A 57314-nucleotide genomic window follows, 5' to 3' on the forward strand; every position below is an offset into this window, starting at 1 on the left:
GCTGTAGTCGATGGCAACATCGAAAATATCGAGCTCGTCTCCGAGGCGGTGCGCCGCGTCTGGAAGAAAAGCGGTACCCGCACCAAGCAGGTAGCGCTGGGCATGCCGCCGGCATCGGTGATTACGAAAAAAATCATTCTTCCAGCAGGGATGTCGGAAGATGCGCTCGAGGTTCAAGTCGAATCCGAAGCCAGCCAATATATTCCATTTGCGCTCGACGAGGTCAGCCTCGATTTCGACGTGCTGGGACCGTCCGCCAATTCGGCCGACGACATTGAAGTCATGCTGGCCGCCTCGCGCCGCGAAAAGGTCGAAGACCGGGTCGCCATCGCTGAAGCTGCCGGCCTGACCGCCGTGGTGATGGATGTCGAATCGTATGCCGCGCGCGCTGCCCTCGACCGCATCACGGCCCAGCTGCCCAAAGCCGGTGCCGGCCAGATCGTGGCCTTGTTCCAGATCGGCGCCCAGGTCACCCACATTTCGGTCATGCTCGATGGCGAAACCATCTACGAGCGCGAGCAGCCCTTCGGCGGCAACCAGCTGACCCAGGATATTGTGCGCGCCTACGGCTTGTCCTTCGATGATGCCGATGCCAAGAAAAAATCGGGCGATTTGCCGGACGGCTATCAGCAGGAACTGTTGATGCCGTTCCTGGAAAACGCCGCGCTCGAAGTCACGCGCGCCATCCAGTTCTTCTATACGTCCACGCCGTACACCCGCATTGACCAGCTGTTCCTGGCCGGCGGTTGCGCCATGATTCCTGGACTGCTGGACATTGTTGCCAGCCGTACCAAGATCTCGAGCGCCGTGGTGTCGCCGTTCAAGGGCATGTCTTTGGGCCCGTCGGTGCGTGAGCAGCAGCTGCGCGCCGAGGCGCCTGCCTATTTAGTTGCCTGCGGGCTGGCCCTGCGGAGGTTTGGCTGATGATCAAAATTAATCTACTCCCCCACCGGGAAGCCAGGCGCAAGCTCAAGAAAACGGCCTTCATCGCCCTCATGGCGCTGTCGGCTGTGGCGGGCGTCGTGGTGGTGATCGTGGTGGGCGGCTATAACCAGAGCCGCATCTCGATCCAGAATGAACGCAATGCCGTCATCACCCGTGCCAATGCCGAGCTCGATGTCCAGATCGCCGAAATTGCGACCCTGAAACAGGAAATCGAAGCGCTCAAGGCCCGCCAGCAGGCAGTGGAAGACTTGCAGGCCGACCGTAACCAGCCCGTGTATCTGCTGGAAGAGCTGGTCAAGCAAACGCCGCCAGGTGTGTACCTGAATTCCTTCAAACAAGAAGGTCAGCGGGTGTCCATCAACGGCTTTGCACAGTCGCAAGAACGGGTGGCCGAACTGCTGCGCAATCTGTCGGCCGGCTCGCCCTGGCTGGACGGCCCGCAGCTTAGCGAAGTCAAGCTCGTGACACTGGCCAACAGCAAGTCCGGCAAGAAGGTCAATGAGTTTACGCTGACGGTGGCCATCAAGCGCCCGCGTGACAAGGAAGCGGCCCAGGCCGGTCCTGAGACTGCCGCCGTGGACGCTGGCGCGACACCGGCTGCCACGCCGGCCGCTGGTGCCACCCCTGCTGCCACGCCGGCAGCGGGCGCGCCTGCCACCGCCAAGCCAGCGCCTGCTGGCGCAGCGGTGACCCCGCCTGCCCCAGCGGCCAAGACTGCCCCAGCGGCCAAGACCGCACCAGCGGCCAACTAGCCGAGAACGGATACGAGAATGAATATAGACCTGAAAGATCTCGGCAAGTCGCTGAGTTCGCAATTTCAGAACCTGTCCGGGCTGCCGCCTGGCCAATGGCCGCTGGCGCCGCGCATCTTGTGCGGACTTGGGGTCGTGGCTGCGGTCGTCGTGGGTGGTTACTTTGCCTACTGGCAAGGACAGTTTGAAGAGCATGACGCGCTGGCCGCGACCGAACTGACTTTGCGCGACCAGTACAAGAGCAAGATGGCGCAAGCGATCAACCTCGAAGCACTCAAGATGCAAAAAGTGCAGGTCGACCAGTACGTCGAACGGCTCCAGAAGCAATTGCCAAGCAAAGCCGAAATGGCGGCCTTGCTGTCGGACATTAACCAGGCTGGCGTCGGGCGCGGCCTGACCTTCACCCTGTTCAAACCGGGCAGTGTGGTCGTCAAGGATTACTACGCTGAACTGCCGATCGAAATCCGCGTCAACGGCAATTACCACGACGTGGGCGCGTTCGCCAGCGACATGGCCAATTTGCCGCGCATCGTCACGCTCAACAACATGAGCTTGTCGGCGACCAAGGATGGCGATCTGCAGCTCGACGCCGTGGCCAAGACCTTCCGCTACCTGGATCAGGAAGAAGTGGCCGCCCAGCGCCAGTCGGCGGCGGAAGCCGCGGCCAAAGCGAAAGGCAAGAAATGAGCACCAAAAAAATTCTGATGCCGGCCTTGCTTTGCGCGACCCTGCTGGCAGGCTGCAGCGACAGCGATGTGGCCGAAGTCAATTCGTGGATGGACGAAGTCAAGAAGACCACCAAGGTCAACGTGACCCCCATCTCGGAACCGAAGACCTTCATTCCGTTCGCCTATGGCGTGCGCGACGAGGTCCCACCGTTCGACCAGAACAAACTGCTGGCCGAGCTGGCGCGCGCAGCCGCCTCCTCGAACAGCCAGTTCCGTCCCGATCTGGACCGGCGCAAGGAATTCCTTGAATCGTTCCCGATCGACAGCATGAAGATGATCGGCACGATCAACAAGGCAGGCGTGAGCTACGGTCTGATTCAGATCGATCGCAACGTCTATCAAGTAAGAGTAGGTGCACGACTGGGTCAGAACTTTGGCCAGGTCACGGGCATAGCGGAATCCGCTATCAGCCTCAAGGAAACTGTTCAGGATGCCGGCGGCGACTGGGTCGAGCGGTTGTCGAAGCTAGAGTTGCAGGAAGGTAAGGAGACCACGAAATGATCGCACTGAGAAAACACTTCACCACCCTGACGGGCCTGGTGGTACGCACGGGCGCACTGCTGGCTCTGGCTTTGGGCAGCAACGCCGCCCTGGCCCAGGAAAACGCGATCGAATCGATCACGGCAAATCAGCAGGGTAACAACGTGGTGGTCAACATCGCGATGAAAAACACCCCGACCAAGTTGCCAATCGGCTTCTCGATTTCCAATCCGTCGCGCATTGCGCTCGACTTTGGCGCAACCGGCAACGGCACGGGCAAAACCTCGCAAGACATCAATCTCGGTGACCTGCGCGCCATCAACCTGATCCAGGCGGGCGAACGTACCCGTCTCGTGTTCAATCTGAAAAAGGCCCTCAACTACGCCATGGCCATCGATGGTAAATCGATTGTGGTCACGGTCGACGGTTCCGGTGGCGTGGCGCAAGCGGTTGACAAGGCTGGTCTGCCCGTGGCCTCGACGGCACCGGCGGCACCGAGCGGACGCCAGTTCCTCAAGAACATGGACTTCCGCAAGGGCCCAGGCGGCGAAGGCCGCGTCGTGGTCGATCTGCCACACAACCAGGTCGCTGTCGATGTGCGCCAGGTGGGCAACTCGATCGTGGTCGACTTCATGAAGATGGGCCTGCCGGAAACGCTGCGCCGCCGTCTGGACGCGACCGACTTCGGCACCCCGGTGTCGCAGATCACCACCGTTCAGCAAGGCGACAATGTACGCATGACCGTGGAAGCGCGCGGTCTGTGGGAGCAAAGCGTCTACCAGAGCGACACCCAGCTGGTCATCGACGTCAAGCCGATCAAGGAAGATCCAAACAAGCTGGTGCAGGGCTCGCAAGGCTACCGCGGCGAAAAGATCACCTTCAACTTCCAGAACGTGGAAGTGCGCGCGGCACTGCAAGCCATTGCTGACGTCTCGGGCCTGAACATCATTACCAGCGAATCGGTCAGCGGCAACCTGACCATGAACCTGAAGGAAGTGCCTTGGGATCACGCCCTGAACGTGGTCATGCAGGCGAAGAACCTGGACATGCGCAAGGACGGCAACGTGGTCTGGATCGCACCGAAAGATGAATTGCTGACCAAGGAAAAGCTGGAGCTCGAGCAGAAGGCACAAATCGCCGACCTCGAACCGCTGCGCTCGGAAATCTTCCAGCTGAACTATCAGAAAGCCGATGCCTTCAAGACCGTATTCGGTATTGGCGGCGAAGGTGGCGGCAAGAGCATGCTGTCCAAGCGTGGCAGTGCCGTGATCGATGCCCGTACCAACCAGCTGTTCGTGACCGATATCATTTCCAAGCTGGAAGATATCCGCAAACTGGTATCGAAAACCGACGTGGCTTCGCGCCAGGTCCTGATTGAAGCGCGTCTGGTCGAAGCCAATGATGGCTTCAGCCGTAACCTGGGTGCCAAGCTGGGCTTTGTTGACCTGCGCAGCCTGCGTGGCCAGCAGCCGGGCTGGGATACCATCGGCAACAACCGCATCGGTCTGGGCGGCAACTACGTGGGTGTGGGTCAGACCACCACCCAGGCCAAAGGTGCCGACATCGACGGTTACACGAATGCCCAGATGGTCAACCTGCCAGCCGCTGAAATCGGTGGCGTGCAGGCTGCGACCCTGGCCGCGAGCCTGTTCTCGGCCGCCTCCAACCGCTTCCTGAACCTGGAACTGTCGGCACTGGAAGCAGACGGCAAGGGCAAGATCATTTCGAGCCCACGCGTTGTGACCGAAGACAAGAACCTGGCCGTGATCGAACAAGGTGTGGAACTGCCTTACCAGGTCGCCACCAGCAGCGGCGCCACCTCGATCACCTTCAAGAAAGCCAACCTGCGTCTGGAAGTGACGCCGCAGATCACGCCTGACGGCATGGTCATGCTGGACGTGAACGTGAACAAAGATTCGCGCGGCGAAGAAACCCGTGCCGGCTTTGCGATCAACAACCAGCACGTGCAGACCAAGGTCATGATCGAAAACGGCGGTACCGTGGTGCTGGGTGGTATCTACCAGCAATCGGAACGCAACGACGTCGACAAAGTGCCTCTGCTGGGTGACATTCCACTGCTGGGCTACCTGTTCAAGACCAGCAAGAAGCAGACCCAGAAGACGGAATTGCTGATTTTCATTACGCCGAAAATCATCGCCGAGCGCCTGTCGACGCGCTAAGCATGACGGGTGGTCAGGGAGCTCGCACTTGAGCTCGGGCAATATCTTTCTGGTAGGGCTGATGGGGGCCGGCAAGACCACCATCGGCCGCATCCTTGCCAGAAAGCTTGGCAAGCGCTTCATCGATTCCGATCACGAGATCGAGGCCCGTACCGGCGCCTCGATTCCGTGGATTTTCGAGATCGAAGGCGAGGCCAGTTTTCGCCGTCGTGAAGCGGAAGTCATCCGCGACCTGACGGCACAGGACGGGATTGTGCTGGCCACTGGCGGTGGCGCAGTCCTGAATCCTGACAACCGTGCCTACCTCCAGGCGCGTGGCAGCGTGGTCTACCTGCGTGCCAATGTCGCTTCCATCATGCTGCGTACCGCACATGACAAAAATCGTCCGCTGCTGCAAACGGCCGATCCGCGCAAGAAACTCGAAGAACTGACTGCCCAGCGCGAGCCGCTGTACCGCGAGATTGCCGATCTGGTGATCGACACGGGCCGTCCTAACGTACAATCGATGGTGCAGACCATTCTGGCGCAGCTGAACGCGCTCGAACAATCCGGCGCCCGGTCTGGGCGCAGTCCTGATCCTTCACCATCAATGACCGAGCAATCCCGTATTCATTTGAACGTCGACCTGGGCGAGCGCAGCTACCCGATCACCATTGGCGCCGGCCTGCTGGGCGACGCGGCCCTGCTGGCCCCGCACATCAGCGGACGCCGGGTGGCCATTGTCACCAACACCACCGTCGCGCCCCTGTACCTGGCGCGCGTGGCAGGCGCCCTGCGCGCGGGCGGGCACGAGGTGCTCGAGATCGTGCTGCCCGACGGCGAAGAACATAAAAACTGGGCCAGCCTGATGCACGTGTTCGACGCGCTGCTGGCCAACAAATGCGACCGCAAGACCACCCTGGTGGCGCTGGGCGGCGGCGTGATCGGCGACCTGACCGGCTTTGCCGCTGCCAGCTACATGCGCGGCGTGCCCTTCGTGCAGATTCCCACCACGCTGCTGTCGCAGGTCGATTCCTCGGTGGGCGGCAAGACCGGCCTGAATCACCCGCTTGGCAAAAACATGATCGGCGCCTTCTACCAGCCGCGCGCGGTGCTGGCCGATACCGCCACCCTGGCCACGCTGCCGGCGCGCGAACTGTCGGCCGGCCTGGCCGAAGTGATCAAGCACGGCGCCATCATCGACGCCGAATTCTTTGACTGGATCGAACACAATATCGGCAAGCTGATGGCGCGCGACGAACAGGCGCTGGCCCACGCCATCGCGCGTTCGTGCGAAATCAAGGCCGACGTGGTGCGCCAGGACGAGCGCGAAGGCGGCTTGCGGGCGATCCTCAATTTCGGCCACACCTTCGGCCACGCCATCGAAGCGGGCATGGGTTACGGCGCCTGGCTGCACGGCGAAGCGGTTGGCTGCGGCATGGTCATGGCAGCGGACCTGTCGCAGCGCGCCGGTCTGATCGACGCAGCCACGGTGGCGCGGATGCGCGCGCTGGTCGCGGCCGCCGGTCTGCCGGTCAAGGCGCCCGACCTGGGCACAGCGCGCTGGCTCGAGCTGATGGAAGTCGACAAAAAGAACGAGGGCGGCGCCATCAAATTCATTTTGCTCAAGCCGCTGGGCGCGCCCAGCATCCAGAGCGTGCCGCAGGACCTGTTGCTGGCCACCCTGGCTGCCAGTGTCTGACATGAATCCCGACGCCCACCTGGCCCCGTACGCGGTCCATTCGCAAGGCGCGCGTGCGCGCCGCTATCCGGAAGCGGCGCATGCCTCGCGCAGCGAATTCCAGCGCGACCGCGACCGCATCATTCACTGCTCGGCCTTCCGCCGTCTCGAATACAAAACCCAGGTTTTCCTCAATCACGAGGGCGACATGTTCCGCACGCGCCTGACGCACAGTCTGGAAGTGGCGCAGGTGGGCCGCTCGATGGCGCGCAATCTGCGCCTGAACGAAGATCTGGTCGAAGCGCTGGCACTGGCGCACGACCTGGGCCACACCCCGTTTGGCCATGTGGGCCAGGACGTGCTCAATGAATGCATGCGCGAGCATGGCGGCTTCGAACACAATCTGCAAAGCCTGCGCGTGGTCGACACGCTGGAAGAGCACTACGGTGCTTTTGACGGCCTCAATCTCATGTTCGACACGCGCGAAGGCATCCTCAAGCACTGCTCGCTGGCCCATGCGCGCGAGCTGGGCGAAGTAGCGCAGCGCTTCATCGACCGCACCCAGCCCAGCCTGGAAGCGCAGCTGACCAACCTGGCCGACGAAATCGCCTACAACAGCCACGATATCGACGACGGCCTGCGTTCCGGCCTGATCACCATTGCCCAGCTCGAAGAAGTCGATTTCTTTGCGCGCCGCTGGCGTGAAGTGCAGGCCGCGTATCCCGGTTTATCGGGCCGGCGCGCCATTTACGAGACCTTGCGGCGCCTGATCACGGTGCTGGCCGACGACCTGATTACCACCTCCAGCGCTTTGCTGGCCGACGCCGCGCCGGCAGACGTGGCGGCTGTGCGCGCCGGGCCGCCGCTGATTCGTTTCTCCGATCCGGTGCGCAAGGATGCCACCGAACTGAAGCGTTTCCTGCGCCAGAATCTGTACCGCCACTACCTGGTGAACCGGATGCGGGTCAAAGCAAGCCGCATCGTGCGCGAACTGTATGAAGCCTTCATGGCTGAACCGGTGCTGCTGCCGCCCGACTACCAAGTCGCTGGCGGCGAACCCACGCGCCAGGCACGCAAGATTGCCGACTACATCGCTGGCATGACCGACCGCTACGCCATCCGCGAACACCGCCGCATCTTCTCGCTCGACGAACTCTGATTTTTTTGTTGCACAATCGGGGTCAGACCTCAATTAAAAAACAATTGCAGTATTGAGGTCTGACCCCGATTGTGAAAGATTTTTGTGGCAGAGCGCTGCTTCTGCGGCCCGGCTGCGCGACGGGGCGGCTCACTCGCATACCCGCCTGCAAGATTCCGGTCGCACCGCCTCCATCCACAGACCGCGATTTTTTTGTTGCACAATCGGGGTCAGACCTCAATTAAAAAACTATTTCAGTATTGAGGTCTGACCCCGATTGTGAAACTAATTTTAGGCTTAGGGGAACAGGGAGGGGCGGACCAGCTCAATCAGCAGTTTCTTGATCGGCGATGGCAGGGCGGCCTGCTCGATCTTGTTCAGGTCCCACCATAGGTGGTTGTCCGGCAGCGCGGCGCGGGCCGACAGCGCAACTTGATACGGTGCGATGTGCAGCTTGTAGTGGGTGAAGCCGTGCACCAGCGGCAGTAACGCTTGCACCTCTTCCACCGTGCCAAACTGTTGCGCCGCCCGCGTCAAGGCGTCCTCGCACAGCGCGTCGCGCACCACGTGGCCGTCGACTTCGGGCAGTGACATCAGTCCGCCCCAGATCCCGCTGCCAGGGCGCTGCTCAAGCAGCACCTGGCCGTCATCGATCAGCACAAGCACGGCGGCCTGTTTTTCGGGAATTGTCTTTTTCGGTTTGCGCACCGGCAGCTCGGCCGTGCGCCCGCTGGCAAAGGCCACGCAGCGCGCCTGCAGCGGACAGCGTTCGCAGGCCGGGCTGCTGCGCGTGCACAGCGTCGCGCCCAGGTCCATCAAGCCCTGGGTATAGGCTTCAATGCCTGCTTCCGGCAACAGCGCGTCGGCGCGCCGCCACAAGGCATCTTCCACGCTTTTCACGCCCGGATACTGGTCGATGCCGAACACGCGCGCAAACACGCGCTTGACGTTGCCGTCCAATATGGCGGCGCGCACGCCGCTGGAAAACGCAGCAATCGCGGCCGCGGTGGAACGCCCGATGCCAGGCAAGTCGGCCAGCAGCGCCGGGTCGCTGGGGAACACGCCGCCGTGTTCGGCCACCACCCGTTTGGCGCAGGCGTGCAGATTGCGCGCGCGGGTATAGTAACCAAGGCCGGCCCAGTGCGCCATCACGTCTTCCGATGGAGCGGCGGCCAGCTCGTGCACGGTGGGAAAGCGTGCCAGGAAGCGCGCGTAATACGCCAGCACGGCGGCGACCTGGGTTTGCTGCAGCATGATTTCGGACAGCCACACGCGATACGCGTCGCGCGTGTTCTGCCACGGCAGCGTGTGCCGCCCGTGGCGTTTCTGCCAGTCGATCACGGCGCTGGAAAACGCCGGATCGGCCAGGGTGTCGAACTCGGTCAGGCGTTTCACGCCGCTTCGCTCTCCAGCGCCGTGTCGGCGTTCATGGCCTCGGTCACGCGGCCGGACAGCCAGGTCAGACGTTCCTTGACCAGCTCCACTTCCTGCTGGCTGGCGGTAAACGAGGTGATTTTCGATTCCAGGCCGTCGCTGGCGTCGTGGATGCGCTGGATCGAGGCCAGGCGGTGCTTGAGCTGGTCCTTGTGCTGGCGGATCTGCGCTTCGAGCGGCGACATGATCACTTTCAGCCATGCTTCCACATCGGCATTGGCGGCGCGGAAGGTGCGGCGCACGCGCGAGGCGATCGAATCGAAGAAGCGTTCCATGATCGCGCTGCGGCTCGTCATGAGCAGGGTGGTGGTGCCAAACTGCTTGTTGTAGACGTCTTCAATCTTGTCCAGCTCGCGCCGGTATTTTTCGATCGAGAAGGTCATCGGCACGGCCAGCGTCAGACCATGTTCGGCCGCGAACTTGCGGTACATGATTTCCATCATCTCGCTGATCTCGACGATCTTGGCCGACGAGGTTTCGAGGTTGGCGCGCGCCTGGCTGAAGAAGTCCTGCACCGGCACCCGCATGCCGGTGGCAAAGCGCGACGATTCCATCGCTTCGCGCACCTTGTTGATTTCCTGCTGCACCAGGTCCATGCCCAGCGTGGTGTACAGCTCGGTCGACAGGCGCGCAAACACGGCGCGCGTGCCCTGCAGCTTGAACAGGCTGCCGTCGAATTCCTTCTTCTCGACTTCGACCCGCTTCATCATGTGCGCAATCACGCTCTTGTTCTTGCCGCGCAGGCTCTTCAGTTCCTGCAGCTGCTCGACGATGTCGCGCACGCGCGCGGCCAGCATGCCTTGCTGGGTGTTGACCAGGGCGCCCAGGTCGTCGGCCAGCTGCTTGCGGATGATGTCCTGCTTGGCCGGGATCATTTCATTGAACAGGGCCGCTTCCAGCGCGCCCAGGCGGCTTTTTTCCAGCAGCGCCATGTCGCCATTGATCTTGCCGACCAGCGCCTTCTGGGCCGATACAGGGAACACCTGGCGCGGCTCCAGCGCCAGCATGTGGGCCACGCTGGTCTGCTGGCGTTCGATGTCGGCGTTGTTGTCCGCTTCCGACTTGAGCTCATCCCACATGGCGTCAATCTTGTTGAGCACCGCAATGCGGCCGCTGCCCGGACCAATGTGGGTGCGCCAGACTTCGATGTCGCTCTTGGTCACGCCGGTTTCGGCCGCCAGGATGAACAGCACCGCGTGCGCACTGGGTATCAGGTTCAGGGTCAGTTCCGGCTCGGTACCGATGGCGTTCAAGCCTGGGGTATCGAGAATGACCAGACCCTGCTTGAGCAGCGGATGGGGGAAGTTGATGATCGCGTGGCGCCACAGCGAGATCTCGATCATGCCATTGTCGTCCAGGGTGGCGGCGACATCAGGGTCGGTCTCGTCGTACAGGCCGTAGGTTTTTGCTTCGGCCACGCTGACCTGCTTGGTCATGCTGACCTGCTTGAAGGTTTCGCTCATTTCGTCGCCGGCGTCCAGCGCCAGCGGCAGCACGGTCCAGGCGTCCGGGTCTTCGCGGTAGTCCGAGGTCGACATGTGGGTGGCGCGCGTTTCAATCGGCAGCAGGCGGATGCAGGGCGGATAGGCCGGGTCGTACATCAGCTCGGTCGGGCACATGGTGGTGCGGCCGGCTGCCGAAGGCAGGATGCGCTGGCCGTAGTCGGCAAAGAACAGGGCGTTGATCAATTCCGATTTGCCGCGCGAAAATTCGGCGACGAAGGCGACCGACAGCTTGTCGTCGGCCAGCCTGGCCAGCGAGCGCGCAATGCGCTGGTCGGTGGCGGCGTCGGTCAAGCCGGCCGATGCCACCCATTGCTGGTAATCTTCCAGCGAAGCCACGACGGCTTTGCGCCACGCGGTGTATTGTTTGAAATCCTGAACCATTATGCTCACATTGCCCTCGCGCACCGTCCTGTCGGATCGGTATTTCTGTCATTTCTGACAATTCACACAATAAAAAGTCGACCGCTGTCCCTGCTTGATCTGGCGAATCTCGGAGCCGCACTGACGGCAGGGTACACCAGCACGATCATAGACGAAATATGTCTGTTGGAAATAGCCCGATTGACCATTCACAGCAATAAAGTCACGTAAAGTGCTGCCTCCTTGCACAATTGCCTCAGCCAGGATGGTGCGGATGGCCTCGGCCAGCTTGTCATATCGGCCACGTCCGATACGCCCGGCCGGGGTTTTCGGGTTGATGCCGGCCCGGAACAGGCTCTCGCAGGCGTAGATATTGCCCACCCCAACCACAATGTCGCCCGCCAGCAGCACTTGCTTGATGGGGGCCGAGCGGCGCCGGGTGGCGCGGTACAGCAGGGCGCCGGAAAACCCCTCTTCCAGCGGTTCCACGCCCAGGCCGCGCAGCAATTCGTGCTGGGCCAGCTCGCCTGCGTCCGCCCCGTGCCAGAGCACGGCGCCAAAACGGCGCGGGTCGTTCAGGCGCAGCACCTGGCGCGCACTGCCGCTGCCCACCACCAGGTCGAAATGGTCATGCTTCTTTGTGGCCGTGGCCATGGGCAGCACGCGCAAGTGGCCCGACATGCCCAGGTGGATGATCAGGGTGCCATGCTCAAACTCAATCAGCAGGTACTTGCCGCGGCGGCCAGTGCGCACGATGGTGCGTCCGGCCAGCAAGGCGGACAGGCCGGGCGGAAACGGCCAGCGCAAGCCGTCACGGCGTACCAGCACGCTATCGACAACGCGGCCTTCCAGGTGCGGGGCGACGCCGCGCCGGGTCACTTCGACTTCTGGCAGTTCAGGCATGGGAGCGGGGAATTTGGTGTAAATTAGTAAGGCAGGCGTAGAATTCAACCATTGCTGTCATTCTGGAATTGCCTTGAAAAACGCTTTCGTCATTGTAACCTTGTCCGGCCTGTTATCGGCGTGCGCTGTCGCGCCGAGCGCACAGGCGCCGCTTGAACTGGCCCGCATCGAACCCATGCCGGCCAGCGCGCCAGCGCGGCAGGAGGGCGAGAGCGACGATGCGCGCGATGACCCCAGCCTGCCCAAAGTGGCCCTGGACAAGGAATTGCTGTACCGCCTGATGAAGGCCGAACTCGATATTCAGGCTGGCAACTGGCAAGCTGCGTATCTGAGCCTGATGGATGCCGCCACCCGCACCCGTGACCCGCGCCTGGCCCGGCGCGCGGCCGAGACGGCCTTGCAGGCACGCCAGGTGCGCGAATCGATGATTGCCGTGCGCCTGTGGCGCGAGCTCGATCCGAGTGCCGAAGAAGCCACCCAGGCCTACCTGGCCTTGCTGCTGGAGGGCGGCGATATCCGCGAGGCGGAGGCGATCTTCGTGCGCCGTCTGGCGCTGGTGGGTGACAGCGCGCGCCCGATGGCCATGTATCAAGCCCAGCAGTATCTGGGACGGGCACGCGACAAGGCGGCTGCCGGCGCCATGCTGGACCGCATGCTCACGCCTTACGCGGCCAGCTTTGAAGCAAAAATCCTGCTGTCCCAGAACGCTTTTGCAATGGGGAACAAAGATGCCGCGCTCGAGCATGCGCGCGCTGCCCTGGCCCTGAAGCCCGATTCCGAAATCGCCGTGCTGACCCAGGCCCAGGTGCTGCAGGAACCTGGCGAACAGAACGCGCTGCTGGCCGCCTTCCTGAAAGCCCATCCAAACGCACGCGAAGTGCGTGCGGCCCATGCGCGCCTGCTGGTGTCGCAAAAACAGTATGCCGAAGCACGGCGCCAGTTTGCGCTGCTGCTCAAGCAGCAGCCGGACAATATTTCAACTTTGTACGCAAGTGGTTTGCTGGCCGTCGAACTGGGTGACACGGCAGCTGCCGAGACCTATTTCACCCGCTACGTCCAGGTATTCGACCGCAGCGGTGGCGAGGAGCCGGGCAAGGTGCTGCTGATGCTCTCGACCCTGGCCGAAGAGCGCAAGGATGTCAAGGCAGCGCGGCGCTGGGCCGAGCAGGTCAGCGCCAGCGACAGCGACCATTACCTCAGTGCCCAGCTGCGCCTGGCGCAACTGACGGCCGCCAGCGGCAACCTGGCGCGCGCGCGCAGCATGCTGGCCGCGCTCAAGCCCGAGTCCGCCGCCGACCAGGCGCGGGTGGTACTGGCCGAGGCCCATCTGCTGCGCGACGGCGGCCAGCTGGAAGCAGCCTACGATGTGCTGGCAGCAGGCGCCAAGGCCCACCCTGCCAATCCGGACCTGCTCTACGACTTTGCGCTGCTGGCGGAAAAGACCGGCCGGGTCGACGTCATGGAAGCGTCCTTGCGCAGCGTGATCGCGCAAGTGCCGGACAACCACCACGCCTACAATGCCCTGGGCTATTCGCTGGCCGAGCGCAATGTGCGCCTGCCCGAAGCGCTGGCACTGATTGACCAGGCCCTCAAGATGGCGCCGGGCGACCCCTTCATCATGGACAGCCTGGGCTGGGTGCATTACCGCATGGGCGACCTGGATCAGGCCGAGACGTATCTGCGCCGTGCCTATGCGCTGCGCAACGACGTGGAGATCGGCGTGCACCTGGGCGAAGTGCTGTGGCACAAGGGCGAGAAGGCGGACGCGCAAAAACTGTGGCGCGAGGCGCGCGCCAGGGACCCCAAGAACGATACCCTGAAAAGCACGCTGGCGCGCCTGCACCAGAAGCTGTGATGGGCCATAATGCGGCTCCCTCACTGCCGAGACGCCCGACGATGAACCACAAACTGCTTTCCGCGCTGGCCCTGGCCGGCGCTGCCGCGCTGCTGCCGGCCTGTACCACGGCGCCACTGGCGCCGCCATCGCAGGCCAGTGTGGCCGCCTACCGCGAGACGATCGACCTGGCAGGGCGCCTGTCGGTCAATTACGATCGCGACGGCAAGCTCGACACTTTATCGGGCAAATTCGAGTGGCATCAACGCGCTGACACCATTGATGTGGCGCTGGCCTCGCCGCTGGGCCAGACCATTGCCCGCATCCAGGTCACGCCGCAACGCGCCACCCTGACCCAGGGCGACAAGCCGGCGCGCACTGCCGCCGATATCGACAGTCTGACCGCGCAGACGCTGGGCTGGTCCTTGCCGGTATCGGGCTTGCGTGACTGGCTGCAAGGCTATGCGGTGGGCAAGGATGGCCAGCGCTTCGCCGCCTCGCCAGCGAACAGCAGCGTGACCACGGCGGACGGCTGGCAGCTCAGCTTTGTCAGCTGGCAAGACCCCAGCGCGGCCCAGCCGGTGCCCAGGCGCATCGATGCGACCCGGGCCGCCACCGCCAGCGCCGGCCAGCTGGCCTTGCGCATTGTGATCGACCAGCCGGGCTAATCGATGGCACTGACTTCCCTGCACGGCTGCCCGGCGCCGGCCAAACTCAATCTCTTCCTGCACGTGACGGGCCGCCGCGCTGACGGCTACCATCTGCTGCAAACGGTGTTCCAGCTGCTGGACCACGGCGACCTGCTTGACTTCGATGTGCGCAGCGACGACGCCATTCGGCGCACCACCGAAGTGCCCGGCGTGCCGGAAGCGCAGGACTTGATCGTGCGCGCGCTGCGCCTGCTGCAGCAAGCCCACCTGGCGCGCCATGGCCGCCTGCCGCCCGGTCTGGACGTGGCGATCCGCAAGGTGCTGCCCATGGGCGGCGGGCTGGGCGGTGGTTCCTCGGATGCGGCCACGGCCCTGATGGCGGCCAATGTGCTGTGGCAAAGCGGCTTGACGCGCGACGAACTGATGGCGCTGGCGCTGCCGCTGGGCGCCGATATTCCCTTTTTCATCTTCGGTGAAAACGCCTTTGCCGAAGGCGTGGGCGAAGCCTTGCAGCCGGTCGCCACGCCAGATTGTTGGTATGTGGTTATCGAACCAGGCGTTGCCGTTCCCACTGCCGCAATATTTTCGTCCGGCCATTTGACAAGGAACACGAAACCCGTCAGAATAGCGGACTTTTCCAGGCACCTCAGCAGTCGAACAGACATGAGCGGGTTTGGACAAAATGATTTGCAGGCAGTCGCCTCCAACTTGTTTGTGCCGGTGAGCGAGGCAATTAACTGGTTGGCGCAGTTTGGCGACGCCAGGATGACCGGCTCAGGAGCGTGTGTGTTTTGCGCGTTTTCCAGCGAGCGCGAGGCAGAGGCAGTGGTGCAGCAAGTACCCCCAGTCTGGCGCGCGTGGCAAGCCCGGGCCCTGGCAAGCCATCCGCTGAAAGCGGTGTTGCAAGAAGCTGGTGTTATAGAATAAAATTTGGCCTGGCGTTGGGTTTGACGATAAAATGCGTCAAATGTGACGACAAGCAGTCAGTTGCGTAGGGGAATCGCCAAGCTGGTTAAGGCACTGGATTTTGATTCCAGCATACCAAGGTTCGAATCCTTGTTCCCCTGCCATTCGTTTTGCCTGATCTGTCGATGCGTAGTCAGCGTCCAGCAGGCGGACTCGGTGGCCTCGCTCTCGCGAGTCATCTTTAAGTAATCAGCGGCAGCCGGGCTGGCCTGGCTGGCGTCACGCAAGAAAATCAACGCTCACCTCTCTTTGGGACTCCCATGGCTTACGAAAACCTGATGGTTTTTACCGGCAACGCTAACCCCGCGCTGGCAGAAGGAGTTGCAAAAAATCTCGGCATCCCGCTTGGCAAGGCAGTGGTCTCCAAGTTCTCGGATGGCGAAGTCATGGTCGAAATCAATGAAAACGTGCGCGGTAAAGACGTTTTCGTGCTGCAGTCGACCTGTGCCCCGACCAATGACAGCCTGATGGAAATCATCCTGATGGTGGACGCGCTCAAGCGCGCTTCGGCTGGCCGTATTACCGCCGCCATCCCGTATTTCGGCTACGCCCGCCAGGACCGCCGTCCGCGCTCGGCCCGTGTGGCGATCTCGGCCAAGGTGGTCGCCAACATGCTGGAAAAAGCCGGCGTGGAACGGGTCCTGATCATGGATCTGCACGCAGACCAGATTCAAGGTTTCTTTGATATCCCGGTCGACAATATTTACGCTTCGCCCATCTTGCTGGGCGACCTGCAAAAGCGCAACTACGATGACCTGCTGGTGGTCTCGCCCGACGTGGGCGGCGTGGTGCGTGCCCGTGCCCTGGCCAAGCGCCTCGGTTGCGATCTGGCCATCATCGACAAGCGCCGCCCGAAGGCGAACGTGTCGGAAGTGATGAACATCATTGGTGAAGTCGAAGGCCGCAACTGCGTGATCATGGATGACATGGTCGACACTGCCGGCACCCTGACCAAGGCAGCGGAAGTGCTCAAGGAGCGCGGCGCCAAGAAAGTTGTTGCGTATTGCACCCACCCGGTGCTGTCGGGCCCGGCGATTGACCGCATTTCGGCCTCGCCACTCGATGAGCTGGTGGTCACCGATACCATTCCGCTGTCGCCTGCCGCCGCTGCCTGCGGCAAGATCCGTCAACTGACCTGCGCTCCGCTGCTGGCCGAGACCTTCAAGCGCATCAGCAAGGGTGATTCGGTGATGTCGCTGTTTATCGACTAATTTTTAAGCAATTGCTGTAGAATATCGCCTTCCGCAGGGCGGAAAGCACTCGTTTGGGTGCTTTCCGCCCTCGCTGTTTCAAGTTTCCGAACGGATTTTCCGTTCGATTTCGACAATCCCTGGTCGCGGGGAGCGTCACAACGCAGGGCATGACCCTGCATTTTTGGAGTTTCACATGAAAGTTATCGCATTCAATCGCACGTTGCAGGGGTCCGGAGCGAGCCGCCGCCTGCGTACTGCTGGCCAAACGCCAGGCATCATCTACGGTGGCGCTGAAGCCCCGGCCCTGATTCAGCTGGACGGCAACGCGCTGTACCACGCGCTGAAAAAAGAAGCCTTCCACGGTTCGATCCTGGACCTGGAAATCGATGGCAAGACCCAGCCGGTCCTGCTGCGCGACTTCCAGATGCACGCTTACAAACAACTGGTTCTGCACGCTGACTTCCAGCGCGTCGATGCCAACAGCAAGCTGCACAAGAAAATCGCCCTGCACTTCGTGAACGCCGAATCGTCGCCAGCAGTCAAACTGCACGGCGCGACCGTGTCGCACGTGCTGGAATCGCTGGACGTGTCCTGCCTGGCCACCGACCTGCCTGAGTTCATCACCGTTGACCTGTCGACCATCGACGTTGGTCACTCGATCCACGTGAACGATCTGGTCCTGCCAAAAGGCGTGACCGCGATCACCCACGGCAAGAACCCAACCGTTGCTACCGCTGCTGTGCCAGCTGGCCACGTGTCGGCTGAAGCTGCTGCAACCGACGCACCTGCTGCGCCTGCTGCCAAGCCAGCCAAGGGCAAGAAGTAATCATCGCTTCCGCGCGCGCGCGGCTGCATGGAAAACCCGCCCGGCCTGGTGCCTCGCGGGTTTTTTTCATTTTTACAAGAACATAAGCCATGCCAATTCGCCTCATCGTCGGTCTGGGCAATCCCGGCCCCGAATACGAACTGACCCGCCACAACGCCGGTTTCTGGCTGGTCGACAATCTCGCCAACAGCTTGCCCGGCTGCCGCCTGCAGCGCGAATCGCGCTTTAACGCGCTGGTGGCCAAGTCCAGCATGGCGGGTCAGGAAGTCTGGCTGCTCGAGCCGCAAACCTTCATGAACCGCTCCGGCCAGTCGGTGGGCGCGCTGGCGCGCTTTTACAAGATCAATCCGGATGAAGTGCTGGTCGTGCACGACGAGCTCGATCTCGCGCCGGGCGTTGCCAAGCTGAAGAAGGGCGGTTCCTCGGGCGGCCACAATGGCCTCAAGGATATTACCGCCGCGCTGGGCACGCAGGATTACTGGCGCTTGCGGCTGGGCATTGGCCATCCGCGCGTGCTGGGCTCGCAACAGCCGGTGGCTGACTTCGTGCTGCACCGTCCGCGCAAGGAAGAGCAAGTGCTGATCGAAGAGTCGATTGAAAAGAGCTTGCGCGTGCTGCCGCTGGCGGTGGAAGGCAAGTTCGACATTGCCACCATGCAGTTGCACACTGCCTGATCAGCCAGGGCGCGCGCCAATGATGATCTGGGCGCGCAGGTCGCGCGCCATGCGCGCGAGCGTGCCCCGCATGCGCGCATGTTCGCCTGCGCGGCACACCATGCCCGCATGCCGAAAGCGCACGCTGCGTTTGACCACCACGGTCTTGCCGCGCAGCTGATAGCGTGCACGGTAGCGAAAGAAGGCGTCGTCCAGCGTCACCGCGCGCGGCAGGGCCAGCACGCGTGCCGCCGCCGGCAACTCAAAGCGCGTTTCTTCTTCCGCATCGATGGCCGGACAGACATAGTCCTGGCTGCGCTGCGGCTCCTGGCCCAGGGCCAGCACGGTTTCGCCCAGCCCACCCCAGAAATCGAAGCTGCTGGCCAGGCCGACCGGCCCTGGCAACGCGGCGAAATCGGGGCTGCGCCCTGCCATGCGCATGCTGTAGCGCGCTTCCTGCCCATCCAGCGGCCCCGGCTCGAAGCGGCCGCTGCCTTGCAGCCCCAGACCGGACAGCAATTGCTGCACCAGCTGGGCCCGTTCGGCGGGCGCCGTGTCGCGCACTGCCTGACGATAGGCTTCCGCAAGCGCACCCTCGATGATGCGGCTGACGCGGAAATTGCCGGCACCGTCAGGGGCGATGCGAAACTGCACCGTGACGCGACTGCGTTCGTGCTGCTGCGCTGGCGTGCGTACCAGCGCGGCCGTGTCGATGCGCACGGCCGGTTTGTCCAGCAGGCTGGCCGGCAGAAAGCCTGCCGCCACCGACTGCGCGGTCGCGTCGAGAAACAGATCGAGCGCCGGAATATATGTAATCACATGATTGAGGATGCCCAGGGTGGGCACGTCGGGCAGCCGGTAACTGTTGCCGTTGTTGATGAGCAAAGCCGTGCTGTCGATGCCCGCTGCGCGCAGCAATGCGCCCAGCAGCACCGCCTGGTCTTTGCAGTCGCCGTAGCGGTTGGCCAGCACCGCTGCTGCCGTGTGCGGCACCACGGCGCCGGCCCCCACATACACGGCCACGTAGCGGATCTGGCGCCGCACCCAGTCGGACAGGGCCAGTGCGCGTGCGCGCGCGCTGGGAAGACCGGCGGTGATCTGCGCCGACAGGGCGACAATGGCGGGCGTGGCCGCGCTGCTGGCGCTGGCACGCGCTGCATAGGCACGGGCCAGAGCGGCATAGCTGTCGAAGGTGGAAACGGCCAGGCGGCTGCCGTCATCGAGGAAGCTGACCGCATCGGCTTCCAGGCGGGCGTGGCCGCTGTTCTGGTAGTGCCAGTGATAGCGCCTGCGCCCGGCCGGTGCCGGCGCGGCCAGGGCGCGAAAGCCGACCGCATCGGCGTACAGCGGCATGCCCTCCGGCATATCGTAAATCAGGTGAAACTGGGGATTGGCATAGGGCTGCGAGGCGGACAGGTCTTCAAAGTGACCGGGAAACAGCGCGGTGTGCCGGTGCAGCACATACCGCACCACCAGTTGGTCGCCGGTTTCCACGTCGGGAAACACGATGACGCGCAGCCGCGTGTCCTGGAACAGGGGCGCATCGGACGAGGCCGCTTCTTGCTGGTCTTTGATGTGCTCGGGCGTGACGGCCACGCGGCGCCCGTCCGGCTTGCGCGTGTACGCGTCGACGGCAAGCAGCGTGTCGAGCGTGCGGTTGTAGCCGATGTAGTACTGGCTGTGCGCCTGCAGGGCGCTGCGCCCGGCAATGGTTTTGGCATGCTCCACGCGCAGGCGGTAGCTGCCGTCGGTTTCAACCGTGAAGTGCTGAATGTAATGGTCGATCACCAGGGCGGGATCGGTGGCGTCGGCGTGGGCGGGCCCGCACAACAGACACAGCAGGCAGAGCAGGGCGGCAAGACGCGCGGGCATGCAAGCTCCAGACAAGGCAAGGACGGACCTGTCATGGTACGCAGCGCCCGCGCCCGCGCGTTTGCGCACTCGCAAGCCGCACGCGGGCGCCGCGCTGGACGAAAGGCGGTCCCAGCCGCGATAATTGGCCATGCACGCACTTTCCTTCCATGCCGGCCCCTTGGCCCTGGCCCGCTTGCGCAGCGATGGCCTGCGCGCCGCCGATGTGGCCGTCATTCCCGCTGCGGCGGGCGGTCCCAAGGGCTTGATTTTTCAAGCGCTCGATCAATGGTTGTTTGGCAGCTGGCTGCCGGCGGCCCCGCGCGAGCGCGCCCTGATCGGCTCGTCCATCGGGGCCTGGCGCATGGCTGCCGCCTGCCAGCCCGATCCGGCTGCCGCTTTTGCCCGCCTGGGCGCGCTGTATTGCGGGCAACGCTATAACGCCCGTCCCGACCAGAACGAGATTGATGCTGTGTGCCGCCAGCTGCTGGCCGATTTCATCGGCGACCAGGCCGAGGCGATTGTCAGCCATCCCCACTATCGTTTGCATCTGCTGGCCAACCGCGGGCGCCGCGCTCTGGCCGACCCCCAGCACCGGCGCGCCGAAACCCTGGGTTTTGCCACCGCTGCCTTGCTCAATCTGGCCGCGCGCGAACGCCTGGCGCACATGCTCGAGCGCGTGGTGCTCAGCGCTGGCGGTGCCGCGCCGGCCTGGCTGCGCCCCGGCTTCGATGGCTTCACCACGCATTTCAGTACTCTGGACGGCCGCAACCTCACCGCGGCCCTGCTGGCCTCGGGCACCTTGCCGCTGCTGATGAAGCCGGTCCGCACCATCGCCGGCGCGCCCGCTGGCAGTTACTGGGACGGCGGCATCATCGATTACAACCTGGCCTTGCCGTATGCGCGTATCGGGCAGGCCGCCAGCAGCGATCTGGTCCTGTATCCCCATTTTTCGCAGCACATCGTGCCGGGCTGGCTGGACAAGGCAATGCCATGGCGGCGCGCCGCCCGCGGCCCTCAGCGCGGCTGGCTGGACAACGTGCTGATCGTCGCGCCTACGCCAGCCTTCCTGGCGACGCTGCCACGCGGCAAATTACCGGACCGGAAGGATTTCCAATTTTACGGACTGGATCACGAACGGCGGGAAACGGCTTGGCACAGCGCCATTGGGGAAGGGCAGCGCCTGCGGGACGAACTGGCTGCTTTTGTGGACCGGCCCGACCTGACGCGGGTGCAGCCCATCTGACACTAGCTCAGGCAGATATTGACTTCAACGTTGCGTCCGTCACCGAGAAATTGCAGTGACAAATGGCGCGCATCAGCCTGCGGCAACTGGCGCGTGAAGGACTTCTTTTGCGCGCTGCGCAAGCCTTCTGCGGCCAGATCGGTGCCGCCCCGCAGGCGCGTGTCCGCTTCCAGCTGGGCCAGCAGCGCGCTGTAATCGGCGCGCGACAACTCGATCTTGGCATAGGAGCAGGCGTCCCCTTGGAAATCCAGGTAGGGCGTGCTCTTGTCGACCACCCGCGCCGAGGCCGGTGCTGCGCGCAAGCTCACCTGGCTGAACTGTTCCAGGTACACCCCATCGGTGGGAAACAGGGCGCGCCCGAGCAGCGCACCCACGGTCAGCAGCAAAAATGCCATGGTGCCCAGCTTGGCCCGCTTTTCCCAGCGCAATGCGTGGCCCCCGCTGGCAGTCAGGCGGCGCGCCACCCGTCCGGCCAGGCTCGACAGCAGCACCAGGACCAGCCAGCAGGTCAGCAGCACGCTCATTCCGAGCAAGCACAGCATTAATAGGAGTTCCATAGGGAAAAGCCAATGGTGGTTTTTGTATGTACGGGAAAGTTGAGCAAGTGTAATCTCGGAATGCTTACAAATGCATTAAATCGCGAAAATATAGTTTCCCCGGGGAACTTGATAGCCCCGCTTGGGTCAATAAATGCGGCTTGGCCCCCCGACCAAGGTTACAATGTGGGGTTTCGGGCAGCCCAAGCTTGGCTGCCCATCGTCAATCGAATGAGAAAGTCTTCCCCATGAGTCTGCAATGCGGCATCGTCGGCCTGCCTAACGTCGGCAAGTCCACCCTTTTCAATGCGCTGACCAAAGCCGGTATCCCGGCTGAAAACTACCCGTTCTGCACCATTGAACCGAACGTCGGCGTGGTCGAGGTACCGGATCCGCGCATGGACGCCCTGGCCGCCATCGTCAAGCCGGAACGCATGGTCAACGCCATTGTCGAATTTGTCGACATCGCCGGCCTGGTGGCAGGCGCCTCCAAAGGGGAAGGCCTGGGTAACCAGTTCCTGTCGCACATCCGCGAAACCGACGCCATCGTCAACGTGGTGCGCTGCTTCGAAGATGACAATGTGATCCACGTGGCAGGCAAGGTCAGCCCGCTGGACGACATCGAAGTCATCCAGACCGAGCTGGCCCTGGCCGACATGGCGGGCGTGGAAAAAGCGATCCATCGCGAAAACAAAAAAGCGCGCTCGGGCGACAAGGATGCCGCCAAGCTGGTTGCCATCTGCGAGCGTTTGCTGCCGCACCTGAACGAAGGCAAGCCGGTGCGCACGCTGGGCCTGGATGCCGACGAAATGGCCATCATCAAGCCGCTGTGCCTGATTACCGCCAAGCCGGCCATGTACGTGGCCAACGTGTCCGACTCGGGCTTCACCAACAACCCGCTGCTGGACCAGCTCACTGCCTACGCCAAGGCGCAGAACGCGCCGATCGTGGCCATTTGCGCTTCGATTGAATCGGAAATCGCCGACCTGGACGACGCCGACAAGGGCGCTTTCCTGGCTGACATGGGCATGCAGGAGCCTGGCCTGGACCGCCTGATCCGCGCCGCCTACAACCTGCTGGGCCTGCAAACCTACTTCACCGCCGGTGTGAAGGAAGTACGCGCCTGGACCATCCACATTGGCGACACGGCGCCCCAGGCTGCCGGCGTGATCCACACCGACTTCGAACGCGGCTTCATCCGCGCGCAAACCATTGCCTATGACGACTACATCACCTACAAGGGTGAGGCCGGCGCCAAGGAAGCGGGCAAGATGCGCGCCGAAGGCAAGGAGTACGTCGTCAAGGATGGTGACGTGCTCAATTTCCTGTTTAACGTGTAATAGAATGCAAGGCCCGTAAGGGCGGCAAAAAAAGGGCGCCTTTGCGCCCTTTTTCTATTTGGAGACGACAACATGGCATTCGCACACAAGCTGGCATGGGCGGCGGCACTGACACTGGCCTGCCAGGGCGGCCAGGCTGCCCCGGCGGATCAGCCGATCACGGAATTCAACTGCAGCAGCTGCAAGGAGTGGAACGCGCCGCAAAAGCCGTTCAACATTTATGGGAACACCTGGTACGTGGGCACGGCCGAATTGTCGGCGCTGCTGATCACCAGTCCCAAGGGCCACATCCTGCTTGACGGCGCCTTGCCGCAATCGGCGCCGCTGATTGAAAAGAATATCAAGGCGCTGGGTTTCAAGCTGAAGGACGTCAAGCTGATCGTCAATTCGCACGAACACTTCGACCATGCCGGCGGTATCGCCGCTCTGCAGCGCCGCAGCGGCGCCATTGTGGCCGCCAGCGCGATTGGTGCGCGCGTATTGCAGGCAGGCGTGATCGGCAAGGATGATCTGCAGTACCAGCCGGACCAGGATCCGCGCATCGACAAGGTGCCCAAGGTGCAAGTGGTGGGCGAGGGCGAAACGCTGGCCGTGGGCGGCCTGGCGCTGACCGCGCACATGACGCCGGGCCACGCGCCAGGCGGCACCACCTGGACCTGGACCTCGTGCGAGCATGGGCGCTGCCTCGACATGGTGTATGCCGACAGCCTGACGCCGGTGTCAGCCGACAGTTTCCGCTTCACCGAGGCGCCGGCTGCGGTGGCGGCCCTGCGCGCCAGTATCGCCAAAGTGGCCGCGCTCAAGTGTGATGTGGTGGTGTCCACCCATCCCGGCTTTACTGACGTGATGGCCAAGCTGCAGGCGCGCAAGGGTGACACCAACCCCTTCATCGATGCCGAAGGCTGCCGCAACTACGCCGCAGGCGCAACCAAACGGCTCGACGAGCGCCTGGCCAGCGAAAGCGCGAACGGCGCTCTGCCTAAAAAATAAGCGCTTGACAGGTAACTATACAAGCGTATAGTTACCTCCATGAGCCGACCTTCCCAACAAATCGATGCCTTGCTGATTGCCTCCGGCATGGCCCTGCTGCCTGAAACCGGCTGCGCCGGCCTGTCGGTGCGCAAGCTGACCGAACACGCCGGCGTCAACCTCGGCATGTTCCACTACCACTTCAAAAGCAAGGACAACTTCATCCGCGCCGTTCTGCAGCGCCTGTATGAAGCCATGTTCACCGACCTGCAGGTGCAGGCCGACAGCGGCGCCGATGCCGTCAGCGCCTTGCAAGCTGCCTTCACTGTGCTGGGCGCATTTGCGCGTGCCAATCGCAAGCTGCTGTTCATGCTGGTGTCCGAAGCGCTGCGCGGCGAGGCGCTGCCGCTCCAGTTCCTGCGCGAGAATCTGCCGCGCCACCTGGCCATCATTGTGCGTCTGGTCCAGCGCGGACAAGCCGAAGGCCGCATCGTGCCGGTCCCCGTGCCTCAGCTGCTGCCGTTTCTGGCGGGCGGCATCGTTGGCCCCATCCTGGCGGGCGGCGCCATCGAACGCCAGGGCACGCTCGCGCCCGAGCTGGCTGGCCTGGCCCAGCTGGCCCTGCTGTCGGAACAAGCGCTGGCCCAGCGCATCGAACTGGCGCTGCGCGCCATTGCCGTTCAACCCTGAGGGACATCCCATGAAGCCGCTCTTTCTATGCGCTCTGCCACTGCTGGTGCTGGCCGGGTGCGCCCAGCCGGACGACAGCAGCTTCCCAGGTTATGCCGAAGGCGAGTATGTGCGTCTGGGCGCGCCGCTGGCAGGTACCTTGCTCAAGCTGCACCTGCACCAGGGCGACACAGTTGTCGCCGGTGCCGCGGCCTACGGCCTGGAACAGGCCAGCGAAGGCGCGGCGCGCCAGGAGGCGCAAAGCCGGGTCGAACGCGCCGAAGCGCTGCTGGCCGACTTGCGCAAGGGCGCCCGCAGCGACGAGCAGGCCGCCATCGCCGCCGAGCTGAAGGCGGCGCAGGCAGCGCTGGCGCTGTCGCGTGCCAATCTGGAGCGCGAACGTAAACTGGTCAGCGCGCAGTTCCTGTCGCGCGCCCGTCTTGATCAAGCCCAGAGCGCGGTCGAGGCAGACCAGGCCAGGGTCGAGCAGGCTGCGGCACGCCTGCGCACGGCGCGCAGCAGCGCCCGCAGCGATCAGGTGGCGGCGGCCGAAAAAGACATCGCCGCTGCCCGCGCCCAGCTGGCGCAAGTGCAGTGGCGGCTGGACCAGAAGACCCAGACGGTGCCTGTCGCCGGGCTGGTCACCGAGGTCAATTACCGGGCGGGCGAATGGGTGCCGGCGGGTGCGCCTGTGCTCACGCTGCTGCCGCCGCAAAACATCAAGGCGCGCTTCTTCATTCCCGAAGCAGGCCTGGGGCGCCTGCGCGTGGGGCAGGGCGTGACCATTGCGTGCGACGGTTGCACGCCGCTGGCAGCGCGGATCAGCTTTATTTCGCCGCAAGCGGAATACACGTCGCCCCTCATCTACAGCAAGGAAAATCGCGCCACCCTGGTGTTCATGGTGGAAGCGACCCCAGAGCCGGCGCAGGCCGCGCGTCTGCACCCTGGCCAGCCGCTGACGGTCACGCCCGGGCCGGCATCGTGAGCGCCGCTGACGTCATCATCGATGTGCGCGGGCTGACCAAGTCCTACGATGGCCGGGTCGTGGTCGACCAGGTCGACATGCGTGTCGAGCGCGGGCGCATCTACGGTTTCCTGGGGCCGAACGGCAGCGGCAAGACCACCACCATCCGCATGCTGTGCGGCCTGCTCACGCCCGATCAGGGCGAAGGCAGCTGCCTCGGTTACGACATTCGCACCCAGGCCCGCCTGATCAAGCGCGAAGTGGGCTACATGACCCAGAAGTTCGGCTTGTACGACGATTTGAGCATCGAAGAAAATCTCGATTTTTTCGCCCGTGTGTACGGCGTGCCGCAGCGCCGCCAGCGCATCGACGGCACGCTTGAGCGGCTTGGTCTTGCCAGCCGGCGCCGCCAGCTTGCCAGTTCCTTGTCGGGCGGTTGGAAGCAGCGGCTGGCGCTGGCGGCCTGTCTGATCCACGACCCCCAGCTGCTGCTGCTGGACGAACCCACGGCCGGGGTCGACCCGTCCGCCCGCCGCGCCTTCTGGGACCAGATCCACGAACTGGCCGACGCCGGCATGACCGTGCTGGTCTCGACCCATTACATGGACGAAGCCGAGCGTTGCCACGAGCTGGCCTACATCGCTTACGGCAAGCTGCTGGCACGCGGCACGGTCGATGAAGTGATCGCCGGCGCCAGGCTGCTGACCTGGTCGCTCACGGGCCCCGGCCTGGCTGCCGCCGCACCGGTGCTGCGCGCCGCGTCCGGCATCCGGACCGTGGCGCCGTTTGGTGCCACGCTGCACGTGGCAGCCGACAGCGTCGAGGCCTTCGAAGCGGCGCTGGCGCCTTTCAACACGCTCAAGGCCGTGCCCACGCCCGCCAGCCTGGAGGACGTGTTTATCGCGCTGATGCAGGATGCGCAGGACAATTTCGGTGCAGGTGCAGCATGAACTGGACCCGCCTGTTTGCCGTGCTGCTCAAGGAGTTTCGCCAGGTGCGGCGCGACCGCCTGACCTTCGGCATGATGGTGGTGATTCCGATTGTGCAGCTGGTGCTGTTCGGTTTTGCCATCAATGGCGATGTGCGCCACTTGCCGCTGGCCGTGCAAGACGCCGATCGCAGCACCTTTTCGCGCAGCCTGGTGGCGGCGCTCGAAACGTCGCAGTACTTCCGCGTGGTGCGCCACGTGCAAGGCGCGGCCGAAGCCGACGCCCTGCTGGCGCGCGGCGAGGTGCAGTTCGTACTGGTGGTGCCGGGCGACTTTTCGCGTCAGCTGGCGCGTGGCGAAAAACCCGTCATTCTGCTGGCGGCCGACGCCACCGATCCTGCGGCCACCGGCAACGCGCTGGCAGCGGTCAATGCCATTGCCGCCCGCGCCATCACGCGCGACCTGACCGGACCGCTGGCCCATTTGCGCCCGACCGAAGCGCCATTCGAGATCCGCAGTCAGCGCCGCTACAACCCGGAAGGGCTGACTCGCTACAACATCGTCCCTGGCCTGATGGGCGTGATCCTGACCATGACGATGGTGATGATGACCTCACTGGCAATGACGCGCGAACGCGAGCGCGGCACCATGGAAAATCTGCTGGCCACGCCGCTCTCGCCGCTCGAAGTCATGGTCGGCAAGATCGTGCCCTACATCCTGATCGGTTATGTGCAGGTGAGCGTGATTCTGTTTGCCGGCTGGCTGATGTTCGATGTGCCGATGGTGGGCAGCCTGGCGCTGCTGTCGGCCGTGATGGTGCTGTTCATTGCAGCCAACCTGGCCATTGGCTTTACGTTTTCCACGCTGGCGCGCAACCAGCTGCAGGCGATGCAGCTGACCTTCTTCTTTTTTCTGCCGTCGATGCTGCTGTCGGGTTTTATGTTCCCGTTTCGCGGCATGCCCGGCTGGGCCCAGGCGCTGGGCGAAGTACTGCCACTGACGCATTTCCTGCGCATCGTGCGCGGCATTATGCTCAAGGGGAACACGTTCAGCCAGATCGCGCCGCATGCCTGGCCGATCGCGCTGTTCATGCTGGCCGCGGGCGTGCTGGCGCTGACGCGCTTCCGCCAGACGCTGGACTAGGCCTTGCTGCGGCGGCGCCGGATGAACGCGCCAACGCCCAGCAACGCGCCCATGCCGATGCCGGCCACCGGCAGCGGCACCACACCCGGGTCGCTGACAGCGATCACATTTTCACGCAGCCGCTCGGGGAAGGGGCGAGGTGCCGTCGGCACGATTTTCCAGTCAGCGCGGTCAGGCGGCGTGCGCGCCATGAATTCATCGAACGAAAACACCGGTGCCGAACCCATGGCGCGGCTGGAAGGCACTTGCGGAATGCGCACCAGCACCAGCGCTTCGACATCGCTTTGCAGCTGCTTTTCAAAGGCCGACAACTGGCGCTTTGGTGCCGGGCCTGCGCCCACCAGCGACATCAAGTCGGCGCCGGCTGCCTCGAACGCCACGGCGGGGTACAGGCGTACCTGTTCTTCAGTCAGATAATCGTAGATCTTGCGCCCGCTGGCCAGGCTGCGGTCCTTGGCCGACAGGTAGCCGTAGGCGGCAATCGCTTTCAGATGGCTGGTGGCGCCGCGCTCGGGGATGTTCCACCCCAGGCCCTTGAATACATCCAGACTGATGCCGGAGCAGTTCGCGCCCGCGTGCTTGTACTGGAAATCGTGGCGATAGAAATTATTGAAAACGCGCTGCACACCGCCCTGGTAAGCCTGCGCAGTACGCGCCTGGTTCAGCACCGCAACCAGCATGTACGAAGGGCGGTAGAACTGCTGCCCGCTGTTGATGTCCATGAGGTAGTTATCCATCGGGACTGGCGCGGCCACAATGCCCTTCTCGCTGTACGAGTCGAGATTGTAGAAATTATTCACGATCCAGTCCGACCATTCACCCTCCTGCCCGACCTTGCCGGTGGCGATGGCAAAGTGGCCGCCATAAGCTTCATCGTCGTCGCCCTGGGCGCCATTGAGCATGATGCCCAGCGCCGGCTGCCCGGCCCAGGCGCTGCCTTTGCCAGGCGTGCGCTCCCACAGCACACGGGTGCTGTAGGCACTGGTGGCGCCGCCGCCTTCCTTGCGCACGAAGGTGGTCAGTGATTCGTCCTGCGCCAGCGGTTGGGCTGGGGCAGTGCCACGTTCGAGGGCAAAGTCCTTGGGCCAGACGGTGCGCGCCACAAAGGCCGGGGCGCCGTCGATGTCACGCAGGCTGCCGCGCATGCGTACCGGCCGCTGCCCGAAGAAATCGGTGGTGGCGCCATTCCAGTACGACAGATTGCTGGCGATCTTGGGCACCAGCAGCAAGCGCGTGCTGGCGCCGTCCTTGGTACGCACTGACTTGCCGTCGACTTCAATCGCCACGTCGTCAAACAGCTGGGGTGAACCGATCCAGACCAGGCCTGGATGGGCCAGGGCCGCCGTATCGCTGCTGGCAGCCCAGGCACGCACTGCGCCCACGGTATCCGGTTGCGTGGCGTAGCCCGACAGCGCTTGCGATGCTTTGGGCACGGCCAGCAAATCGTCTTCGAAATACCACAGTCCCTGTTTCAAGGTCGGACAATCCGTGCACTTGCCGTTGGCAAGACGGAAACTGTCAGCCGCCAGCAGACCCAGGGCCTGATCCTGCAGCGCATCCTTTAGTCCAGCAGGGGCAGCGCTGAACGCTGGCGCAGCAGCGGCTGCCAGCAAGGCGCCGGCTGCCGCGAGTGCTTGAAACTTTTGCATCAAAGTATCCTTCGAGAAAATCGTTCGCCAGATACTAGCTGCTTTTCGAAGGATCGCCAATCAATTACAGCTGGGTCATCCCGCCGTCGATGATCAGCTCCGTGCCGACAATGAAGGCCGATTCCGGTGCCGACAAATACAGCACAGCGCCCGCAATTTCTTCTGGCGTGCCAAAACGTTTGAGCGGAATTTGCTCTGTGATGGCGGCCGCCATGCCAGTCAGGTCCGCCGGCGCCAGACCCAGGCGGCCATACAGTGGCGTAGTGACCGGCCCGGGGCTGACCACGTTGACCCGTACACCACGCGGCAGCAGCTCGGCCGACAGGGTTTTGGCAAAGGTAATCAGGGCGGCCTTGCTGGCTGCATACACCGACGAAGCGGGCATGCCGATGCGGGCGTTGACCGAGCCATTGAGCACGATTGCGGCGCCCGGATTGAACAGCGGCGTCAATGCCTGAATGGTGAAGTAAGCGCCTTTGACGTTGACGTTGAAGGTGTCGTCCCAAAGCGCTTCATCGATCTGCTCGAAGGGCGCGAACTTGGCCACGCCGGCGTTGAGGAACAGCGCGTCCAGGCGCACGCCACGTTCGCTCAATTGTGCTGCCAGAGTCTGGCCCGCGCCAGGGGCGCCCTGGTCGTTGCGCAGCGCCAGGGTCGCGCCGCCAATCTGTTCGCGGGCGGCGTCCAGGGTAGCCTGGTCACGGCCGGTGATGATGACGCGGGCGCCTTCGCGGGCAAAGGCAAGCGCGGTGGACAGGCCGATGCCGCTGTTGCCGCCGGTGACGAGAATGGTTTTGTTTTCAAAGCGTTTCATGGTGTAACTCCTGAGTGAGGTGATTGGGTTGCGACGTGTTCACTATAGGATTTATGAAACTGCGAATCAAAGGCCTGGATATTGATGCTATATTCAGGTTTTATGAATAATGGGGTGTGATCATGGATCGCATGCGGGCGCTGGAAGTATTTGTGGAAGTCGTGAAGCGCAACGGTTTCGCGCGCGCGGCAGACGCGCTCGACACCTCGCCAGCCAACGTCACGCGCATCATCAGCGACCTGGAATCGCACCTGGGCATGCGTCTGCTTAATCGCAGTTCACGCAAAATGTCGCTCACCGACAGCGGCGAGGGCCTGTACCAGCGCGCCAAGACCATTGTCGAGGACATGGCTGAAATCGAGGCCATCGCGTCCTCGGCCACGCTCACCCCGCGCGGCCTGCTGCGCATTAACGCGCCCCTGACGTTTGGCGTGCTGCACCTGGCGCCTTTGTGGCCCGCCTTCATGGCGCGCTATCCCGAGGTGGAACTGGAGGTGGCGCTGGTGGACCGCGTGGTCGATATCGTGGAAGAGGGCTATGACCTGGCGATCCGCATCTCGCGTGCCGGCTCGGCCAGCCACGCGGCGCGGCGCCTGGCCACCTCGCACAACATCTGCTGCGCGGCGCCGGCTTACCTTGCCCGGCATGGCACGCCCAAGGTGCCCCAGGATCTGCTGCTGCACAAGTGCATTGGCTACAGCTACGCGGCCAGCGCCGACGAATGGCGCTTCACGGATGCGATGGGCCAGCCGCACCCGGTGACCGTCAACTGCGCCATGCATGCAAATAATGGCGACACGGCGCGCCAGGCTGCGCTGGCAGGGGCGGGCATCATTTGGCAGCCGACGTTTTTGATTGGCGCCGATTTGCGGGCCGGACGTTTGGTGCCGCTGCTGCCTGGATTCAGCCTGCCAGATATCGACGTACTGGCCGTCTATCCAAGCCGGCGCCAACTGAGCGCCAAGGTGCGCGCGATGATCGACTTCCTGGCCGAGCAATTTGCCGGTACCCCGCCGTGGGATATGAATTGAGGCATACTGACGGCCCCACCGACGTCGTCCTCGCGAAGGCGGGGACCTATTCCACGTTTCCGAATCCGGGGACGTGGTATAGGTCCCCGCCTTCGCGAGGACGATGTCCGGGTGAACTTGACGTCTGTTAAAACAAATGGCCATCCTCTCTGAAATCATTTTCTACCCCGTTAAATCCTGCGCCGGCATTTCCGTGCGCGAGGCTACGCTGACCCAGGCCGGCCTGTCGGTCGATGCCGTCTACGACCGCGAATGGATGGTCATCGGCGAAGATGGCCAGTTCCTCACCCAGCGCGAGCATCCGCGCATGGCACTCATCACCCCGCGCCTGAAGGCCGACACGCTGGAACTGCGCGCGCCCGGCATGCTGCGCCTGGAAATCGCGCTTGGCTTGCCCGATCCGGCCGATGAGCAAACGCGCCAGGTCACCCTGTGGGACGACACCGTGCTCGCCTACGACTGCAACGACACCACCGCGGCCTGGTTCAGCAACGCCATCGGCACGCCCTGCCGCCTGGTGCGTTTCCATGCCAGTGCCCACCGTGTCACCAGCACCAAATGGACGGACGGGGTCGAGGCACCGACCTTGTTCGCCGATGCCTACCCGATCCTGGTGGCCGGATCGGCCTCGCTGGCGGACTTGAACGAAAAACTGGTGGCGGCCGGGCGCGAGGCGCTGCCCATGAACCGATTCCGTCCCAATCTGGTGATCGATGGGATCGACGCGTTCGAGGAAGACTATGCCGACAGCTTCAGCCTGGGCCAGGCCGCCATCAAACCCGTGAAACCCTGCGCGCGCTGCCCGATTCCGGCGGTGGACCAGGCCAGCGGTCTGCCCGGCCCCGATCCGCTCGATATATTGGGCACCTACCGCGCCAAGGCGGTCATGGACGGCGCAATCTGCTTCGGCATGAATGCCATCGTCACTGCAGGCGACGGCGAGCGCCTGCATGTCGGCCAACCGGTGACAATGACCCTGGCCTTTTAAGCTTAATTGATGGTTAAAGAAGCGTTTTAACTGTGGCGGCGCGGCCAAACGTGCCCTTTTCAGGCCGCAATCCGATTAAGATGGCGTAAAACGGGAATATTCAACGTGCATGGACCGGGAACGCAGAGAGGGGCAGTATGCAAGATGCAGGTGTGACAGCGCGCGATCTGGAGGCAGAAAACGAATCCCTGCGCGCCAGCATGGCCTACATGATGGAGCAGGCCGAGCGTAATCACGACATCATGTGCCGGCACCAGGCGTTCGATCTTGAAATCGTCGGCTCCGACAGTTTTCCCAGCCTGGTCAGCACCATCTTCCGCAGCCTGCCCGTCATTTCCGACCTTGATATCGTTACCCTCAGCCTGGTCGACGAGGGCGAGGACATCCGCACCGTGATGAACAAGCTGGGCGTCGACTTTGCCGATTTCCCGCATCTGGTTTTCGTGGATGCTGTGCAGGCGCTGGGTTTTGTCCCGTCGCGCAACGACCTCACTGGCCCGCCGCGGCCCTTGCTGGGGCCTTACATTCCAGCGACCCACCAGCCGATGTTCCCGCAACCGCCAGCCGGCCTGCAAAGCATCGCCCTGGTGCCGCTGCTGCGTAACAAGCGCCTGATTGGCAGCCTGAATCTGGGCAGCCTGGACCCCAACCGCTTCACGCCTGCCATGGCCACCGACTTCGTCGAGCACATGGCGTCGATCATCTCGATCTGTCTCGAAAACGTGATCAGCAACGAGATGCTTAAATATATCGGCCTGACCGATTCGCTGACCGGGGTCTACAACCGGCGCTATATCGACCGCCGCCTGCTGGAAGAGATCAGCCGGGCGCGCCGTCAGCAATACCGCATCTCGGTCATGTACATCGATATTGACCACTTCAAGCTGGTCAACGACAGCGTGGGCCACCCGGGCGGCGACGAAGTGCTGCGTGAAGTGGCGGGCCGAATCAAGGACGAATTGCGCCTGTCCGACACCATGGGCCGTTTTGGCGGCGAAGAATTCGTGGCGCTGCTGATTAATGCCGAACTCGATGCGGCCGCGCTGGTGGCCGAACGGATTCGCGCCAGCGTGGCCGGCACGCCGGTCGAACTGCAGGGCGGCGCGGCCTTGCCGGTGTCGGTCTCGATCGGGGTTGCGGTGCTCAATGACTTCGAGCGCGAACACGCCATTGAGCATGTTGCGCAAGAGCTGCTGGCGCAGGCCGACAATGCGCTGTACAAGGCCAAGCAGAGCGGGCGCAATCGGGTCATTGCTTACGAGGCGCCGCCGGCCTAGAGCGCTTAAATGTCGGGAACGGGGTTCTCGCCGCTGGCCAGCCGATAGCGCTTGCCGTCGAACTTGTAACGTGCGGTGACGGCGATCTTTTTGGTGCTGGGCTCTGGCGCGGCGATGGGCTCCGCCGCTTCCTCTGATGCCTCTTCCTCCTTTGCTGCCAGCTCCGGTGCTGCGCCGCTGAAGTCGATCACCAGGTCCTTGTATTTCGCGCCCTCGGCTGCTGTGTCGAAGCGCCACGTTCCCACAACCGACCAGCACGCGGTTTTCGGTTCGTCGCACGCGCCTTCGTTTTCGGCGTATAGCTTGCTCTGTTCGGGCGTGAGCTCAGGCAGGGCCGGGTCGCTCAAGTCGAACAATGCCAGAAAACCGATGGCGTAGCCTTGCCCCATCCAGCCGTGTTCAATGGCCAGGCCGGGCCGGTCGGTTCCCAGCATGGGCCACTGGACGCCACTGAACTGGCCGTTGGAACCTAGTTGCGCCACATTTTCGTGGCGCCGGATCACGCTCCATCCGCCACCTGCCTGCGCGCGCAGGATGAAGACATTGAGCCGCCCGGGCTCGCCGTGTCCACTCAAGGGGTCGTCGATTTTCGCCTTGCCAATGTCGTCTTCATTTTGCGACGACAGCTGCGCGTTGACGATAAGGACCGCGTCGCCCGAATCGAGCAGCTTGTGTGTCACTGGCGTCACGTAATATACGGACCGCTCGCTGCGATCATCGTAGTCGGACAGCATTGCCAGTCCCACGTTCGCGGCGGACTGGTAACCAGCGCCGAACACGGCCCGCATCAGATCCTGCTGCCGCTGCGATTCTGGCGTCAGCGTACTTTTCGCGCTGGGAGGTTTCGGTGGGCTGGGTGGTGCCGGTGGAGCGGGTTTATCACAGGCGCCGAGCAATACCGCCATCGACACGATGGCGGCACATGTCATTCGATGATTCAAAATCGTGTTTCCTAATTGAGCAAGCGCTTCTCTGCGCGATCAACTGCATCGGCCGAGCCGCGCAGCACCACCACGTCACCCATTTCCAGCTCGGTGCGCGGTGTGACTTCCAGTCTGTCCTTGCCGCGCCGGATGGTGGCCACCTCAGCGCCCACTTCTTGCAGGGCCAAGGCCTCAATGCGCTTGCCGATGGCGCCCGCATCATCGCGCAGGGTCACCGAATGCAGGCGCACATAAGTGTGTTCCGGGTCATCACCCACGTCGCTGGCACCATGGAAGTAGCCGCGTAAGGCAGCGTAGCGCTCGTCGCGCGCGCTTTGCACGCGGTGCACTACGCGCCGCAGGGGCACGCCCATCATCACCAGCGCGTGCGAGGCCAGCATCAAACTGCCCTCGAGCGCTTCAGGCACCACTTCGGCGGCGCCGGCTTTTTTCAGGATATCCAGATCGGTGTCGTCGTGGCTGCGCACAATCACCGGCAAGGTAGGCGCCAGCTCGTGCACCAGGTGCAGCACCTTCATTGCCGACGGCGTATTTGCGTAAGTGATTACGAGCGCACTGGCGCGGTACAGACCAGCCGCGATCAGGCTTTCCTTGCGTCCCGCGTCACCGTAAGACACATTGGCGCCGCCGGCCTGTGCTTCCTGTACCCGCTCGGGATCCAGGTCCAGCGCCTGGTAGGCGATTTTTTCTTCCGACAGCAAGGTGGCCAGGCTTTGCCCGCTGCGCCCAAAACCAGCCACGATCACGTGCTTCTGGCTGGCCATGGTACGGGTTGCGATCTGGGTCAGCTGGAGCGACTGCAGCATCCATTCGTTGGACGAGATCTTCATGACGATCTGGTCCGATTTCTCGATCAGGAAAGGCGCCACCAGCATCGACAGCACCATCGAGGCCAGCACCAGCTGGATGATGAAGGGGTCGATCAGGTTGGCGCCGGCGGTGAGCGTCAGCAGCACGAAGCCGAATTCACCTGCCTGCGCCAGGGCCAGACCGGTACGCATCGAGGTACCGTCCGAGGCGCCAAACAGCTTGGCCAGCAGCGCGATCAGGGCAAACTTGAGCAGCACCGGGCCGCACAGCAGAAGCAGCACCAGCCACCAGTTTGACAGCACCAGAGCGACATTGAGCTTCATGCCGACGGTGATGAAGAACAGCCCAAGCAGCACATCGCGGAAGGGCTTGATGTCTTCTTCCACCTGATGCTTGTACTGGGTTTCGGAGATCAGCATGCCGGCCACGAAGGCGCCCAGCGCCAGCGACAGGCCGGCGCGCTCGGTGATCCAGGCCGCGCCCAGGGTGATCAAGAGCAGGTTGAGCATGAACAGTTCTTGCGAGCGCCGTTTGACGACGATCGTGAACCATTTGCGCATGATCTTCTGGCCGATGAACAGCAGCAGCACCAGCACGAACACGGCCTTCAGGCCAGCGACAGCCAGCGTGGAAGCCAGCTCCTCGGGCGGCTTGCCCAGCGAGGGAATCAGAATCAGCAGCGGCACCACGGCCAGATCCTGGAACAGCAGGATGCCGATGATCTTGCGCCCGTGCGGGCTTTCCAGTTCCAGCCGCTCGGTCAGCATCTTGACCACGATGGCGGTCGAGGACATGGCCAGGGCGCCGCCCAGCGCAAACGCGGCCTGCCAGCTGATGCGGATACTGGGTGGCAGCTGGGTCGACAGAATCCAGCCAAACAGCATGGTGGCCACAATGGTCAGCACGACCTGCGCCAGCCCCAGGCCAAACACGATCCGGCGCATCGCCATCAGCTGGGACAGCGAAAACTCCAGACCGATCGAAAACATCAGGAACACGACCCCAAATTCAGCCAGGGTATCGGTGGTGGCGCTATTGTCGGCCAGGGCCAGGGCATGGGGGCCGATCAGAATGCCGACGGCAAGGTAGCCGAGCATGGGGGGAAGGTGAAGCATACGGAAAGCAACCACGCCCAGCACGGCGCTTCCCAACAGCATGAGAGTCAGTTCAAGTCCAGAATGCATTCTTTGCCATGTGACGAAGGTGAAAATGGTGATTTGTTGCGTCTGGCAAGTTTTTTGCTTTCGCAATTCGTTTATACTCTACACACGAGTGTAACCGATGAAAAAACAATGCTGAAAGCTTTTGACAGAAACATTACCGAGCGTGCCATGGTCATGGCCCGGGAAACGCTGGAAATCGAAGTTGACGCCATGCGCGCCCTGCAAAACCGTCTCGGTGGTGACGACAGTGTCGGGCAGGCGGTCGGCCTGCTGCTGGCCTGTAACGGCCGCGTGGTGGTGTCCGGCATTGGCAAATCGGGCCACATTGCCCGCAAAATTGCCGCCACGCTGGCGTCGACCGGCACCCCGGCCATGTTCGTCCACCCGGCCGAAGCAGCCCACGGCGACCTGGGCATGGTTACCCCGCAAGATGCATTTATTGCAATTTCCAATTCCGGCGAGACAGCCGAACTGATGTCCATCCTGCCGATCGTCAAGCGTATGGGCGCGCCGCTGATCGCCATGACTGGCAACCCCAAATCCAGTCTGGCGCTGCTGGCCGACGTGCACCTGGACGTCTCGGTGGCCAAGGAAGCCTGCCCCATGAACCTGGCGCCAACGGCCAGCACCACCGTCACGCTGGCGCTGGGCGACGCCCTGGCCGTGGCCCTGCTGGATGCGCGTGGCTTCAAGGAAGACGATTTCGCCCGTTCCCACCCGGGCGGCGCCCTGGGCCGGCGTCTGCTGACCCACGTCAGGGACGTGATGCGCAGCGGCGACGCGGTGCCCAAGGTTACGGCGGATGTGGCGCTGGCCACGGCGCTGCTGGAAATTACACAGAAGGGCATGGGCATGACCGCCATTGTCGATGCCGACAACCGCCCGATCGGCGTGTTCACCGATGGCGACTTGCGGCGCCTGATCGAAAAGGTGCAGGACTTCACCAAGATCACCATTCGCGACGTGATGCACAGTGACCCGCGCCGGGTCCACCCGGAGCAGCTGGCCGTGGACGCCGTCCACGTCATGGAAGAATTCCGTATCAATCAGATGCTGGTGGTCGATGCCGACGACCGTCTGGTCGGCGCGCTGCATATCCACGACCTGACCCGCGCCAAGGTGATCTGATGCGAGAACTCGACCACATGCGCCGCGCCGCCAACGTCAAGGTCATGATTTTCGACGTCGACGGTGTGCTCACCGACGGCAGCCTGACTTACAGCGCCGATGGCGAAGCCACCAAGACATTCAATGTGCTCGACGGCCTGGGCATCCAGCTGCTGCAAAAAAGCGGCGTGGCCACGGCCATCATCAGCGCCCGCAATTCGCCCATCGTGGTGCGGCGCGCGGCCGACCTGGGCATCATGCACGTGCATCAGGGCATACACGACAAACGGATCGCCTTTGCCAAGCTGCTGGACGCGACCGGCGTCACGGCCGAGCAGTGCGGCTACATCGGCGATGATGTGATTGACTTGCCGCTGCTGCTGCAAGTGGGCTTTGCCGTGACCGTGCCAACCGGGCATCCGGAAGTGCAGCACCGCGCGCATTACGTTACGCGTGCCGGTGGCGGGCGCGGCGCCGTGCGCGAAGTGTGCGACATGGTCATGCGCGCGCAAGGCACGTACGAAGCGGCGCTGGCGCCGTATTTCGCATGACGATCCGCCACTACATCGCGCTCGGGCGTGATCGCATGAACCCCGTCGCCCTCGCGCAGGCGGGGGCCTATGCCACGTGTACGAATCCGGTAACGTGGGATGGGCCCCCGCCTTCGCGAGGGCGATGTGCTTTTGGCGGAGGCAGCCGTGCATAAGCGGACCGCCCATCGCTGGCGCCTGCTCATCACCATGATGGCAGCGGTGTTTTTTGCCGCCGGCAGCTTCTGGCTGCTGCAGCTGATGCTGCGCGACGATAATGAAACCCGCTCCGCCGCCAATCGCGACGAACCCGATTACATCATCGACAAATTCAGTTTCGTGCGCATGTCGCCGCAGGGCGAACCGCACTACCTGTTTTACGGCGACAAGCTGACCCACTTGCCGCTGAACGACGCGTCCGACGTCATCAAGCCGATTTTCAAAACCATCGTGCCGGGCAAGCCCACCATGACAGTCACCTCGCAAACGGCGCGCATGTTCCATGGCGAGAACAAGGTCGACCTGCTTGGCAAGGTTGAGATCCAGCGGCCGGAGTCGCCCACCACGCGCTTCTTGCGGATCAATTCCGAGGCCTTGACGGTGTACCCGGACGAAGACCGCATGGAGTCCGACCAGCGCGTCTCGATGGTGCTGGGCACGGCCACCGTAACCGGCATCGGCATGCAAGCCAATAACGCAACCGGGCAGATCGATTTCCGTTCCAAGGGACAGCTGGTCGTCCCACCCAAAGCGGCGCGCTAGGCGCCACTCATCACAGGTACTAAAAATATGAAGAAAATTTTCGCATGTGCGCTCATCAGTCTGGCCGCGTTCAACGCCCAGGCCGAAAAGGCCGACGCCGGCAAGCAGGCCGTCATTGAATATGACAGCCTGCACGTGGACGACGTCACCCAGATCACCACCCTGACCGGCAACGTCATCGTCACCAAGGGCACGCTGATTCTCAAGTCGGACAAGGCGGTCATCAAGCAAAGCCCGGAAGACGACATGCAGGTCACGCTGACCACCAATGGCGCCCGGCCAGCCACCTTCCGCCAAAAGCGCGACGGCGGTCCGAACCTGTGGGTGGAAGGCGAGGCGCAGCGGATCGAATACGATGAACGCACCGCGGTGGTCAAGCTGTTCACAAACGCGCGCATCCGCCAGCTGGAAGGCGAGCGCCTGACCGATGAGATTCAGAGCGAGTTCATTACCTACGACAGCATCCGCGAAGTGTTCGCCGCCCGCAATGACGCCAGCGGCGTCACCAAGCCGGGCGCTACCCGCGGCAAAATGATCATCGCGCCACGCAAGCCAAAACCGGCACCGGCCGCAGCGCCTGCCACGCCGCCGGCTGCGCCAGTGACGCCAGCGCCAACGGGAACGCAATAATGGATACACGTTGCGGTAGCACCCTGATCGTTCGCGGTCTGCAGAAAAGCTATGGCAAGAAACTGGTCGTGCGCGATGTGTCGCTGCAGGTCGAATGCGGCGAAGTGGTCGGCCTGCTCGGTCCCAATGGCGCCGGCAAAACCACCTCGTTCTACATGATTGTTGGTTTGGTGCCGTCGGATGCCGGTTCCATTGATATCAGTGGCGTCGATATTTCGCGCATGCCGATTCACCGTCGCGCCACCATGGGCTTGTCGTACCTGCCGCAGGAAGCGTCGGTGTTTCGCCGCCTGACGGTGGAAGAAAACATCCGCGCCGTGCTGGAACTGCAGCGCACCGACGGCAAGGCCCTGACCAAGGCCGAAATCAACGAGCGCCTCGATACCTTGCTGGCCGATCTGCAGATTGAAAAGCTGCGCGAGAGCGCCGCCATGTCGCTCTCGGGCGGTGAGCGGCGCCGGGTGGAAATCGCGCGTGCGCTGGCCACCAATCCGCGCTTTGTGCTGCTGGACGAACCGTTTGCCGGGGTCGACCCGATTGCCGTGATCGAGATCCAGCGCATTGTGCGCTTCCTGAAAGAGCGCGGCATCGGCGTTCTGATCACCGACCACAATGTGCGCGAAACGCTGGGCATCTGCGACCGCGCCTACATCATCAACCAGGGCGCGGTGCTGGCCTCGGGTCGTCCGGACGACATCATTGCAGACGAATCGGTACGCCGCGTTTATCTGGGTGAACACTTCCGCATGTAAGATGAAACAGTCACTTCAACTTCGCACTTCCCAGCACCTTGCGCTTACCCCGCAGCTGCAGCAGTCGATTCGTCTGCTGCAGTTGTCCACGCTCGAACTGCACCAGGAGCTCGAGCAGCTCCTGACTGACAACCCGCTTCTGGAACGGCTCGATGATCCGCTCGACCACTCGGTGCGGCTGCTGGCCGATGGCGCCATCAGCGCCACCAGCGCGCCGGCCGAAGCGCCGCCGGAACCCGGCGCGCAGGATGCGCCGGCGCCAGCCGAAGCCGAAGGTGGCGAAAGCGCCGAGATGGATGCGCCGGCCGGCAGCGAGACCGACAGCGAGTGGGGCGAGCTTGGACGCTCGAAAGGCTCGTCCGACGACGAGGATTCGCGTCCGCAACTGGAAGCCAGCGCCACCACCTTGCGCGAGCACCTGATGGAGCAGATGCGCGTGACCGTGCTCGAAGCGCGCGACCGCGCCCTGGTTGAATTGATTGTCGACGCGCTCGACGACAACGGCTATATGACCGAAACGCTGGAAGAGATCCACGAGCGCCTGCCGCCCGAATTGGAAATCGATCTCGACGAACTGAAGACCGCCTTGTCGCTGCTGCAAAGCTTCGACCCGGTGGGTGTGGGCGCACGCTGTGCCTCCGAATGCCTGGCGCTGCAGATTCGCGGCATGAAGTCGATCCCGATGGTCACACGCAGAATGGCGCTGGCGATCGTTGAAAATCACCTGACCTGGTTTGCTCAGCGCGAATTCAACAAGCTGAAAAAAGCGCTCGACTGCGACGATGAAGACCTGCGCGAGGCGCAGTCCGTGATCCGCAACTGCAACCCGCATCCGGGTGCGGTGTTCGCGTCCGACGTGTCCGACTACGTGGTCCCGGATGTCATCGTGCGCAAGTCCAAGAATGGCTGGTCGGTGTCGCTCAACAATGACGTCATGCCGCGCCTGCGCGTGAACAGCATGTACGCCAGCCTGCTCAAGCAGGGCAAAGGCGAAGGCCAGATGGGCGCGCAACTGCAGGAAGCGAAGTGGCTGATCAAGAACATGCGCCAGCGTTTCGACACCATCCTGCGTGTGTCGGAGGCTATTGTTGAGCGCCAGCGCAATTTCTTCTCGCACGGCGCGGTTGCCATGCGTCCCCTTGTTTTGCGCGAAATAGCTGATACACTTGGTCTACACGAGAGCACTATTTCTCGTGTAACAACTCAAAAATACATGCTTACCCCCCACGGCATGTTTGAGTTGAAATACTTTTTCGGTAGCCACGTCGCCACCGAAGCGGGGGGAGAAGCAAGTTCCACGGCGATCCGTGCGCTCATCGTGCAATTGACAGGAGCAGAAGACCCTAAAAATCCATTATCCGATAGTAAGATTGCGGACATGCTGGGGGAACAGGGTATGGTCATCGCTCGCCGCACCGTTGCAAAGTACCGCGAAGCACTCAAAATCCCGCCCGTCAGCCTCAGAAAATGTCTGTAAATCGCAGTATTTACGCTGTTCCTCTGCACTTGTGCACGAACAGAAAGTGACATCATCAAAGGAGTGTGTATGAATCTCACAATTAGCGGACATCATCTCGAAGTGACCCCAGCCATCCGTGAATACGTACAAACCAAGCTTGAGCGAGTAAAACGCCATTTCGATCATGTGATCGACATCGCCGTCATCCTGACCGTAGATAATCTGACTGAAAAAGAAAAACGCCAAAAGGCTGAGATCAACTTGCGCCTGTCGGGCAAAACGGTGTACGTGGAAAGCCTGTCGCACGACCTCTATGCCGCGATTGATTGTCTGATCGACAAACTTGACCGCCAGGTTATGAAGTACAAAAACAAGGTCCAGGACCATAACCACCAGGCCATCAAGCACATGCCTGAAGAAGAAAACCCCGCCGCTGCGTAAGCTGGCCAGGTTGACTTGAAGCGAGGGCGCCCGAGGGCGCCCTTTTTGCATTCACATCGCCCTCGGCGGCCCACTTGGCGGGGGGGCCATTCCACCTTGAACAACTTCGGTGACGTGCTATAGGCCCCCGCCTGCGCGAGGGCGACGTAGAATATGGCTTTTTCTTCACTACCTGACCATGAGCGAATTCGTCAAGACCCGCGTTGCCAACCGCACCGGCATCATTACCCTCGACCGACCCAAGGCCCTCAACTCGCTGTCGCTTGCCATGGTGCGCGACCTGACGGCCGTACTGCAAGCCTGGCGCGATGACGCCAGTATAGATGCCGTGGTCCTTGGCAGCAGCAGCGAAAAGGCATTGTGCGCCGGTGGCGACATCCGCTTCTTCCACGAAGTCGGCCACGCCACGCCGATGGGCGGCAGCGCGCTGCTGGAAGACTTTTTCACCGAAGAATACGCCCTCAATCACCTGATCCACTTTTACCCCAAGCCCTACGTGGCGCTGATGGACGGCGTGGTGATGGGCGGCGGCATGGGCATCGCCCAGGGTGGCCCCGATTGCGGCATCCGCATCGTGACTGACAAGACCAAGATGGCCATGCCCGAGGTGAACATCGGCTTGTTCCCGGATGTGGGCGGCAGCCACTTTCTGTCACACGCACCTGGGCAGCTGGGGAACTACCTGGGCCTGACCGGTCTGACCGTGGGCGCAGCCGATGCGCTGTACGTCGGCCTGGCCGACCTGTTCGTGCCACAGGCGCAGATGGCTGCGCTGGCCGCGCTGATCGAAACCACGCCGGGCGCGCAGCTGCGTAGTGCAATCGATGCCTTTGCCGCTTCGTTCAAGGGCGGCGCCGGTGACAGCGTGCTGCAAGCGCAGCGCGATCGGATCGACCGGCACTTTGGCGCCGGCAGTGTGCCCGCCATCATGGCGTCGCTGGAAGGGGACGATGATGCATTCGCGCAGAAGGCGCTTGCCGCGATGCGCCAGCGCTCACCACTGATGATGTGCGTGACGCACGAACTGCTCAAGCGCGGTGCCGCGCTCGACGTGGCCGATTGTCTGCGCATGGAACGCACCATGGTGCGGCACAACTTTGAACATGGTGAAGTGCTGGAAGGCGTGCGCGCGCTGGTGATCGACAAGGACAACGCGCCGCAGTGGAATCCCGCCACGCTGGAGCAGGTCACAGCGGAAATGGTGGAGCGCTTCTTTACACCCGTGTGGCCGGCAGCGGCGCATCCGCTGCGCCACCTGTAAAACTGGTCAGGACTGCTCGCGGTGGCGCAATACCACGCGCTCCGTCGGACTGAAGTAGGCAGCCAGCCGCTCGGCCATGTACACCGAACGATGCTGGCCACCGGTACAGCCCAGCGCCACCGTCAGGTAGCTGCGGTTGTCCGTCTTGAATGAAGGCAGCCACTTTTCGATGAAGGCGCGAATGTCTTCCAGCAGCTCGGCCGCGCTGGGCTGACCGTCGAGGAAGGCGATCACCGGTGCATCCATGCCGGTGAGCGGGCGCAGCGTCAGGTCGTAATACGGATTGGGCAGGGCACGCACGTCGAACACAAAATCGGCGTCGAGCGGCACGCCCAGCTTGAACGCGAAGGACTCGAAGAACAAGGTGATCGGGGCGCGCTCGATCTCCACCAGCTCCTTGATCCAGGCACGCAGCTTGTTGGCGGACAGGTCGGAAGTATCAATCACATGGCCCAGCTGTTCGATGGCCGACAGGCGCTCGCGCTCTTCCAGAATGCATTCGATCAGGGTGCGGCGCGAAGCAGGATTTTCATCAGGACGCAGCTGGTGCGACAGCGGATGGCTGCGCCGCGTTTCGGAAAAGCGCGCCACCAGCGAGTGTGTATTCGAGGTCAGGAACATGATTTTGATGTCATGTCCTTCGTCTTTGAGCGTACGGATATTGGCCGGCAGCTCCACTAGCGACTGCGCGCTGCGGGCATCGACTGCGACCGCCAGTGTCTGAGTCCCGTCTGCGATCAGCGCGCTGACCAGGCTGGGGAGCAGTGCCGGCGGCAGATTGTCGACGCAGTAGTAGCCGGCGTCTTCCAGAACGTTGAGAGCGACCGATTTACCGGAGCCCGAAATACCTGTGATGAGTACGATGCGCATGACAAAGATCATACCGCATGCGAAGGGAGTTTGCTAAAGAGCCCCAACCAACATCGCCCTCGCGAAGGCGGGGGCCCATACCACCTGTGCTTAGCGAGAAATTCAACTTCGGATACATGGAATAGGCCCCCGCCTGCGCGAGGGCGATGTGTGGTGACTCAGTCGCCGCTCATGGCCTGGCGCTGGCGTTCCATGAATTCCTGCAGCGTATCGATACCGCGCAATTGCAAGATGGTGTTGCGCACCGCGGCTTCCAGCAGTACCGCGATGTTGCGGCCAGCCGCCACGGGAATCACAACCTTGCGTACCGGCAGACCGAGCACATCTTCGGTCGGGAACAGGAAGGGCAAACGCTCGACCTCTTCTTCCAGCGCACTGCGGCGCACCAGATGCACAATCAGTTTCAGGCGCATTTTACGGCGCACGGCCGTTTCGCCAAAAATCGCCTTGATGTCAAGCAGCCCCAGGCCGCGCACTTCCAGCAGATTTTGCAGCAGTGGCGGGCAGCGCCCTTCAATCATGTTCGGCGCAATACGCGAAAATTCGACCGCGTCATCGGCCACCAGGCCGTGACTGCGTGAAATCAATTCCAGGCCGAGCTCGCTCTTGCCCAGGCCCGAGTCGCCCGTAATCAGCACGCCCACACCCAGCACGTCCATGAACACGCCGTGCATGATGATGCGCTGCGCCAGTTTTTTGGACAGGTAGACGCGCAGGAAGTCGATCACTTGCGCGGCCGGCAGCGGCGTGGAAAACAGGGGAATATTCTGCTCGTCGCAGATGGCAAGAATGTCGGGTGGCGTGTCCAGGCCCTGCGCAATGATCAGCGCCGGCGGGCCGCCTGCGATCAACTCGCCAATGACGTGGCTGCGCGAACCGCTTTTGAGGCGGTGATAATAGGTCAGTTCCTGATGCCCGAACACCTGGATGCGGCCGGGGTGAATCAAGTTCAAGTGGCCAACCTGGTCCGCAGCCGAGGCCACGTCGCCCGAGATCAGGCGCTCGCCACCCGGAAAGCCGGCGAACCAGCCCAACTGCAAACTTTCGCGGTTGTCGTCGTACAGGCGTTGGATGGTCAGCGGGGTTTGCAGCATGAAGGTAGTTTAACCCAGTGCCTGCAGGCTTGGTTGCCAGCTGGTAATGCGCTGGTGTACCGATTTCGGATCCGGGTCGGTGGCCAGCGCCGTGCGGAAGGCGTCGTCCGAGAACATTTCAGCAATTTCCGACAGAATTTCAAGGTGCTGCTGGGTGACGTGGTCGGGAATCAGCAGGAAGAACAGCAGGTTGACGGGTTGACCATCGGGCGACTCGAAAGGAATCGCTTCAGCCAGCCGCACAAACGCGCCCAGCGGAGACTTGAGACTCTTGCTGCCCTTGATGCGGCCATGCGGGACGGCAACGCCATGCCCGAGGCCGGTTGAGCCGAGGCGCTCGCGCGCGAACAGATTATCGGAAACGGTCGAGCGGGCGATGCCGCAGTTGTTCTCGAAAATCAGGCCGGCCTGCTCGAATGCGCGCTTCTTGCTGGACACTTCGAGATCGAGCAGTACATTCTCGAGCGATAAGATTTTGCTGAGGTTCGTCATAAGGTACATCGTATGGTGCAACGCACAATAGGTGCTTGCGAGCCAGAATTATAGGCTTGTTTTACAGCCCTGACATCCGAATTCGTCCATGAACAGTATCCTCCCCGCATTGATCTTCCGCAAGAGGAATGGCGAATTGCACAACAGCGAAGAAACGGAACGTTTTCTCGCTGTTGTTTTATTGTAAATCAATCGGCCGTCTATCCCAACATATTCCCGTGCGGTAAGCCAGTCAACTGACAAGCGCGCGGGCTTTAAGCTGCATCAATCTTACTGGCGGGCAGTGCGCAAGTTCTTTGGCGGGCCGCTGGAGAAATTGCTGCGCCAGGGGTTGATGTCCAGTCCACCACGCCGTGTATAACGGGCGTACACCGCCAACTTTTGCGGTGCGCACTGGCGCAGGATGTCGACGAAGATGCGTTCCACGCATTGCTCGTGGAATTCGTTATGCTCGCGGAAGCCGATCAGGTAGCGCAGCAGGCCTTCCTGGTCGATCTGGGGTCCCACATACTTGATTTGCACGCTGGCCCAGTCCGGCTGCCCGGTCACCAGGCAATTCGACTTGAGCAGGTGCGAGACCAGCGTCTCTTCCACCGGCGCCTCACCAGTGGTTGCACGCAACAGCTCGGGCGATGGGGAATAGTGGTCGACGTCGATGTCGAGCCGGTCCAGCAGCATGCCGTCGAGCTCACCCATCTTGATTTTTTCGAAGCCATCGGGCTGGGTCAGAACGATCTGCACGGGCGCACCAAAGCCGTTTGACAGGTCTTCGCGCAGCAATGCCAGCAAGGCTTCCTCGTTGGCCAGACGGGTCTGATTGAAGGAATTCAGATACAGCTTGAACGACTTCGACTCGATAATGTTGGGCGAGTCGGCCGGCGCCGAAATGGTGGCGATGGCCACCTGCGGTTTGCCGCGCATGTTCAGCCACGACAATTCATACGCGTTCCAGATATCCACGCCAAAGAAGGGCAGGGTGCCGCTCAGCTTGAGTTCGTCGCGCTTTTGCTGACGTGGGATGGGGAACAGCAAGTCCGGCGCGTACTGGGTCTGGTACGCGGAGGTCTTGCCCAGCGGTGAAAGGTCTGCGGTATTGGTCATGCTTTTCTACGGTTAATTACCCAGGAACAGTTTGTATACCGGGTTGGCGCTCTCGTCCCAGTGACGATAGCCGAGGGTGGTCAGGAATTGGCGGAACTCGTCCATTTCGCCAGCCGGTACTTGCAGACCGACCAGAATGCGGCCCACATCGCCACCCTGGTTGCGATAGTGGAACAGCGAAATATTCCAGTTCGGCGCCATGCTGGCCAGGAAACGCATCAGCGCGCCTGGCCGCTCGGGGAATTCAAAACGATACAGCAGCTCGTCCTGGGCCAGCGCGCTTTTGCCGCCCACCAAATGGCGGATGTGCAGCTTGGCCAGCTCGTCATGGGTCAGGTCGAGCGTTTTGAAGTCATTTTCTTCAAAGGTGCGGGCCAGCACGCTTGATTCGCCGCGGCTGGCAATCTGAACGCCAACAAACACATGCGCGTTGTTGGCATCGCTGACGCGGTAATTGAATTCGGTAACATTGCGCGGGCCGACCAGTTCGCAGAAGCGCTTGAACATGCCGCGCTTTTCGGGAATGGTGACGGCAAACACGGCTTCGCGCGACTCGCCCAGCTCGGCGCGTTCGGCCACAAAGCGCAGGCGGTCGAAGTTCATGTTGGCGCCGCAGGCAACCGAGATCAGCGTTTCATTGCGGATCGGGTTTTTGCTCAGCGCGGCGCGTTCGATATAGGCCTTGGCACCAGCCACTGCCAGGGCGCCCGAGGGCTCCAGAATGCTGCGCGTGTCCTGGAATACATCCTTGATGGCGGCGCAAATCGCATCGGTATCGACGATGATAATCTCGTCGACCACTTCCTTGGCGACGCGGAAGGTTTCCTGTCCGACCAGACGCACCGCGGTACCGTCTGCAAACAAGCCCACGTCAGCCAGCGTGACGCGTTCGCCCGCCTTGATCGAGCGCGCCATCGCGTCCGAATCGAGCGACTGCACCCCAATGATTTTGATGTCCGGGCGAATTGCTTTGACGTAGGAACCAATACCACTGATCAGGCCGCCGCCGCCAATGGCCACGAAAATCGCGTGGATCGGGCCGGAATGCTGGCGCAGAATTTCCATGCCGATGGTGCCCTGGCCGGCGATCACGTCCGGGTCGTCAAACGGGTGCACGAAGGCGAGCTTCTGTTCCTTTTCCAGCGTCAGCGCATGGTTGTAGGCGTCCGTGTAGGACTCGCCGTGGAGAATGACTTCCACATTGGCGCCACCGAAGGACTTGACCGCGTCCACCTTCACGCTGGGCGTGGTGGTGGGCATCACGATCACGGCGCGGCAGCCCAGCTTGGCTGCGGACATGGCCACGCCCTGGGCATGGTTGCCGGCCGAGGCGCAGATCACGCCACGCTTGAGCTGAGCCACGGGCAGGTTGGCCATCTTGTTGTAGGCGCCACGAATCTTGAAACTGAATACATCCTGTACATCTTCGCGCTTGAAATAAATGCGGTTGTCGAAGCGCTTTGACAGTTGCGGCGCCAGCTCCAGCGGCGTTTCGGAAGCGACGTCATACACGCGCGCGGTCAGTATTTTTTTCAGGTAGTCGATAGTCATAGTCTGCAAACAAGTGATTCTTGGGCCGGAAATTTCCGGAACGCGATTCTGGTTGACGCTGGACTGGCTGGTCGGCTGTTGACCGAGACGTGCAGTGCGGCAGGCGGCCCGGGGTAACGAGCTCGGCCTATCGTGTCGATGCAATGGATTTTCCTCATTATAATGGGCCGCGCCACTTGTCACCTTTCTACCCGCTCGCTGATGATCGAATCCGCCGTTCTCTGGCTCCTGAAACTGCTTTCCGCGCCTGCGGTGGGGCTCAGCTCGGTCTTTGTGATTGCCTTTGTCTCGGCCACCCTGGTGCCGCTGGGATCGGAACCGGCGGTGTTTGCCGTGGTCAAGGCCAATCCGGCCATGTTCTGGCCGGCCGTGCTGGTGGCAACCTGCGGCAATACGCTGGGTGGCGTGCTCGATTACTTCATCGGCTATCGCGCCAAGGTGGCGTTTGCCAAGGAGCGCCAGAGCCGCTGGTTTGCCTGGCTCGCGCGCTACGGCGCCAAGACCATGCTGCTGTCGTGGGTGCCCGGGATTGGCGACCCGCTGTGCACCCTGGGCGGCTGGTTGCATCTGCCGTTTTGGCCCAGTGTCGGCTACATGGCAATTGGCAAGTTCGGCCGCTACCTGACCATGACGGCGGCGCTGCTGTACATTCCGGACGGCTTCTGGCGCAGTCTGGCGAACATGCTGGGCGGCTGATTCGGAAGCAAGAACCGTAACGACATCGCGCAAGCGGCAGGCCACACTGGCTACCTGTTCAGCCATCAGGAGCCAACATGCCGAACATTATTCCCATTCGCGAGACCTTTCTCGCCCAAGTTCGCAGCGAGGGTATCGACGACCTCGGGCAGCCAGTCGAGCGCTTGATTGCCAAAGGCGGCGAGCCTTGTCGCGACGCGTTTCGGCGCGCACGCCCCGGCGAAGCATTGATACTGGCCAGCTACTGTCCGTTTGACCGGGTAAGCCCGTACCGCGAGTACGGCCCCGTGTTTGTGCTGGCCGCGCCAGAAGCTGTGCCCCTGCCTGCCGGTCTGCCCGTGGAGGGAGAGCATCCCTATCTTGGCGCCAGCTTTGTCTTGCGCGCCTACTCGGATGAGGAGCGCATTGTCGATGCCGTGCTTACGACGCCGGACGAGGCGAACGCCCAGCTCGAACGCCTGCTCGCGCAGCATGCGCCAGCATTCGTACTGGCGCGCTTTCCCGCCTATGGCTGCTATGCGCTAAGGATCGAGCCTAGAGTTTGACTTCGATCGCCAGTCGGACCAGCGTGCGTGAGTCGCTGACGCTGCGGCGTGCGTTATCGGAGTACTGTTCGTTGTACAGGCGGTCCTGATGCAGCGCATTGGTCACCATGAGCCGGCATTGCGAGCTTCCGTTCATCTTCCATACCGCGGCCATGTCCAGATTGCGTTCGGGCCCACGGTAAGTGCGCAGTTGCGGTGTGACTTGCACCGCGCCGTCGAAACGGGCATTCAGGTTGGCGCTGAGCGTCCATGCAGGATCGGCGCGCCAGTCGACGCCGATATTGAGCGTGGCCCGAGTCTGATCGGCCAGCCGGTTATCCGGTCCGGGAATCGCATCGACAGCCGACCAGTTACGCGCCGCGTTGGCACGCAGGTCCAGGCTGGCGGCGAGTGGGAGTTTAGTCTCCAGTTCAATGCCGCTTGCGCGCGCGCGCCCATTGTTGAACGGGGTCGAAATCCAGCCGCGTTCGTCCAGGTACAGATTTTGTACCGTCACGTCGTCGATGCGGCGCGTGTAGGCGGCGATACTGACCATGCCGTTTTTGCCGAAATAATGTTCATAACCGGTCTCCAGTCCCCATGCAAGCTCTGGGCGCAGGTCCGGATTGCCGCGCGAATCAGGATTGGTCGGGCTGTTGCCATTGTTGGTGGTGTAGCGGCGCGGTACCAACTGACGTGAAGTGGGCGCCTTGTAAGTGCGCGACAGGGCAAGGCGTACCTGATCGCGTTCCGTCTCGGGCAGTTTCCATAGCAGTTGAAGAATGGGACTTGGTACACTGGCGTGCACGCCGGTGGCCGGCTGGGTGCGGCCGATAATATCAGTGCGCAGGGCTTCCCAGCGCAAGCCCAGGTAAGCCTGCAGGCGTGGTGTGACGGCCCATTCGTCCTGAGCGAACAGCGCCAGGCGCCCCACGGTAGCTCGGTAATTTTCATCGAGCACGCCGAGCGGGACTCCCTCGGCCGTGTTGTCGTTTTGCAGGCGCTGCTCGGTGCGCTGCGTACGGCCACCGTCCCAGCCGATGCCCAGACTGTGGCCCTGGCCGAGCTGGGCCAGATATTTACCGCTCAGGGTCACGCTGTTATCAATGGCGTCGGAGTCGACCGCGCGCACCAGCGTGGACGCGCCAAACCCCCTGAATACGTACGCATTCTCACGCTTGTTGCGGTTCACGCCGGCCTTGACCAGCAGCTTGGCCCCTTCCTCCATCTGATGCGTCCAGGTTACGTTGCTGCGCATAGTCGCGATTGTCGAATGGATAGCGAAGTTGTTTTCGGGGTAGCTGGTCGGGGCGCCGGCAATCAGCGATTCATTCGCGCTGCCCAGGGCGTCGTCGCGCGAGCGTTCCAACTGGGTTTGCCAGGCCAGGCTGTCGCCCTTGTCCAGCTTCCAGCTCAGGTTGGGTGTCAGGCCGAAGCGCGTGATTGTCCGCGCACCAAGGTCGCGCGTGACGCGCCGGTCTGGCGTTGCGCCGCTGCCGGTGTCGTCGATCCAGGCGGCATAGTCGGTCACGGTGCGCGACAGGTCCGTTCCCAGTGACCAGGCCATGGCGCCATATTGGTCGGCCAGCCGCAGGGACGCGGCCGGGTCGCCCTGGCCCGGGCGCAGGCCGGTGGTCGCACTCGCATCGCGCTGCGCGGCGCCGCCCGCCTTTTTCAGAATGATATTGATGGTCCCGGCAATGGCCTGGGTGCCAAATTCGGCTGACGCCGTGCGCAGTATGTCGATGCGGTCGACCAGCGCAGGGGCGATGCTGTCGATGGAAAATCCGGCTGGTACTGGTTCGCCGTTCACCAGAATCAGCGTGTAGCCGGCGCCAAGACCGCGCATGCTGACCGTGCCATTCGATACCGACACACCACTCTGGCGCCGCAGCACCCCCGACAGATTGTTATCGCCATAGCGGGAAATCTCGCTGCGCGAGACTGATAGCTTGCCATTGACGTCATCGCGGCGGGTGTCGGCGCTGCCGCTCACTTCCACTGTCGGTATCGGCGCCTCGGGTGGGGCGGCGTTGGCAAGTGAGGACAATAAAATGGCGGGTAGGGTAAGACTGGCATGGCGGATCATGTGGGGCGGTCGCATTGAAGGTGTTACGCACTCGGCGCGGAATATGATTTTGGCGTGCCGGCGCATGCCGCCGGGGACCCGTGTGACGAATCCCCGAAATCCGGTGACGGCTATCCGGAAGGCCGTAAAAAGGGTGCTTCTGCGCTGGTATACTGGCACCCCGATGAACATGAAAAATATCAGAGGCGCCTTGCGTCCCGTCGTTGTGGTTGTCCTGGTCTGGACTTTATTGTGTGCCATTGGCGCACTGGGCAACTACGCCGACTATGTCAAGCGCGGCGAACCGATGACCTATGGCGCTATGCTCTGGTTGTGGTGGCGCGAGCACTTGCTGCTGATGGTGTTCAGCTGTGCGATTTATGCGTGGCTGTCGCGCCGACCAGCTTTGCTGGGTCAATGGCGTGCGCTGGCGCTGGTGTATGCAGTCTTGGTAATGCTGTTCGTGCCGCTCGAAATCAAGTATTCGAGCGTGCTGGCTGGCCAGCCCATCGCCGCCACGTCCGGCTTTGAATGGTTCCTTGAATTTGCCTGGACCACGTTTACGTTTGTTGCGGTGGTGGGCGTCTGCATTGCACGCGACACTCGGGCGCGCGAAAAAGCCTGGCAACGCGCGCACACCGAAAATCTGGGACTGCGTCTGGAACTGGAACAGCAGCGTATTTTGGCCTTGCGTGGCCAGCTCAATCCCCATTTTCTGTTCAACGCGCTCAATGCCATCAGCTCCCTGGTGCGTTCCAGCGACGGCAAGCTGGCGCTTGTGGGCATCAGCCACCTTAGCGATTTGCTGCGCTATGCCTTGCAGGCCAGCGAGCGCAATCACGTCAGCCTGGCCGATGAATGCCGCTTTGTAGACGACTACCTGGCACTTCAAACCCTGCGCTACGGCGGACGATTACAGATCGGTATCGACGGTGCTGGCGCAGCCGGTCAGATTCCCCCGTTGCTGTTGCAGCCGCTGATTGAAAACGCGCTGCGCCACGATCTGGACTGCCACGACCGGCCCAGCGATATTCGCCTGGCCTTTGGCGGCGACGACGAGCGCCTGACGATCCACGTGTCCAACCCGGTGCTTGCAGACAGCGTCGCAAACCCGGGACTGGGGCTGGGTTTGCGCCATTCGCGCGCGCGCCTGCAGCTGGCCTATGGCGATGCGGCGACGCTGACGGCCGGCATCGAAGAAGGCCGTTTTGCGGTTGACATCAGCATGCCGCGCTACGCCCTGGCCGCATGACGATCCGCGCGCTGATCGTCGACGACGAGGAGCCGGGCCGGGTCAACCTGCGCTGCGCACTGGCCGAGCATGCCGGGTGGCTTGTGGTGGCCGAATGCGCCAGCGCCAGCGCCGCGCGCGAGGCGCTGGCCGCGCAGGAGGTGGACGTGATCTTCCTGGACATCCAGATGCCCGGTGAATCCGGTATGGCTCTGGCGGCCACGCTGGCGAAATCGCCGAATCCGCCGCTGATCATTTTTGTGACGGCGCACAGCAGCTTTGGGGTGGACGCGTTTGAAGTGCATGCGCTCGACTATCTGCTCAAGCCGATCAACGATGCGCGCCTGGCCGATGCGGTCACGCGCGCCGCAGCAATGCTCGATCAGCGTCAGCGCGCCGCTTATGGCCAGGCCATACGTGCTTACGTGGCCGACGAGGGCCAGTATCTGCGGCAGCTGAGCGTCAAGTCAGTGGGCCGGGTCGATTGTGTGCAGCTGGCCGACGTGCAGTGGATCGAAGCGTGTGGCAATTATGTACAGCTGCACCTGGGGCCGCGCCGCCTAATGCACCGCGCGCCGATCGGCAAGCTGGCACAGCGCCTGGACCCGGAGGCCTTCATGCAGGTGCATCGTGGGGCGATTGTGCGCGTAGAGCAATTTTCAAGTTTGGAAGTCGTGGCGGACGGCAGTTACCGGCTCAACCTGCGCTGCGGCGCCACGGTGCCGGTCAGCGAGCGGTACATTGATCAGTTGCGTGCGCGTATCGATTGAGTGCTTGATGCCGAGCGATAGGTAACGCATTTGTTTGCCATACGGCTATATTGTCGATTTAACGGTCGATCCATGCTTGATATTTTTTAAATTAATTCGGTTAAAGCTGCTTTTCACCAATTATTCCGCATTGAATTTCCGCGTCAGCGCTGCGTCGAAACCAGCCGTTCCCCAGCGTGGTGCACCGCAATACGCTAGAATGATCTTCCTTAGGGTCAGTCAAAACGGTCGAAACGCATACATGAACGCCCCCGCACAAATCACCGCCTTGCTCGCGGAAACACCAAACGGCCACGCGCCAACCCGCCTGCGAGAAATCCCGTACAACTACACCTCGTTCTCGGACCGCGAAATCGTGATCCGTCTGCTCGGTGAAGAATCGTGGACCTTGCTCGACCAGTTGCGCGGCGCGCGCCAGACCGGCCGCTCGGCGCGCATGCTGTACGAGGTGCTGGGCGATATCTGGGTGGTGCGCCGCAACCCGTACCTGCAAGACGACATGCTGGACAACCCGAAACGGCGCCAGGAACTGATCGATGCGTTGCACCACCGTCTGGCGGAAGTCGACAAGCGCCGTCTGACGGTGGACGCTTCCGAAGAAGACGACGAAGCCCGCACACGCAGCGCCAGCGTCGAAAAGCTGCTCAAGGCGGCCAGCCAGGCCGTGGAAGATTTTGGCGCCGAATTCCGCGCCACCTACGACCTGCGCAAGCGCGCCACCAAGGTGTTGGGCCGCTATACCGAAAAACACAATATCTGCTTCGACGGCATGAAGCGCGTCGCCCACGTGACCGACGCCACCGACTGGCGCGTCGAATACCCGTTCGTGGTGCTGACCCCGGACACCGAAGACGAAATGGCCGGCCTGGTGAAGGGCTGTATCGAACTGGGTCTGACCATCATTCCGCGCGGCGGCGGCACTGGCTATACGGGCGGCGCGATTCCGCTCACGCCAATGTCCGCGGTCATCAACACTGAAAAACTGATCGACCTGGGCCCGGTCGAAATGACCATGCTGCCCGGCGTGGATCGCGAATACGCCACCATCTATTCCGGCGCAGGCGTCGTCACCAAGCGCGTGTCCGATGCCGCGGACAAGGCCGGCTTCGTGTTCGCTGTCGACCCGACGTCGGCCGAGGCGTCCTGCATCGGCGGTAATATCGCCATGAATGCGGGCGGTAAAAAGGCCGTGTTGTGGGGCACCGCGCTCGACAACCTGGCATCGTGGAAAATGGTCGACCCGAATGGCGACTGGCTCGAAGTGACCCGTCTCGAACACAACCTGTCCAAGATTCACGACGCGCCGGTTGCCAAGTTCAAGCTCGAATGGACGCATCCCAACGCCCGAGGCGAGTCGAAAGGCGCGCCGTTCAAGACCGAATTCCTCGAAATTGCTGGCCGTCGCTTCCGCAAGGAAGGGCTGGGCAAGGACGTGACCGACAAGTTCCTTGCCGGTTTGCCGGGCATTCAAAAAGAGGGTTGTGATGGCTTGATCACATCCGCGCGCTGGATTCTGCACAAGCTGCCGGCCTACGCGCGCACGGTGTGCCTGGAGTTCTTCGGCCAGGCTCGCGATGCGATTCCATCGATCGTGGAAATCAAGGATTATCTGGACGGCTTGCCGGCCAAGGGTGGCCCTGCTTTTGCCACCATTCGCCTGGCCGGTCTGGAGCACCTCGACGAGCGCTATCTGCGCGCGGTCGGCTATGCCACCAAATCCAAACGCGGCGTACTACCCAAGATGGCGCTGTTCGGCGACATCGTCGGTGACGACGAAAACGCCGTCGCCCAGGCAGCGTCGGAAGTGGTGCGCATTGCGAACACCCGCGTGGGTGAAGGCTTCGTTGCCGTCAGCGCGGAAGCGCGCAAGAAGTTCTGGCTGGACCGGGCCCGCACTGCTGCCATCGCCAAGCACACCAACGCCTTCAAGATCAACGAAGACGTCGTTATTCCCCTCAACCGCATGGACGAGTACACCGATGGCATCGAGCGCATCAACATCGAACTGTCGATTAAAAACAAGCTGCAGCTGGCCGACGACCTGATTGCCTTCTTCGACGCCGGCCATCTCCCGGTTGGCAAGAGCGACGACGCTTCCGGCGAAGCGATCGGTTCCGAAGAAATGCTGGGCGACCGTGTGCCGCAGGCACTGGACGTTTTGAATGGTGCCCGCGCGCGCTGGACCTACCTGCTGGCCAACCTGGACCGCCGTCTCGACGAGGTGCGCGAAACGCTGTACGGGCTTGGCATGGAACGCCTTGCCGTGGTGTTTGATGCGCGCCTGGCCCAGCAGCCTGATGCGACTTTGTTCGACGTGGTGCAGGACCGCACCGTGCGCGTATCGTGGAAGCAGGAGATTCGCGCTCAGATGCGCCAGATCTTCAATGGCGCCGCCTTCAAGCTGATTCTCGACGAGTGCACGGCGCGCCATCAGCGCATTTTGCGCTCACGCGTCTTTGTGGCGCTGCACATGCACGCCGGTGACGGCAATGTGCACACCAACCTGCCGGTCAATTCCGACGACTACGCCATGCTGCAGGACGCCCACGTGGCCGTCGGCCGCATCATGAAGCTGGCGCGTTCGCTGGACGGCGTAATTTCGGGTGAGCACGGCATCGGCATCACCAAGCTGGAATTTTTGACCGAAGAAGAAATAGGCGATTTCCGCGACTACAAGCTGCGTATCGATCCGGAAGGGCGCTTCAACAAAGGCAAGCTGCTCAACCTGCCGGAGTTTGGCGCCGACCTGCGCAATGCCTACACGCCGTCCTTCGGCCTGATGGGTCACGAATCGCTGATCATGCAGCAAAGCGATATCGGCGAAATCGCCAACAGCGTCAAGGATTGCCTGCGCTGCGGTAAATGCAAACCGGTGTGCACCACCCACGTGCCGCGCGCGAATCTGCTGTATTCGCCGCGTGACAAGATCCTCGCCACGTCGTCCCTGATCGAAGCCTTCCTGTACGAAGAGCAGACCCGGCGCGGCGTATCGATCAAGCACTGGGAAGAATTCGAGGACGTGGCCGACCACTGCACGGTATGCCACAAGTGCGTGACGCCTTGCCCGGTCAATATCGACTTTGGCGACGTGTCGATGAACATGCGTAATCTGCTGCGCAAAATGGACAAGAAGAGCTTCAACCCGACCACCGCGGCCGGCATGTTCTTCCTGAATGCGACCGACCCGACCACCATCAACGCCACCCGCAAGGTGATGATCGACTGGTCGTACAAGGCCCAGCGTCTGGGTAACCGCGTGCTGCGCAAGTTCGCCAAAAAGCAGACCAAGGCACCACCGCCGACCACTGGCAAGCCGCCTGTGCGCGAGCAGGTGATCCACTTCATCAACAAGAAGATGCCGGGTAACCTGCCCAAGAAGACGGCGCGCGCGCTGCTCGATATTGAAGACGACAAGATCATCCCGATCATCCGCAATCCGAAGGTGA

51 protein-coding genes and 1 tRNA gene (2 of these 52 cut by a window edge) are annotated in these 57314 nt (G+C 62.4%); 37 read left to right on the top strand and 15 right to left on the bottom strand.

The genetic code is table 11. The features are described from left to right. The 7 genes from BUC24_RS23355 to BUC24_RS23385 form a co-directional block, all read left to right on the top strand. Positions 1-924, top strand: the 3' portion of a protein-coding gene (locus BUC24_RS23355) for a pilus assembly protein PilM (protein ID WP_073222649.1). 153 nt of this gene lie to the left of the window's left edge; 924 of the gene's 1077 nt are visible here — the last part of the coding sequence; its start codon lies off the left edge, out of view; its stop codon occupies positions 922-924. Further along, positions 924-1697 (top strand): PilN domain-containing protein, encoded by a 774-nt coding sequence (locus BUC24_RS23360; RefSeq protein ID WP_083599117.1) that lies wholly within the window; start codon positions 924-926, stop codon positions 1695-1697. Before BUC24_RS23355 ends, BUC24_RS23360 begins: the two co-directional genes overlap by 1 nt. 18 nt (positions 1698-1715) lie before the next feature. After that, a complete protein-coding gene (locus BUC24_RS23365) occupies positions 1716-2384 on the top strand; it encodes a type IV pilus inner membrane component PilO (protein WP_073222651.1) in 669 nt (222 codons plus the stop codon). Beyond that, the gene (locus tag BUC24_RS23370; protein WP_073222653.1) at positions 2381-2926 is read left to right on the top strand and encodes a pilus assembly protein PilP; all 546 of its coding nucleotides are present in this window, start codon (positions 2381-2383) and stop codon (positions 2924-2926) included. Before BUC24_RS23365 ends, BUC24_RS23370 begins: the two co-directional genes overlap by 4 nt. Then, positions 2923-5085 carry a type IV pilus secretin PilQ gene (gene pilQ, locus BUC24_RS23375; protein WP_073222655.1) on the top strand — a complete coding sequence of 721 codons (2163 nt, stop codon included), beginning with the start codon at positions 2923-2925 and terminating at the stop codon, positions 5083-5085. The genes BUC24_RS23370 and pilQ overlap by 4 nt, the downstream gene beginning before the upstream one ends. A gap of 61 nt (positions 5086-5146) precedes the next feature. Then, positions 5147-6766, top strand: coding sequence for a bifunctional shikimate kinase/3-dehydroquinate synthase AroKB (gene aroKB / locus BUC24_RS23380; RefSeq protein WP_083599118.1), 1620 nt, complete (start codon positions 5147-5149; stop codon positions 6764-6766). Between the two features lies 1 nt (position 6767). Continuing rightward, on the top strand, positions 6768-7904 hold the full coding sequence (locus tag BUC24_RS23385) for a deoxyguanosinetriphosphate triphosphohydrolase (RefSeq protein ID WP_073222659.1): 1137 nt from the start codon (positions 6768-6770) through the stop codon (positions 7902-7904). 276 nt (positions 7905-8180) lie between these two features. Here the strand turns inward: BUC24_RS23385 and mutY are convergent, their stop codons facing one another. From mutY to mutM, 3 genes are read right to left on the bottom strand one after another with little or no spacing between them, the layout of a single operon-like run. Further along, positions 8181-9278: an A/G-specific adenine glycosylase gene (mutY, locus tag BUC24_RS23390; RefSeq protein ID WP_143167632.1), complete on the bottom strand. Its 1098-nt coding sequence runs from the start codon at positions 9276-9278 to the stop codon at positions 8181-8183. After that, the gene (locus BUC24_RS23395; protein WP_073222660.1) at positions 9275-11203 is read right to left on the bottom strand and encodes a dynamin family protein; all 1929 of its coding nucleotides are present in this window, start codon (positions 11201-11203) and stop codon (positions 9275-9277) included. The genes mutY and BUC24_RS23395 overlap by 4 nt, the downstream gene beginning before the upstream one ends. 48 nt (positions 11204-11251) lie before the next feature. Beyond that, positions 11252-12085 (bottom strand): bifunctional DNA-formamidopyrimidine glycosylase/DNA-(apurinic or apyrimidinic site) lyase, encoded by an 834-nt coding sequence (gene mutM, locus BUC24_RS23400; protein ID WP_073222661.1) that lies wholly within the window; start codon positions 12083-12085, stop codon positions 11252-11254. A gap of 73 nt (positions 12086-12158) precedes the next feature. Here mutM and BUC24_RS23405 point away from each other — a divergent pair, with 73 nt between their 5' ends. The 7 genes from BUC24_RS23405 (at position 12159) to pth (ending at position 18228) form a co-directional block, all read left to right on the top strand. Next, the gene (locus BUC24_RS23405) at positions 12159-13940 is read left to right on the top strand and encodes a tetratricopeptide repeat protein (protein WP_073222662.1); all 1782 of its coding nucleotides are present in this window, start codon (positions 12159-12161) and stop codon (positions 13938-13940) included. Positions 13941-13981: 41 nt separating this feature from the next. Then, complete coding sequence (locus BUC24_RS23410; protein WP_073222663.1) at positions 13982-14587, top strand: outer membrane lipoprotein LolB; 606 nt, start codon at positions 13982-13984, stop codon at positions 14585-14587. A 3-nt stretch (positions 14588-14590) separates the two neighbouring features. Continuing rightward, positions 14591-15496, top strand: coding sequence for a 4-(cytidine 5'-diphospho)-2-C-methyl-D-erythritol kinase (ispE, locus tag BUC24_RS23415; protein WP_073222665.1), 906 nt, complete (start codon positions 14591-14593; stop codon positions 15494-15496). Positions 15497-15562: 66 nt separating this feature from the next. Then, positions 15563-15639: transfer RNA gene (locus BUC24_RS23420), tRNA-Gln, on the top strand. A gap of 156 nt (positions 15640-15795) precedes the next feature. Further along, the gene (locus BUC24_RS23425) at positions 15796-16746 is read left to right on the top strand and encodes a ribose-phosphate pyrophosphokinase (RefSeq protein ID WP_073222667.1); all 951 of its coding nucleotides are present in this window, start codon (positions 15796-15798) and stop codon (positions 16744-16746) included. Positions 16747-16921: 175 nt separating this feature from the next. Continuing rightward, complete coding sequence (locus BUC24_RS23430; RefSeq protein ID WP_073222669.1) at positions 16922-17554, top strand: 50S ribosomal protein L25/general stress protein Ctc; 633 nt, start codon at positions 16922-16924, stop codon at positions 17552-17554. 89 nt (positions 17555-17643) lie between these two features. Beyond that, positions 17644-18228 (top strand): aminoacyl-tRNA hydrolase, encoded by a 585-nt coding sequence (gene pth, locus BUC24_RS23435; protein ID WP_073222670.1) that lies wholly within the window; start codon positions 17644-17646, stop codon positions 18226-18228. Here the strand turns inward: pth and BUC24_RS23440 are convergent, their stop codons facing one another. Next, the gene (locus BUC24_RS23440) at positions 18229-20079 is read right to left on the bottom strand and encodes a DUF3857 domain-containing transglutaminase family protein (protein ID WP_073222672.1); all 1851 of its coding nucleotides are present in this window, start codon (positions 20077-20079) and stop codon (positions 18229-18231) included. 130 nt (positions 20080-20209) lie between these two features. Between BUC24_RS23440 and BUC24_RS23445 the strand changes: the two genes are divergently transcribed. Further along, complete coding sequence (locus BUC24_RS23445; RefSeq protein ID WP_073222674.1) at positions 20210-21304, top strand: patatin-like phospholipase family protein; 1095 nt, start codon at positions 20210-20212, stop codon at positions 21302-21304. Positions 21305-21306: 2 nt separating this feature from the next. Here BUC24_RS23445 and BUC24_RS23450 read toward each other — a convergent pair whose 3' ends face one another. Continuing rightward, a complete protein-coding gene (locus BUC24_RS23450; RefSeq protein ID WP_143167633.1) occupies positions 21307-21861 on the bottom strand; it encodes a hypothetical protein in 555 nt (184 codons plus the stop codon). Between the two features lie 227 nt (positions 21862-22088). Between BUC24_RS23450 and ychF the strand changes: the two genes are divergently transcribed. The 6 genes from ychF to BUC24_RS23480 all read left to right on the top strand — a co-directional run bounded on the left by ychF (position 22089) and on the right by BUC24_RS23480 (position 27853). Next, entirely contained in the window at positions 22089-23180 is a 1092-nt protein-coding gene (ychF, locus tag BUC24_RS23455) for a redox-regulated ATPase YchF (protein ID WP_073222677.1), read from the top strand. 72 nt (positions 23181-23252) lie between these two features. Continuing rightward, positions 23253-24170, top strand: coding sequence for a subclass B3 metallo-beta-lactamase (bla, locus tag BUC24_RS23460; RefSeq protein ID WP_073222679.1), 918 nt, complete (start codon positions 23253-23255; stop codon positions 24168-24170). A gap of 39 nt (positions 24171-24209) precedes the next feature. After that, positions 24210-24839, top strand: a complete 630-nt coding sequence (locus tag BUC24_RS23465) for a TetR/AcrR family transcriptional regulator (RefSeq protein ID WP_073222681.1) — start codon at positions 24210-24212, stop codon at positions 24837-24839. Between the two features lie 10 nt (positions 24840-24849). Further along, the gene (locus BUC24_RS23470; protein ID WP_073222682.1) at positions 24850-25803 is read left to right on the top strand and encodes an HlyD family secretion protein; all 954 of its coding nucleotides are present in this window, start codon (positions 24850-24852) and stop codon (positions 25801-25803) included. Further along, positions 25800-26732: an ABC transporter ATP-binding protein gene (locus tag BUC24_RS23475; RefSeq protein WP_073222684.1), complete on the top strand. Its 933-nt coding sequence runs from the start codon at positions 25800-25802 to the stop codon at positions 26730-26732. The genes BUC24_RS23470 and BUC24_RS23475 overlap by 4 nt, the downstream gene beginning before the upstream one ends. Beyond that, complete coding sequence (locus BUC24_RS23480; protein WP_073222686.1) at positions 26729-27853, top strand: ABC transporter permease; 1125 nt, start codon at positions 26729-26731, stop codon at positions 27851-27853. The genes BUC24_RS23475 and BUC24_RS23480 overlap by 4 nt, the downstream gene beginning before the upstream one ends. Here BUC24_RS23480 and BUC24_RS23485 read toward each other — a convergent pair. Together BUC24_RS23485 and BUC24_RS23490 are read right to left on the bottom strand one after the other, a co-directional pair. Next, positions 27850-29502 (bottom strand): hypothetical protein, encoded by a 1653-nt coding sequence (locus tag BUC24_RS23485; RefSeq protein WP_073222688.1) that lies wholly within the window; start codon positions 29500-29502, stop codon positions 27850-27852. The two genes, BUC24_RS23480 and BUC24_RS23485, sit on opposite strands and share 4 nt — an antisense overlap. 64 nt (positions 29503-29566) lie before the next feature. Beyond that, positions 29567-30316: an SDR family oxidoreductase gene (locus BUC24_RS23490; RefSeq protein ID WP_073222690.1), complete on the bottom strand. Its 750-nt coding sequence runs from the start codon at positions 30314-30316 to the stop codon at positions 29567-29569. Positions 30317-30438: 122 nt separating this feature from the next. On the opposite strand from BUC24_RS23490, the gene BUC24_RS23495 reads away from it, so the two are divergent. From BUC24_RS23495 to BUC24_RS23505, 3 genes are all read left to right on the top strand, one after another. Then, positions 30439-31347 (top strand): LysR family transcriptional regulator, encoded by a 909-nt coding sequence (locus tag BUC24_RS23495; RefSeq protein ID WP_073222915.1) that lies wholly within the window; start codon positions 30439-30441, stop codon positions 31345-31347. Between the two features lie 136 nt (positions 31348-31483). Then, positions 31484-32335 (top strand): MOSC domain-containing protein, encoded by an 852-nt coding sequence (locus tag BUC24_RS23500; RefSeq protein ID WP_073222692.1) that lies wholly within the window; start codon positions 31484-31486, stop codon positions 32333-32335. A 137-nt stretch (positions 32336-32472) separates the two neighbouring features. Beyond that, positions 32473-33612: a GGDEF domain-containing protein gene (locus BUC24_RS23505; protein ID WP_073222694.1), complete on the top strand. Its 1140-nt coding sequence runs from the start codon at positions 32473-32475 to the stop codon at positions 33610-33612. Between the two features lie 5 nt (positions 33613-33617). Here the strand turns inward: BUC24_RS23505 and BUC24_RS23510 are convergent, their stop codons facing one another. Continuing rightward, complete coding sequence (locus tag BUC24_RS23510) at positions 33618-34400, bottom strand: hypothetical protein (RefSeq protein ID WP_143167634.1); 783 nt, start codon at positions 34398-34400, stop codon at positions 33618-33620. 164 nt (positions 34401-34564) lie between these two features. After that, positions 34565-36550, bottom strand: a complete 1986-nt coding sequence (locus tag BUC24_RS23515) for a monovalent cation:proton antiporter family protein (RefSeq protein ID WP_073222697.1) — start codon at positions 36548-36550, stop codon at positions 34565-34567. 108 nt (positions 36551-36658) lie between these two features. Here BUC24_RS23515 and BUC24_RS23520 point away from each other — a divergent pair, with 108 nt between their 5' ends. The 8 genes from BUC24_RS23520 (at position 36659) to BUC24_RS23555 (ending at position 43471) form a co-directional block, all read left to right on the top strand. Continuing rightward, a complete protein-coding gene (locus BUC24_RS23520; RefSeq protein ID WP_073222699.1) occupies positions 36659-37657 on the top strand; it encodes a KpsF/GutQ family sugar-phosphate isomerase in 999 nt (332 codons plus the stop codon). Continuing rightward, the gene (locus BUC24_RS23525) at positions 37657-38187 is read left to right on the top strand and encodes a KdsC family phosphatase (RefSeq protein WP_073222701.1); all 531 of its coding nucleotides are present in this window, start codon (positions 37657-37659) and stop codon (positions 38185-38187) included. Before BUC24_RS23520 ends, BUC24_RS23525 begins: the two co-directional genes overlap by 1 nt. 147 nt (positions 38188-38334) lie before the next feature. Next, positions 38335-38928 (top strand): LPS export ABC transporter periplasmic protein LptC, encoded by a 594-nt coding sequence (lptC, locus tag BUC24_RS23530; protein WP_073222916.1) that lies wholly within the window; start codon positions 38335-38337, stop codon positions 38926-38928. Positions 38929-38955: 27 nt separating this feature from the next. After that, positions 38956-39558, top strand: coding sequence for a lipopolysaccharide transport periplasmic protein LptA (gene lptA, locus BUC24_RS23535; RefSeq protein WP_073222702.1), 603 nt, complete (start codon positions 38956-38958; stop codon positions 39556-39558). Beyond that, entirely contained in the window at positions 39558-40310 is a 753-nt protein-coding gene (gene lptB / locus BUC24_RS23540; RefSeq protein WP_073222704.1) for an LPS export ABC transporter ATP-binding protein, read from the top strand. The genes lptA and lptB overlap by 1 nt, the downstream gene beginning before the upstream one ends. 1 nt (position 40311) lies before the next feature. Continuing rightward, on the top strand, positions 40312-41787 hold the full coding sequence (locus BUC24_RS23545) for an RNA polymerase factor sigma-54 (RefSeq protein ID WP_073222706.1): 1476 nt from the start codon (positions 40312-40314) through the stop codon (positions 41785-41787). A 69-nt stretch (positions 41788-41856) separates the two neighbouring features. Further along, entirely contained in the window at positions 41857-42210 is a 354-nt protein-coding gene (gene hpf / locus BUC24_RS23550) for a ribosome hibernation-promoting factor, HPF/YfiA family (protein ID WP_073222707.1), read from the top strand. Between the two features lie 178 nt (positions 42211-42388). Further along, positions 42389-43471 carry an enoyl-CoA hydratase/isomerase family protein gene (locus BUC24_RS23555; protein ID WP_073222709.1) on the top strand — a complete coding sequence of 361 codons (1083 nt, stop codon included), beginning with the start codon at positions 42389-42391 and terminating at the stop codon, positions 43469-43471. A gap of 6 nt (positions 43472-43477) precedes the next feature. Here BUC24_RS23555 and rapZ read toward each other — a convergent pair whose 3' ends face one another. The 5 genes from rapZ to ilvA all read right to left on the bottom strand — a co-directional run bounded on the left by rapZ (position 43478) and on the right by ilvA (position 48579). Next, the gene (rapZ, locus tag BUC24_RS23560; RefSeq protein WP_073222918.1) at positions 43478-44341 is read right to left on the bottom strand and encodes an RNase adapter RapZ; all 864 of its coding nucleotides are present in this window, start codon (positions 44339-44341) and stop codon (positions 43478-43480) included. Between the two features lie 158 nt (positions 44342-44499). Then, positions 44500-45435 carry an HPr(Ser) kinase/phosphatase gene (gene hprK / locus BUC24_RS23565; protein WP_018059018.1) on the bottom strand — a complete coding sequence of 312 codons (936 nt, stop codon included), beginning with the start codon at positions 45433-45435 and terminating at the stop codon, positions 44500-44502. Positions 45436-45444: 9 nt separating this feature from the next. Next, positions 45445-45927, bottom strand: a complete 483-nt coding sequence (locus tag BUC24_RS23570) for a PTS sugar transporter subunit IIA (protein ID WP_073222919.1) — start codon at positions 45925-45927, stop codon at positions 45445-45447. A gap of 270 nt (positions 45928-46197) precedes the next feature. Beyond that, a complete protein-coding gene (queF, locus tag BUC24_RS23575) occupies positions 46198-47028 on the bottom strand; it encodes an NADPH-dependent 7-cyano-7-deazaguanine reductase QueF (protein ID WP_073222711.1) in 831 nt (276 codons plus the stop codon). Between the two features lie 12 nt (positions 47029-47040). After that, entirely contained in the window at positions 47041-48579 is a 1539-nt protein-coding gene (gene ilvA, locus BUC24_RS23580) for a threonine ammonia-lyase, biosynthetic (RefSeq protein ID WP_073222713.1), read from the bottom strand. A 201-nt stretch (positions 48580-48780) separates the two neighbouring features. Between ilvA and BUC24_RS23585 the strand changes: the two genes are divergently transcribed. After that, complete coding sequence (locus BUC24_RS23585) at positions 48781-49275, top strand: YqaA family protein (protein ID WP_073222921.1); 495 nt, start codon at positions 48781-48783, stop codon at positions 49273-49275. 77 nt (positions 49276-49352) lie between these two features. Beyond that, positions 49353-49820 carry a DUF1203 domain-containing protein gene (locus tag BUC24_RS23590; RefSeq protein ID WP_073222714.1) on the top strand — a complete coding sequence of 156 codons (468 nt, stop codon included), beginning with the start codon at positions 49353-49355 and terminating at the stop codon, positions 49818-49820. Here the strand turns inward: BUC24_RS23590 and BUC24_RS23595 are convergent. Next, on the bottom strand, positions 49810-51849 hold the full coding sequence (locus BUC24_RS23595; protein WP_229448619.1) for a TonB-dependent receptor plug domain-containing protein: 2040 nt from the start codon (positions 51847-51849) through the stop codon (positions 49810-49812). The genes BUC24_RS23590 and BUC24_RS23595 overlap by 11 nt on opposite strands. A 208-nt stretch (positions 51850-52057) precedes the next feature. On the opposite strand from BUC24_RS23595, the gene BUC24_RS23600 reads away from it, so the two are divergent. The 3 genes from BUC24_RS23600 to BUC24_RS23610 all read left to right on the top strand — a co-directional run. Beyond that, positions 52058-53119 (top strand): sensor histidine kinase, encoded by a 1062-nt coding sequence (locus BUC24_RS23600; protein ID WP_229448621.1) that lies wholly within the window; start codon positions 52058-52060, stop codon positions 53117-53119. Next, positions 53116-53868 (top strand): LytR/AlgR family response regulator transcription factor, encoded by a 753-nt coding sequence (locus BUC24_RS23605; protein ID WP_073222720.1) that lies wholly within the window; start codon positions 53116-53118, stop codon positions 53866-53868. The genes BUC24_RS23600 and BUC24_RS23605 overlap by 4 nt, the downstream gene beginning before the upstream one ends. 241 nt (positions 53869-54109) lie before the next feature. After that, positions 54110-57314, top strand: partial view of a DUF3683 domain-containing protein gene (locus BUC24_RS23610; protein WP_073222721.1) — the 5' portion only. The gene runs 812 nt beyond the window's last position; only the first 3205 of its 4017 coding nucleotides appear in the window; it begins with the start codon at positions 54110-54112; its stop codon lies beyond the right edge, outside the window.

Origin of the sequence: Massilia sp. CF038 (assembly GCF_900129765.1) — a bacterium.
Classification (GTDB): domain Bacteria; phylum Pseudomonadota; class Gammaproteobacteria; order Burkholderiales; family Burkholderiaceae_D; genus Telluria_A.

Bases quoted from the DNA above. Each gene is read 5' to 3' on its own strand.
- BUC24_RS23590 (WP_073222714.1), top strand. From the start codon at position 49,353: ATGCCGAACATTATTCCCATTCGCGAGACCTTTCTCGCCCAAGTTCGC.
- lptA (WP_073222702.1), top strand. From the start codon at position 38,956: ATGAAGAAAATTTTCGCATGTGCGCTCATCAGTCTGGCCGCGTTCAAC.
- bla (WP_073222679.1), top strand. From the start codon at position 23,253: ATGGCATTCGCACACAAGCTGGCATGGGCGGCGGCACTGACACTGGCC.
- BUC24_RS23360 (WP_083599117.1), top strand. From the start codon at position 924: ATGATCAAAATTAATCTACTCCCCCACCGGGAAGCCAGGCGCAAGCTC.
- mutM (WP_073222661.1), bottom strand. From the start codon at position 12,085: ATGCCTGAACTGCCAGAAGTCGAAGTGACCCGGCGCGGCGTCGCCCCG.
- BUC24_RS23385 (WP_073222659.1), top strand. From the start codon at position 6,768: ATGAATCCCGACGCCCACCTGGCCCCGTACGCGGTCCATTCGCAAGGC.
- BUC24_RS23465 (WP_073222681.1), top strand. From the start codon at position 24,210: ATGAGCCGACCTTCCCAACAAATCGATGCCTTGCTGATTGCCTCCGGC.
- BUC24_RS23430 (WP_073222669.1), top strand. From the start codon at position 16,922: ATGAAAGTTATCGCATTCAATCGCACGTTGCAGGGGTCCGGAGCGAGC.
- hprK (WP_018059018.1), bottom strand. From the start codon at position 45,435: ATGCTGCAAACCCCGCTGACCATCCAACGCCTGTACGACGACAACCGC.
- ychF (WP_073222677.1), top strand. From the start codon at position 22,089: ATGAGTCTGCAATGCGGCATCGTCGGCCTGCCTAACGTCGGCAAGTCC.
- ilvA (WP_073222713.1), bottom strand. From the start codon at position 48,579: ATGACTATCGACTACCTGAAAAAAATACTGACCGCGCGCGTGTATGAC.
- ispE (WP_073222665.1), top strand. From the start codon at position 14,591: ATGGCACTGACTTCCCTGCACGGCTGCCCGGCGCCGGCCAAACTCAAT.
- rapZ (WP_073222918.1), bottom strand. From the start codon at position 44,341: ATGCGCATCGTACTCATCACAGGTATTTCGGGCTCCGGTAAATCGGTC.
- BUC24_RS23370 (WP_073222653.1), top strand. From the start codon at position 2,381: ATGAGCACCAAAAAAATTCTGATGCCGGCCTTGCTTTGCGCGACCCTG.
- BUC24_RS23470 (WP_073222682.1), top strand. From the start codon at position 24,850: ATGAAGCCGCTCTTTCTATGCGCTCTGCCACTGCTGGTGCTGGCCGGG.
- pilQ (WP_073222655.1), top strand. From the start codon at position 2,923: ATGATCGCACTGAGAAAACACTTCACCACCCTGACGGGCCTGGTGGTA.
- pth (WP_073222670.1), top strand. From the start codon at position 17,644: ATGCCAATTCGCCTCATCGTCGGTCTGGGCAATCCCGGCCCCGAATAC.
- BUC24_RS23450 (WP_143167633.1), bottom strand. From the start codon at position 21,861: ATGGAACTCCTATTAATGCTGTGCTTGCTCGGAATGAGCGTGCTGCTG.
- lptB (WP_073222704.1), top strand. From the start codon at position 39,558: ATGGATACACGTTGCGGTAGCACCCTGATCGTTCGCGGTCTGCAGAAA.
- BUC24_RS23480 (WP_073222686.1), top strand. From the start codon at position 26,729: ATGAACTGGACCCGCCTGTTTGCCGTGCTGCTCAAGGAGTTTCGCCAG.
- aroKB (WP_083599118.1), top strand. From the start codon at position 5,147: ATGGGGGCCGGCAAGACCACCATCGGCCGCATCCTTGCCAGAAAGCTT.
- BUC24_RS23410 (WP_073222663.1), top strand. From the start codon at position 13,982: ATGAACCACAAACTGCTTTCCGCGCTGGCCCTGGCCGGCGCTGCCGCG.
- BUC24_RS23525 (WP_073222701.1), top strand. From the start codon at position 37,657: ATGCGAGAACTCGACCACATGCGCCGCGCCGCCAACGTCAAGGTCATG.
- BUC24_RS23485 (WP_073222688.1), bottom strand. From the start codon at position 29,502: ATGCAAAAGTTTCAAGCACTCGCGGCAGCCGGCGCCTTGCTGGCAGCC.
- BUC24_RS23365 (WP_073222651.1), top strand. From the start codon at position 1,716: ATGAATATAGACCTGAAAGATCTCGGCAAGTCGCTGAGTTCGCAATTT.
- BUC24_RS23520 (WP_073222699.1), top strand. From the start codon at position 36,659: ATGCTGAAAGCTTTTGACAGAAACATTACCGAGCGTGCCATGGTCATG.
- BUC24_RS23445 (WP_073222674.1), top strand. From the start codon at position 20,210: ATGCACGCACTTTCCTTCCATGCCGGCCCCTTGGCCCTGGCCCGCTTG.
- BUC24_RS23515 (WP_073222697.1), bottom strand. From the start codon at position 36,550: ATGCATTCTGGACTTGAACTGACTCTCATGCTGTTGGGAAGCGCCGTG.
- BUC24_RS23555 (WP_073222709.1), top strand. From the start codon at position 42,389: ATGAGCGAATTCGTCAAGACCCGCGTTGCCAACCGCACCGGCATCATT.
- queF (WP_073222711.1), bottom strand. From the start codon at position 47,028: ATGACCAATACCGCAGACCTTTCACCGCTGGGCAAGACCTCCGCGTAC.
- BUC24_RS23495 (WP_073222915.1), top strand. From the start codon at position 30,439: ATGGATCGCATGCGGGCGCTGGAAGTATTTGTGGAAGTCGTGAAGCGC.
- BUC24_RS23510 (WP_143167634.1), bottom strand. From the start codon at position 34,400: ATGCGGGCCGTGTTCGGCGCTGGTTACCAGTCCGCCGCGAACGTGGGA.
- BUC24_RS23425 (WP_073222667.1), top strand. From the start codon at position 15,796: ATGGCTTACGAAAACCTGATGGTTTTTACCGGCAACGCTAACCCCGCG.
- BUC24_RS23600 (WP_229448621.1), top strand. From the start codon at position 52,058: ATGAAAAATATCAGAGGCGCCTTGCGTCCCGTCGTTGTGGTTGTCCTG.
- BUC24_RS23605 (WP_073222720.1), top strand. From the start codon at position 53,116: ATGACGATCCGCGCGCTGATCGTCGACGACGAGGAGCCGGGCCGGGTC.
- BUC24_RS23500 (WP_073222692.1), top strand. From the start codon at position 31,484: ATGGCCATCCTCTCTGAAATCATTTTCTACCCCGTTAAATCCTGCGCC.
- BUC24_RS23395 (WP_073222660.1), bottom strand. From the start codon at position 11,203: ATGGTTCAGGATTTCAAACAATACACCGCGTGGCGCAAAGCCGTCGTG.
- BUC24_RS23570 (WP_073222919.1), bottom strand. From the start codon at position 45,927: ATGACGAACCTCAGCAAAATCTTATCGCTCGAGAATGTACTGCTCGAT.
- BUC24_RS23545 (WP_073222706.1), top strand. From the start codon at position 40,312: ATGAAACAGTCACTTCAACTTCGCACTTCCCAGCACCTTGCGCTTACC.
- BUC24_RS23490 (WP_073222690.1), bottom strand. From the start codon at position 30,316: ATGAAACGCTTTGAAAACAAAACCATTCTCGTCACCGGCGGCAACAGC.
- BUC24_RS23440 (WP_073222672.1), bottom strand. From the start codon at position 20,079: ATGCCCGCGCGTCTTGCCGCCCTGCTCTGCCTGCTGTGTCTGTTGTGC.
- BUC24_RS23505 (WP_073222694.1), top strand. From the start codon at position 32,473: ATGCAAGATGCAGGTGTGACAGCGCGCGATCTGGAGGCAGAAAACGAA.
- BUC24_RS23585 (WP_073222921.1), top strand. From the start codon at position 48,781: ATGATCGAATCCGCCGTTCTCTGGCTCCTGAAACTGCTTTCCGCGCCT.
- hpf (WP_073222707.1), top strand. From the start codon at position 41,857: ATGAATCTCACAATTAGCGGACATCATCTCGAAGTGACCCCAGCCATC.